This window comes from Microbulbifer hainanensis (assembly GCF_014904735.1).
In the GTDB taxonomy this organism is placed as follows: domain Bacteria; phylum Pseudomonadota; class Gammaproteobacteria; order Pseudomonadales; family Cellvibrionaceae; genus Microbulbifer; species Microbulbifer hainanensis.
Genome location: NZ_JACZCR010000039.1, coordinates 1 through 57,671 on the forward strand (window position 1 = coordinate 1; position 57,671 = coordinate 57,671).

General features: G+C 57.8%; 43 protein-coding genes (1 of these 43 running past the window's edge). 31 read left to right on the top strand and 12 right to left on the bottom strand.

What is annotated here, in order from left to right:
* The first annotated feature begins 321 nt into the window (after nucleotides 1–321).
* Nucleotides 322–2,283, top strand: a complete 1,962-nt coding sequence (ftsH, locus tag IG168_RS14985; protein WP_193165232.1) for an ATP-dependent zinc metalloprotease FtsH — start codon at nucleotides 322–324, stop codon at nucleotides 2,281–2,283.
* A 17-nt stretch (nucleotides 2,284–2,300) separates the two neighbouring features.
* Here the strand turns inward: ftsH and IG168_RS14990 are convergent, their stop codons facing one another.
* The 3 genes from IG168_RS14990 to IG168_RS15000 form a co-directional block, all read right to left on the bottom strand.
* Nucleotides 2,301–3,080, bottom strand: a complete 780-nt coding sequence (locus tag IG168_RS14990) for an Fpg/Nei family DNA glycosylase (protein ID WP_193165233.1) — start codon at nucleotides 3,078–3,080, stop codon at nucleotides 2,301–2,303.
* A 3-nt stretch (nucleotides 3,081–3,083) separates the two neighbouring features.
* Nucleotides 3,084–4,802, bottom strand: a complete 1,719-nt coding sequence (polX, locus tag IG168_RS14995; protein ID WP_193165234.1) for a DNA polymerase/3'-5' exonuclease PolX — start codon at nucleotides 4,800–4,802, stop codon at nucleotides 3,084–3,086.
* Nucleotides 4,803–4,961: 159 nt separating this feature from the next.
* Nucleotides 4,962–5,954, bottom strand: coding sequence for a tRNA dihydrouridine synthase (locus IG168_RS15000; RefSeq protein WP_193165235.1), 993 nt, complete (start codon nucleotides 5,952–5,954; stop codon nucleotides 4,962–4,964).
* A 233-nt stretch (nucleotides 5,955–6,187) separates the two neighbouring features.
* On the opposite strand from IG168_RS15000, the gene IG168_RS15005 reads away from it, so the two are divergent.
* Genes IG168_RS15005 through IG168_RS15015 form a run of 3 tightly spaced genes read left to right on the top strand, consistent with a single transcriptional unit; the run spans nucleotide 6,188 to nucleotide 9,586 of the window.
* Nucleotides 6,188–6,421 (top strand): OadG family protein, encoded by a 234-nt coding sequence (locus tag IG168_RS15005; protein ID WP_193165236.1) that lies wholly within the window; start codon nucleotides 6,188–6,190, stop codon nucleotides 6,419–6,421.
* Nucleotides 6,422–6,475: 54 nt separating this feature from the next.
* Nucleotides 6,476–8,260, top strand: a complete 1,785-nt coding sequence (gene oadA / locus IG168_RS15010) for a sodium-extruding oxaloacetate decarboxylase subunit alpha (protein ID WP_193165237.1) — start codon at nucleotides 6,476–6,478, stop codon at nucleotides 8,258–8,260.
* 12 nt (nucleotides 8,261–8,272) lie between these two features.
* The gene (locus tag IG168_RS15015; RefSeq protein WP_193165238.1) at nucleotides 8,273–9,586 is read left to right on the top strand and encodes a sodium ion-translocating decarboxylase subunit beta; all 1,314 of its coding nucleotides are present in this window, start codon (nucleotides 8,273–8,275) and stop codon (nucleotides 9,584–9,586) included.
* 74 nt (nucleotides 9,587–9,660) lie between these two features.
* Here the strand turns inward: IG168_RS15015 and IG168_RS15020 are convergent, their stop codons facing one another.
* The gene (locus tag IG168_RS15020) at nucleotides 9,661–11,601 is read right to left on the bottom strand and encodes an NHL repeat-containing protein (protein ID WP_193165239.1); all 1,941 of its coding nucleotides are present in this window, start codon (nucleotides 11,599–11,601) and stop codon (nucleotides 9,661–9,663) included.
* A 1,106-nt stretch (nucleotides 11,602–12,707) separates the two neighbouring features.
* On the opposite strand from IG168_RS15020, the gene djlA reads away from it, so the two are divergent.
* The 5 genes from djlA to IG168_RS15045 all read left to right on the top strand — a co-directional run bounded on the left by djlA (nucleotide 12,708) and on the right by IG168_RS15045 (nucleotide 16,612).
* On the top strand, nucleotides 12,708–13,490 hold the full coding sequence (gene djlA / locus IG168_RS15025) for a co-chaperone DjlA (RefSeq protein WP_193165240.1): 783 nt from the start codon (nucleotides 12,708–12,710) through the stop codon (nucleotides 13,488–13,490).
* A 46-nt stretch (nucleotides 13,491–13,536) separates the two neighbouring features.
* The gene (locus tag IG168_RS15030) at nucleotides 13,537–13,845 is read left to right on the top strand and encodes a BolA family protein (protein ID WP_193165241.1); all 309 of its coding nucleotides are present in this window, start codon (nucleotides 13,537–13,539) and stop codon (nucleotides 13,843–13,845) included.
* A 393-nt stretch (nucleotides 13,846–14,238) separates the two neighbouring features.
* Nucleotides 14,239–15,057: an OmpW/AlkL family protein gene (locus IG168_RS15035; protein ID WP_193165242.1), complete on the top strand. Its 819-nt coding sequence runs from the start codon at nucleotides 14,239–14,241 to the stop codon at nucleotides 15,055–15,057.
* A 378-nt stretch (nucleotides 15,058–15,435) separates the two neighbouring features.
* Nucleotides 15,436–16,254, top strand: coding sequence for an OmpW/AlkL family protein (locus IG168_RS15040; RefSeq protein WP_193165243.1), 819 nt, complete (start codon nucleotides 15,436–15,438; stop codon nucleotides 16,252–16,254).
* A 73-nt stretch (nucleotides 16,255–16,327) separates the two neighbouring features.
* Nucleotides 16,328–16,612 (top strand): CDGSH iron-sulfur domain-containing protein, encoded by a 285-nt coding sequence (locus IG168_RS15045; RefSeq protein WP_193165244.1) that lies wholly within the window; start codon nucleotides 16,328–16,330, stop codon nucleotides 16,610–16,612.
* 36 nt (nucleotides 16,613–16,648) lie between these two features.
* On the opposite strand, the gene IG168_RS15050 is transcribed toward IG168_RS15045, so the two are convergent.
* Together IG168_RS15050 and IG168_RS15055 are read right to left on the bottom strand one after the other, a co-directional pair.
* Nucleotides 16,649–17,602, bottom strand: a complete 954-nt coding sequence (locus IG168_RS15050; RefSeq protein ID WP_319024722.1) for a glycoside hydrolase family 43 protein — start codon at nucleotides 17,600–17,602, stop codon at nucleotides 16,649–16,651.
* 56 nt (nucleotides 17,603–17,658) lie between these two features.
* On the bottom strand, nucleotides 17,659–19,041 hold the full coding sequence (locus IG168_RS15055; RefSeq protein WP_193165245.1) for an MFS transporter: 1,383 nt from the start codon (nucleotides 19,039–19,041) through the stop codon (nucleotides 17,659–17,661).
* Between the two features lie 610 nt (nucleotides 19,042–19,651).
* On the opposite strand from IG168_RS15055, the gene IG168_RS15060 reads away from it, so the two are divergent.
* Nucleotides 19,652–20,353 carry a FadR/GntR family transcriptional regulator gene (locus IG168_RS15060; RefSeq protein ID WP_319024723.1) on the top strand — a complete coding sequence of 234 codons (702 nt, stop codon included), beginning with the start codon at nucleotides 19,652–19,654 and terminating at the stop codon, nucleotides 20,351–20,353.
* A gap of 105 nt (nucleotides 20,354–20,458) precedes the next feature.
* Here the strand turns inward: IG168_RS15060 and araD1 are convergent, their stop codons facing one another.
* Nucleotides 20,459–21,454, bottom strand: a complete 996-nt coding sequence (araD1, locus tag IG168_RS15065; protein WP_193165247.1) for an AraD1 family protein — start codon at nucleotides 21,452–21,454, stop codon at nucleotides 20,459–20,461.
* Between the two features lie 213 nt (nucleotides 21,455–21,667).
* Here araD1 and IG168_RS15070 point away from each other — a divergent pair, with 213 nt between their 5' ends.
* The 13 genes from IG168_RS15070 to IG168_RS15130 all read left to right on the top strand — a co-directional run bounded on the left by IG168_RS15070 (nucleotide 21,668) and on the right by IG168_RS15130 (nucleotide 36,926).
* Nucleotides 21,668–23,407, top strand: coding sequence for an IlvD/Edd family dehydratase (locus tag IG168_RS15070; protein WP_193165248.1), 1,740 nt, complete (start codon nucleotides 21,668–21,670; stop codon nucleotides 23,405–23,407).
* Nucleotides 23,408–23,454: 47 nt separating this feature from the next.
* The gene (locus IG168_RS15075; RefSeq protein ID WP_226877016.1) at nucleotides 23,455–24,234 is read left to right on the top strand and encodes an SDR family NAD(P)-dependent oxidoreductase; all 780 of its coding nucleotides are present in this window, start codon (nucleotides 23,455–23,457) and stop codon (nucleotides 24,232–24,234) included.
* Between the two features lie 124 nt (nucleotides 24,235–24,358).
* Nucleotides 24,359–25,951: an aldehyde dehydrogenase (NADP(+)) gene (locus IG168_RS15080; protein ID WP_193165249.1), complete on the top strand. Its 1,593-nt coding sequence runs from the start codon at nucleotides 24,359–24,361 to the stop codon at nucleotides 25,949–25,951.
* On the top strand, nucleotides 25,941–27,005 hold the full coding sequence (locus IG168_RS15085; RefSeq protein ID WP_226877023.1) for an aldose epimerase family protein: 1,065 nt from the start codon (nucleotides 25,941–25,943) through the stop codon (nucleotides 27,003–27,005). The genes IG168_RS15080 and IG168_RS15085 overlap by 11 nt, the downstream gene beginning before the upstream one ends.
* 82 nt (nucleotides 27,006–27,087) lie before the next feature.
* On the top strand, nucleotides 27,088–28,035 hold the full coding sequence (locus IG168_RS15090; protein WP_193165250.1) for an ABC transporter substrate-binding protein: 948 nt from the start codon (nucleotides 27,088–27,090) through the stop codon (nucleotides 28,033–28,035).
* A gap of 14 nt (nucleotides 28,036–28,049) precedes the next feature.
* Complete coding sequence (locus tag IG168_RS15095) at nucleotides 28,050–29,540, top strand: sugar ABC transporter ATP-binding protein (protein WP_193165251.1); 1,491 nt, start codon at nucleotides 28,050–28,052, stop codon at nucleotides 29,538–29,540.
* Nucleotides 29,541–29,614: 74 nt separating this feature from the next.
* Complete coding sequence (locus IG168_RS15100; protein WP_319024724.1) at nucleotides 29,615–30,688, top strand: ABC transporter permease; 1,074 nt, start codon at nucleotides 29,615–29,617, stop codon at nucleotides 30,686–30,688.
* Nucleotides 30,688–31,674: a galactofuranose ABC transporter, permease protein YjfF gene (gene yjfF / locus IG168_RS15105; protein ID WP_226877017.1), complete on the top strand. Its 987-nt coding sequence runs from the start codon at nucleotides 30,688–30,690 to the stop codon at nucleotides 31,672–31,674. Before IG168_RS15100 ends, yjfF begins: the two co-directional genes overlap by 1 nt.
* On the top strand, nucleotides 31,667–32,596 hold the full coding sequence (locus tag IG168_RS15110) for an SMP-30/gluconolactonase/LRE family protein (protein WP_193165252.1): 930 nt from the start codon (nucleotides 31,667–31,669) through the stop codon (nucleotides 32,594–32,596). Before yjfF ends, IG168_RS15110 begins: the two co-directional genes overlap by 8 nt.
* Before the next feature lie 149 nt (nucleotides 32,597–32,745).
* Nucleotides 32,746–34,500 (top strand): NAD-dependent DNA ligase LigB, encoded by a 1,755-nt coding sequence (gene ligB / locus IG168_RS15115; RefSeq protein ID WP_193165253.1) that lies wholly within the window; start codon nucleotides 32,746–32,748, stop codon nucleotides 34,498–34,500.
* Nucleotides 34,501–34,828: 328 nt separating this feature from the next.
* Nucleotides 34,829–35,722, top strand: a complete 894-nt coding sequence (locus IG168_RS15120; RefSeq protein WP_193165254.1) for a GIY-YIG nuclease family protein — start codon at nucleotides 34,829–34,831, stop codon at nucleotides 35,720–35,722.
* Nucleotides 35,723–35,974: 252 nt separating this feature from the next.
* Nucleotides 35,975–36,376 carry a hypothetical protein gene (locus IG168_RS15125; RefSeq protein ID WP_193165255.1) on the top strand — a complete coding sequence of 134 codons (402 nt, stop codon included), beginning with the start codon at nucleotides 35,975–35,977 and terminating at the stop codon, nucleotides 36,374–36,376.
* On the top strand, nucleotides 36,369–36,926 hold the full coding sequence (locus tag IG168_RS15130) for a hypothetical protein (RefSeq protein ID WP_193165256.1): 558 nt from the start codon (nucleotides 36,369–36,371) through the stop codon (nucleotides 36,924–36,926). Before IG168_RS15125 ends, IG168_RS15130 begins: the two co-directional genes overlap by 8 nt.
* A 181-nt stretch (nucleotides 36,927–37,107) precedes the next feature.
* On the opposite strand, the gene IG168_RS15135 is transcribed toward IG168_RS15130, so the two are convergent.
* A complete protein-coding gene (locus IG168_RS15135) occupies nucleotides 37,108–37,296 on the bottom strand; it encodes a DUF6805 domain-containing protein (RefSeq protein WP_319024727.1) in 189 nt (62 codons plus the stop codon).
* 284 nt (nucleotides 37,297–37,580) lie between these two features.
* On the opposite strand from IG168_RS15135, the gene tpx reads away from it, so the two are divergent.
* On the top strand, nucleotides 37,581–38,075 hold the full coding sequence (gene tpx, locus IG168_RS15140; protein WP_193165258.1) for a thiol peroxidase: 495 nt from the start codon (nucleotides 37,581–37,583) through the stop codon (nucleotides 38,073–38,075).
* A gap of 158 nt (nucleotides 38,076–38,233) precedes the next feature.
* Here the strand turns inward: tpx and IG168_RS15145 are convergent, their stop codons facing one another.
* Together IG168_RS15145 and IG168_RS15150 are read right to left on the bottom strand one after the other, a co-directional pair.
* Nucleotides 38,234–40,627 carry a glycoside hydrolase family 127 protein gene (locus tag IG168_RS15145; protein ID WP_193165259.1) on the bottom strand — a complete coding sequence of 798 codons (2,394 nt, stop codon included), beginning with the start codon at nucleotides 40,625–40,627 and terminating at the stop codon, nucleotides 38,234–38,236.
* A gap of 105 nt (nucleotides 40,628–40,732) precedes the next feature.
* Nucleotides 40,733–41,776: an arabinan endo-1,5-alpha-L-arabinosidase gene (locus IG168_RS15150; protein ID WP_193165260.1), complete on the bottom strand. Its 1,044-nt coding sequence runs from the start codon at nucleotides 41,774–41,776 to the stop codon at nucleotides 40,733–40,735.
* 196 nt (nucleotides 41,777–41,972) lie between these two features.
* Here IG168_RS15150 and IG168_RS15155 point away from each other — a divergent pair, with 196 nt between their 5' ends.
* From IG168_RS15155 to IG168_RS15180, 6 genes are all read left to right on the top strand, one after another.
* On the top strand, nucleotides 41,973–42,995 hold the full coding sequence (locus IG168_RS15155) for a glycoside hydrolase family 43 protein (RefSeq protein ID WP_193165261.1): 1,023 nt from the start codon (nucleotides 41,973–41,975) through the stop codon (nucleotides 42,993–42,995).
* Nucleotides 42,996–43,081: 86 nt separating this feature from the next.
* Nucleotides 43,082–44,062, top strand: a complete 981-nt coding sequence (locus tag IG168_RS15160) for a glycoside hydrolase family 43 protein (RefSeq protein WP_193165262.1) — start codon at nucleotides 43,082–43,084, stop codon at nucleotides 44,060–44,062.
* A 73-nt stretch (nucleotides 44,063–44,135) separates the two neighbouring features.
* Nucleotides 44,136–45,992: a family 43 glycosylhydrolase gene (locus tag IG168_RS15165; protein ID WP_226877018.1), complete on the top strand. Its 1,857-nt coding sequence runs from the start codon at nucleotides 44,136–44,138 to the stop codon at nucleotides 45,990–45,992.
* Nucleotides 45,993–46,301: 309 nt separating this feature from the next.
* Nucleotides 46,302–47,855: an alpha-N-arabinofuranosidase gene (locus IG168_RS15170; protein WP_193165263.1), complete on the top strand. Its 1,554-nt coding sequence runs from the start codon at nucleotides 46,302–46,304 to the stop codon at nucleotides 47,853–47,855.
* Between the two features lie 209 nt (nucleotides 47,856–48,064).
* Nucleotides 48,065–49,789: a diguanylate cyclase gene (locus tag IG168_RS15175; RefSeq protein ID WP_193165264.1), complete on the top strand. Its 1,725-nt coding sequence runs from the start codon at nucleotides 48,065–48,067 to the stop codon at nucleotides 49,787–49,789.
* Nucleotides 49,790–49,928: 139 nt separating this feature from the next.
* Nucleotides 49,929–50,600 (top strand): DUF6515 family protein, encoded by a 672-nt coding sequence (locus tag IG168_RS15180; protein WP_193165265.1) that lies wholly within the window; start codon nucleotides 49,929–49,931, stop codon nucleotides 50,598–50,600.
* A 137-nt stretch (nucleotides 50,601–50,737) separates the two neighbouring features.
* Here the strand turns inward: IG168_RS15180 and IG168_RS15185 are convergent, their stop codons facing one another.
* Nucleotides 50,738–54,196, bottom strand: a complete 3,459-nt coding sequence (locus IG168_RS15185) for a LamG-like jellyroll fold domain-containing protein (RefSeq protein ID WP_193165266.1) — start codon at nucleotides 54,194–54,196, stop codon at nucleotides 50,738–50,740.
* Between the two features lie 553 nt (nucleotides 54,197–54,749).
* Nucleotides 54,750–54,905 (bottom strand): hypothetical protein, encoded by a 156-nt coding sequence (locus tag IG168_RS15190; RefSeq protein ID WP_193165267.1) that lies wholly within the window; start codon nucleotides 54,903–54,905, stop codon nucleotides 54,750–54,752.
* Between the two features lie 166 nt (nucleotides 54,906–55,071).
* Here IG168_RS15190 and IG168_RS15195 point away from each other — a divergent pair, with 166 nt between their 5' ends.
* On the top strand, nucleotides 55,072–57,671 hold the 5' portion of the coding sequence (locus IG168_RS15195) for a TonB-dependent receptor (protein WP_193165268.1). It continues 205 nt past the right edge of the window; the window shows 2,600 of its 2,805 coding nt (coding positions 1–2,600); it begins with the start codon at nucleotides 55,072–55,074; its stop codon lies beyond the right edge, outside the window.

Consider the following 57,671-nt stretch of genomic DNA (forward strand, 5'->3'; position numbering starts at 1 on the left):
GGGTGCGAACTATAGAGAGTTGGCTTGGCGGAGTCAACTCTTTTTTAAGTCTTTTTAAGAAAAAGTCCTTAAAAATCCGCAGGTTACCGAACTCCGGTGCCTCCCGTTGGGGTGACGGTGCAGCTCGATAGGGCGCGAATTCTGCCGTGGCTTTCGGCGCTTTGCAAGCCCTAATTTGAAGATAGTCGTATTTATTGGGCGGAGCGCCGAATTTATGCGCGGTCGGCGTGGCTGGAGTGGGTGAAACTATACTGAGCAGTGCCGTGGCGATTGCCGCGCTTCCACAGTCGGCGAGCCTCCAGGGGCTAGTGCAGAAGGGTTATGGCAGACGACAAAGACAGCGAGAAGCCGGGGGAGGAGCGCGAACCGCCACAGCGGGAGACACCGCCAGTGCAGCCGATATCATGGCTGCCCTACCTTATCTGGATCTCGGCGATACTGCTGACTTCGCACTATCTGGTGAACAGTGCCCAGGACCGGGTACAGCGCCAGCCGATCTCTTACAGCCAGTTCAAGCAACAGATACGAGCCGGCGACGTGGCCAGCGTTACCCTGCAGGGGGAACGCATCGTCGGCACTTACCATCGTGCGGAAAGCCAGGTCGAGGGCCAGGTAAAGACTGCGGGAGATCGCCCGGCACCGACCCATTTTGTCACCACACGGCCGCCCGTGGAGGATCCGGATTTGATGCCCCTGCTGGAGGAGTATCAGGTAGATATCCGCGCGGAATCCCAGCAGGCCAGCCCCTGGGCGCGGGTGCTGGTCGGGCTTATTCCATGGATACTGATTCTCGGGCTGCTGTGGTACGCCGGGCGCCGCATGCAGGAGCGCGCCGGTGGTTTCGGCGGGCCCGGGGGCGCTTTCGGTTTTGGCCGCTCCACTGCCAAACGCTTCCGTCGCGGCGAGTCCAGCGTGACCTTCGATGACGTAGCCGGCCTGGCCAATGCAAAGCGGGATCTGCAGGAAATCGCCGGCTACCTGAAAAATCCAGATCAATACCGCAAGCTCGGCGCGAAAATACCCAAAGGAATTTTGCTGATGGGGCCGCCGGGTACGGGCAAGACACTGCTGGCCAAGGCTCTCGCCGGAGAGAGCGATGTGCCTTTCTTCAGTATCAGCGGTTCCGAATTTATTGAAATGTTTGTCGGTGTCGGCGCATCGCGGGTGCGAGACATGTTTGCCAGCGCCAAGAAAGAGGCGCCGTCGATTATTTTTATCGATGAGATTGATTCCGTGGGCCGCGCCCGCGGCGCCGGGCTCGGCGGGGGACACGACGAGCGCGAACAGACATTGAACCAGATCCTCGGGGAGATGGATGGGTTTGATCCCCACGAGGCGGTGGTTGTCGTCGCGGCCACCAACCGCCCGGATGTGCTCGATGCCGCGCTGATGCGCCCCGGCCGCTTCGATCGCAAGATCGTGCTGGACCTGCCGGACAAGCATGCGCGCCTGGCGATCCTGCAGATACATTCCCGCGAGGTGCCGCTGGCTGCGGACGTGGACCTCGAGCGGCTTTCCGCCCTGACGGTGGGGTTTGCCGGCGCAGATCTGGAAAACCTGATCAACGAAGCGGCGTTACTCGCCGGTCGTGAAGACAAATCCGAAGTGGATATGGGTTGCATGCTACTGGCGCGGGACAAAGTAGTACTCGGCAGCGAGCGGGAAATGGTGATCGGCGACGAGGAGAAAAAAATCGTTGCCTATCACGAAAGCGGCCACGCCCTGGTGGCGAGTCTGCTGCCCAATGCCGACCCGCTGGACAAGGCCACCATTATTCCCCGCGGCCGCAGTCTCGGTGCCACCGAGCAGATCCCGGAGGAGGAGCATCACAACCTGCGGCCCAGTTACCTGCGCGACCGCATCGGCGTGATGCTCGGCGGACGCGTCGCCGAGCAGGTGGTATTCAATGAGGTCAGCTCCGGCGCGGAAGAGGATTTAAAGCAGGTGACGCGCCTGGCCCGCCACATGGTGACCCACTGGGGAATGAGCAAGAAAATCGGGCCGGTGGCGTTTCAGCGCGGTGAGGAGCATATATTCCTCGGCCGGGAAATGGCCCAGCAGAAAGATTTCAGTGAACACACGGCGCAGGTTATCGACGAGGAGATTACCGAACTGGTCAGTGACATTGAAAAGGAGATCGTCGCGTTGCTGACGGAACACCGGACCAAACTGGATGCGCTGGCCGCCGCGCTGCTGGAAAAGGAGACGCTGGAGGCGCCGGAGATTCAGGCAATTATTAATACTGACAGTGAGGGCGCGGGGAAAAAGCCGACCGCTCAGTGATTTGAATGCGGGGTGATTTAAGTTTTCTGGCAATGGGGGCAGAACCAGCTGGTGCGACCGCCTATTTTGGCATTTTGCAAGTTGGAGCCGCAGCGAGGGCAGTGCCCTCCCTCATGGCGGTGCGGTAGCAGAAATTGCTTGGGAAGCTTGTCCGGATCTGCCTGCACAGCAACGGACGTATCCAGAGCCTCACGCAATTTTCGATGTATTGCCTTCAGCTCGGCTTCGCTCAGGTCTGCGACGGCGCGCCGGGGGTGTATACGAGACTGAAATAAAACCTCATCCGAGTACAGATTGCCGATCCCGGCAATCGAGTGCTGATCCATCAGCCAAGGCTTGACCGCACCGTGCCGGGAAGCCGCCAGCCGCAGGAAATCGTCGCTGCTGAGCGCCAGTGCATCCGGGCCCAGCTTTTTCATCTCCACCCAGTGTTTTGGGCTGTCGGTCAGGGCGATGTGACCGAGCTTGCGTGGCGCCACATAGGCGAGTCGGTAATCGTTGTTAAACTCGATTGCCAGCTGCGTGTATTGCGGCACGGCGCTGCGCCCGTAATCCAGCAGGCCGCTCATGCCGAAATGCAGTACCAGCCAGTTGCCGCTGTCGAGTTTGGCGAACAGATATTTGCCGTGACGGCAAGTGCTGTCGAAGGTGTGGTCTTTCAGTGCACGGCCGAGCCCCTGAGGGCTGGTGTCGACGAGTAACGCTGCTCCGTGCACATGAATCCGGGCGATTTTCTGGTGCAGGGCCGTGGCATTGAAATAGCGACGGCAGGTTTCCACCTCGGGCAGTTCTGGCATTTTTTACCGCTCGAATAGCTTGAGCAGCGCTTTCAGCGGTCGGGTATTGATTACGTCGGCCGCTTCCAGCCAGCCGCGGCGTGCCTGATCGATGCCGAAACGGAGATTATCAAAGCCGCTTTTGCTGTGGGCATCGGCGGCAATAGAAATTTTTACCCCCATGGCTTTTGCCATCCTGCAGCCTTCATCGGTGAGATCGAGTCGGTCCGGCTGAGCATTGAGCTCGATAAAGCAGCCGCGTTCGGTGGCGCCCTCGAGCACTTTTTCCAGATCGATATCGTAGGCTTCCCGCTCGTTGATCAGGCGACCGCATGGGTGGGCGAGGATATTCACGTACCGGTTGTCCATCGCCCGCAGAATGCGCTCGGTCTGCTTCTGGCGTGACAGGTTGAACTTGTAGTGTACCGCGCACAGGACGAAATCCAGCTCGCCGAGCACGCTGTCCGGCAAATCCAGTTTGCCGTCCTCGAGGATATCCAGCTCGATAGACTTCAACAGGCGTATTCCGTCGAGGGTATCGTTGAGTTTGTCGATGGCTTTGATCTGTTGCTGCAGCCGCTTTTGGTCCAGGCCATGGGCAACCGTCAGGTGTCGCGAGTGATCAGTAATGGCGAGGTATTCAAAGCCCCTTTCCGCAGCAGCCTCGGCCATGGCTTTCAGGGTGTCGTGACCATCGGTGGCGTCGGTGTGGGTATGCAGATTGCCGCGCAGATCCTCAAGGGTCACAAGATTGGGTAGTGTTCCCTTGCGTGCGGCATCCAGTTCGCCGTGATTTTCGCGCAATTCCGGTGGTATATAGGGCAGGTCGACACTGGCGTAAACAGATTTTTCTGTTTTACCGGCGATACGTTTATCGCCCTTGAAGACGCCATATTCGTTGATTTTATAGCCCTTCTTGATGCCCAGTTTGCGCACGGCAATATTGTGGTCTTTGGAACCCGTGAAGTAGTGCTGCGCCGCCCCGAAACTGACCTGCGGCACCACACGCAGATCCACTTGCATGCCACAACGCAAGTGAACGGTGGAGCGGGTCTCGCCCTTGGAGACAATCTCCTCGATGTCCTCGTAATCGACAAAGTAGTCCATAATGTTGGCGTCTTTTCGCGCCGTGATCAGTATGTCCAGGTCGCCGACGGTTTCCTTGCGCCGGCGGTAACTGCCGGCGACGAGAATATCTTTGAGCCCGTCAGCCTGTTTCAGGTAGTCGAGCAGGGGGGCGGCGATTTCCTCGGCCTCGATCAGCTTGGTGCGCTGTTCTTCGCCGGAAAATCTCTCCAGGCGCTGTTTGATTTTTTCCTCGCTCTTCTCACCGAAGCCCTCGATGTCGCGGATCTCGCCACTCGCCACGGCCTTCTTCAAGTCGTCGATTGAATCGATATCCAGCGCATCGTGCAGCACCTTGACCCGCTTGGCCCCCAGTCCCTCGATTTTCATCAGTTCGCTGAGTGCCGCCGGCGTGCGCTGTTCGATTTCATCGAGCAGTGGCAGCTTACCGCTATCAACCAGCGTTGCGATTTTTTCTGCGAGATCTTTGCCGATATCCGGCAGTTCGGTCAGGTCCGCGCTATCGTCGAGCAGGTCGGCCATGCTGCGCGGGTAGCCGCGCACGGTGCGTGCGGCGTTGCGGTAGGCGCGCACGCGAAACGGGTTGGCACCCTCGATCTCCAGCAGGTCGGCGAGGCGCTCGAAACGGTCGGCGATTTCGCGGTTGTGTATCGGCATGGTGGTGCGCTCTGGGACTGCCGGAAGATGTCGTGGCGAGGAATCATGGCCAGGTGGGCTTCCGGCTCTGCGATTCAGTATAGGGAAGGTTGGGAAGGGGCTGGGGTGCCCGCCGGGACGGCGCAGAACTGTGCGGGGCACCCAGCGGAGGTTGTGTCGTCAGGCGGCCTCGCTGAGGGCCAATGTGCGGGCAAACGCGGCTTCGATCAGTTCGGCTTCACGGAGACGTTTGATTTCCTCGAAAAAGATCTGTGCCTCGGGGTAGCCGAGCTTCAGGTAGGCCAACCACTGCTTGATACGGTTGCCCAGGTACTTGGCCGGGTATTCCTCCCGCGTCGTGCTGTAGTAATCCCACAGCAGGGCGGCTACCTGGTGCCAGGACATGGGGCTGTGTTCCCGTCCCTCGCAGAATGCCTTCACCTGCAGGGCCAGGTCCGGGCGCGCCAGCAGGCTGCGGCCAAACATAAAAGCGTCACAACCGGTCACTTCGCGGCAGCGGCGGAACTCTTCCAGGGTCCAGATATCGCCGTTGGCGATGACCGGGATCGAGAGCTGCTGGCGGATTTCGCCAATGTATTCCCAGTAGGCTGGCGGCTTGTAACCGTCGACCTTGGAGCGCGCGTGTACAGCCAGTTCGTTGGCGCCTCCGTTTTCCGCCGCGCGGGCATTGTCCATGTAGCCTGATCTATCCTGAAAGCCCAGGCGGATCTTGGCGGTTACCGGAATCGGTTCCGGCACGGCCCGGCGCACCGCGCCGACGATGGCCTCCACGCGGTGGGGGCTCTGCAGCAGGCAGGCACCGCCGTCGCTGTTATTCACGGATTTGGCCGGGCAGCCGAAGTTCAGGTCGATGGCCTTGGCGCCCGCGTCTACTGCACGAACAGCATTGAGGGCCATCGCTTCGGGATTGCCGCCGAGCAGCTGCAGGCGTACCGGTGTGCCGCTCGGGGTGACGGCGCCATGCTCCAGCTCCGGGCACAGGCGCAGAAAAACCCGGCGCGGCAGGCGGGTATGGGTGACCCGCACAAACTCGGTGACGCAGATGTCCACGCCGCCGATGGCGGAAAGCAGGGCGCGGACATGGTGGTCGATAACGCCTTCCATGGGGGCCTGGTAAATCCGCGGAGCTGTAAAATCTGTCTGTCGGGTCATTGCCTGTCAATCCGGCGCTCTGGGAGCCGATGCCAAAAGGGGCGCGCATTTTAGCAGGGGCTTAACAGTCACCCTAGTTCTGTTGGTGGCAGAGACCTTTTGGGCGGTCACCAAAGGCTGTAAGAGTACGGTGCAGACAAGGCTTATCGTTGCGGCTGAAACTATTAAGTGTTTGATTTTAAAGGTTTGTTGTAATGAAATAGCGTCCGCTGCGGCGGAAACAGGAGAAAATAGTGCAGGATACCCTCTTACAACAGGGAATGGACATCACCGTGTTCGGCATGGGGATCGTCTTCTCATTCCTGATGGCGCTGGTCATCGCCACCGGTATCATGTCCCGCATTATTCTCCGCAACTTCCCCGAAGCCACGACTCCTTCGTCCGGCAGCCAGACCCCCGATGATGTGCGCCTGCGCGCGATCATCAAAGCGGCGATCCAACAGCATCGCAACCGCAACCAAAAATAGCCATTCAATTTTCTGGCCGCTGACAACTTTAATAATTGCCGAGAGAGACGACCGATGACAGAGGTAAAAAAGCCACTGGGGATTACTGATGTAGTCCTGCGCGACGCGCACCAGTCACTTTTTGCGACCCGCCTGCGCCTTGATGACATGTTGCCGATCGCAGAGAAACTCGACAAGGTGGGTTTCTGGTCACTGGAATCCTGGGGTGGGGCAACCTTTGACGCCTGTATCCGCTACCTGGGTGAAGACCCCTGGGAGCGCATCCGCGAACTGAAAAAGGCCATGCCGAATACGCCGCAACAGATGCTGTTCCGCGGCCAGAATATTCTCGGCTACCGGCACTATGCCGACGACGTGGTGGAAAAATTTGTCGAGCGCGCCGCTGTGAACGGCGTGGACGTATTTCGCGTGTTCGATGCGATGAACGATATGCGCAACCTGCAGACGGCACTGCGTGCGGTCAAGAAGCAGGACAAGCACGCCCAGGGCACCATCTCCTATACCGTGAGCCCGGTGCACACTATGGACTTGTGGGTGGACCTCGGCCGCCAGATCGAGGATATGGGCGCGGACTCGATTGCGATCAAGGATATGGCCGGCCTGTTGCGCCCCTACGAGGGCTACGAACTGGTGAGCAAGCTGAAGGCCGCCGTGGATATTCCCATTCACATGCAGTGCCACGCCACCACCGGGCTTTCCACCGCCACCGCGCTCAAGTGTATCGAGGCGGGTATCGACAATGTGGACACGGCGATCAGCTCCATGTCGATGACCTACGGCCACAGCCCCACCGAAACCCTGGTTGCCATCCTCGAAGGCACCGACCGCGATACCGGACTCGACCTGAATCTGCTGGAGGAGATCGCGGCCTACTTCCGCGAAGTGCGCAAGAAATACGCCCAGTTTGAGGGCTCGCTCAAGGGAGTTGACTCGCGCATCCTGGTGGCACAGGTGCCGGGCGGCATGCTGACCAATATGGAAAACCAGTTGCGCGAGCAGAATGCCAGCGAGCGCTTTGACGAAGTGTTGGAAGAGATACCGCGCGTGCGCGAGGATCTGGGATTTATCCCGCTGGTAACCCCGACCTCGCAGATCGTGGGAACCCAGGCGGTCCTGAATGTATTGACCGGCGGCCGCTACAAGACCATTTCCAATGAGACGGCAGCGGTGCTGAGGGGCGAGTACGGTGCCACCCCGGCGCCGGTCAACGGGGAATTGCAGAAACGTGTCCTGAAAGACGACGCGCCGGTGACCTGCCGCCCGGCGGATCTGCTGGAGCCGGAACTGGAAAAAATTACTGGCGAACTGGAGAAAACCGCCGACGAGCAGAAAATTCCCCTGGAGGAGGGTGACCGACGTATCGACGACGTGCTGACCTATGCGCTCTTCCCGCAGATCGGACTGAAATTCCTGCGCAACCGCGATAACCCCGAAGCCTTTGAGCCTGCACCTACCGGCATCGTGCGCGATGCGGTCACCACCGAGAAAGGCGAGGGCCTCTATACCGTCACCGTGGAGGGTAAGAGCTATACCGTCACCGTGGCCGACGGCGGCGATATCACCAGCCTGAACCCGGTCACCCCGGTGCCGGCGCCCGCGGACAGCGCGGCGGCGCCCACACCGACAGGCGAGCCGGTGTCTGCGCCGCTGGCCGGCAATATTTTCAAGGTGCTGGTGCGGCCGGGCGAGCGCGTCAGCGAAGGCCAGACCATCATTGTGCTGGAAGCCATGAAAATGGAAACCTCCATCAGCGCGCCGCGCGCGGGCTTGATCACTGGTGTCACCGTCAAAGAGGGCGATTCTGTATCCGTGGGCGATCCGCTGCTGGCCATCGCATAACGGGAGACGCTCGTGGAAAACCTGGCCAACCTGTGGCAATCGTCTGGCGTCTACCAGATGGCGTGGGGACAGTTCACGATGATCCTGGTGGGATTGTTGCTACTGTTTCTCGCCATCCGCAAAAACTTTGAGCCGCTGCTGCTGGTTCCGATCGGCTTCGGCGGCATTCTCGCCAATATTCCTGGCGCCCACCTGGCCCTGTCCGCAGCGGAAACCGCGCTGGTCTCCGGTGACAGCGGCCTGCTGTTTCAGGTTAGCCAGATGCTGGGGATGGATAATCCCAGCTCGGTTCATGCCATGCGAGAGGCAGTGGCGGCAGCGCCCGCGGCAGTGCAGACCCAGGTAACGCAGCTGGCGCTGGATGCGGGCTACGGCAATGGAATGCTGTATAACTTCTATTCGGTCGCCATCGCGTCGGGCGTGGCGCCGCTGGTGATTTTCATGGGGGTGGGGGCGATGACCGATTTCGGTCCGCTACTCGCCAACCCGCGCACCCTGTTTCTCGGTGCCGCGGCACAATTCGGTATCTTTGCCACGGTACTCGGTGCAGTGGGGCTGTCTGTTGCCGGCATCATGGATTTTTCCATTGCCGACGCCGCGGCCATCGGCATTATCGGTGGCGCCGACGGCCCCACGGCGATCTACGTATCCAGCCTGCTGGCGCCCGACCTGCTCGGTGCCATCGCCGTCGCGGCCTATTCCTATATGGCACTGGTGCCGCTGATCCAGCCACCGATCATGCGCGCACTGACCACACCGGCAGAGCGCAAAATCGAAATGGTGCAACTCCGCCACGTGGGCACGCGGGAAAAGATTACCTTTCCCCTGTTACTGTTGATCCTGGTGGCGCTCTTCCTCCCTAGCGCGGCGCCGCTACTGGGTATGTTTTGTTTCGGCAACCTGATGCGCGAGTGCGGAGTCGTCGCGCGCCTGTCCGATACAGCGCAGAATGCACTGATCAATATCACGACCATTTTCCTCGGCCTGTCGGTGGGCTCCAAGCTGGCTGCGGACAAGTTCCTCGATCCGAAGACGTTGGGAATCCTGGCACTGGGGATCATTGCGTTTGCCATCGGCACCGCGTCCGGCGTGCTGATGGCGAAGCTCTTGAACGTCGTCAGCAAAAACAAGATCAATCCATTGATCGGCTCCGCAGGCGTTTCCGCAGTACCCATGGCTGCGCGGGTTTCCAACAAACTGGGGCTGGAATCGAATCCGCACAATTTCCTCTTGATGCATGCGATGGGGCCCAACGTGGCCGGAGTGATTGGTTCGGCCGTCGCAGCGGGTGTCATGATCACCATGGTCCGTACGATGACGGGCTGACAGACTGACGATATGTTCCTATAGAAAAAGGCGAACCGGGAGGCTCGCCTTTTTCTATGTTTCAGGCAATTAATTTAATGGTTGTCCGGATGGGTTTCTCCAAATGAGCGCGGTGGTCCGATCAGGGGCGTTTTTACCGGCTTGGCAGCGCCGGGAATAATTACAAAGGAATTGCCTCCCGGATTAACGCTGTAATACAGCGGGCCGTCCTTGCGCCAGTTATTGAGTAGCCAGATATTGCCAGAAGGGTCTATGGCGCCGCCGGTAACCCGTTCCAGTGCATCGCTGGTATAGCCGGTATCCGGTGAAATCGGGTCGCCCAGCTGTAAGCCATGAGGACATCTACCGGCACCGCAGAAGCGGGATATCCCGGTTTCCGGCCAGACCTGGTTTTCATTTGCATCTTCCATTGGAGCGCGGCCGAAATTGAATACCCAAAGGGTGTCGTCGCCGTCGATGGCATTACCCCATGGAATTGTCAGCCCTCCGGTTTTTTGGAATTGTCGGGGCGTAGCGCCGTTTGCAGGGTAGAAAACAATTGATGGGTTCTCTGCACCCTGTGAACTCAGACCATCGATACAGACAATGTTGACCGTGTCCGAACTGGAAACCCACATGTTGCCCTGGCTGTCGCCAGAAATTCCCATCGGCCAGGAAAGGGATACATCGCTGCTGTCGACTGTCTCGACCGTACCGTCAAAAGACACTATGTAGATCTCCTGGCCCTTGTTACCGGTGACCCATGCACGGCCATAGGGATCAATTGCGATGGCGAACGGCTTCAGAAGTGGGGAGTCTGAATCTGGTTCGGTGCCACCGCCGGGTAACGGGATATTGCGGGCGAGTGCCGGATTGCCCCGGGGGATAATCGTCACGCTATCGTTGCCGCAATTGGCGATCCAGATATTGCCCTTTTTGTCAGAAACGGTTCCTTGGGGCCATGAAATCTTTCCCTGGGTAAAACCGCGGAAGGGGGACAACGGAATCCCGCTCGGGTGGAACAGTGAGACGCTGTTGTGTGTTGCGGGGATTTTCTTTCTCGGATCCGGCGGGACAGTGCCGTCGGCACATCCCTCGGCTTCGAAGCCGAAATTTCCGACCCAAATATGGCCGCGTGGATCTAAGGTAATGCCAAACCCGGCGCCGCTAAGGCCGCCGCCGAAGTAGGGAGATCCGGGATACGTCTCTCCCCAGGGCAGAAATTTCAGCAGCCGCAAACCGGTACAGGCGGTCTCGTCCGACGCTTCGGGTTCGTAATTGTCGAGAATCCAGGCGGAACCTTTTTTATCGATCGCTACATTGCCGGGGCCATTCATCAAGTTGGAGCTGTCCTGTTCGCTGTACTGGCCGCCGGTAAATTTCAGGAATAGCAGCCAGTTGGTCGGGCGTTCCAGAAGAGCTGGCTGATAAATTGGCGATGCCAGCGAAAGCAGAAATAGAGGATCGTCCACATCGTGCGGATAATTCGGATATGAGGGGTATTTTGTGGCATTGGCCAGCGCCTGGAGTACCGTCTGTACCGGGGGCTCCCCCTCTGGCGATGTAGCATCGAACAGTGCTAGGCAGTTTCCTGCATCGGCGACACAGGAGGCAACCACATTGGCGAGAGAGTTAAAGGTTTTTAGTGTCGCGGTATAAGTCCCGTTGGGCTCATTGGCGAGTACTGATGCGAGGTTGCCCGTCAGCGGGTTTGCCATGTTGGCGGCCATTCTGACCGCATTCAACAGTCCATAGGTGTTGCCCGCTATGTTCCTTCCGTGAATAAACTGAGCAAACGACGTTGCGGTAGCCACTGTTGTGCGTTCATTGACAGCGATATGTTTTGGCAGCTTGCGGCCATTGCCGATAGCGCTGGCAAGCATCGCGGGCCCTTTTTCGGCAATGACGAAATATAGGGGTTTTAATCTTCGCGACAGTACGTATGGCTGGCGGTACTTTAAGCGAAATTTTCCATACTGGTCGGTGTGGGTGGTTGCGATCGTTTTGCCATGCCGGATATCTCCTGCGTAACTCACGTACAACGAAACTCTATATCCTGGCTGTGGGTTGCCGTTACCCTCAATGAGGCCACTTATGTGACGGGGCTTGCCCAGATACGGACCGATATCCCAAGAATCCCAGGGGTTGTGAGTATTGAATGATCCCGATTCAGTGCCCGGTACCTGTGGGTGTGTATGATCCGACGGTTGTGCCCCAGCAGGTCTGCCACTTGCAATCAGCGCAGTTATGAAGGCGAGTGATAAGAGAAAATGCCAACAAGAATTGGAGAAGGGGGATTTACGCTGATCTTCCATGAACCTAACTTCCTACATCTCGGGTTCACGACCGGGAGAGGCCGTATCGAATTCGCGTTAAAAAAGTATGGCATAGGAATGGCTGCCGGAATTCAGACTTCCTCTGCGGGATGGAACTGTGAAGCAGGATGACGGTGAAACCAGGCGAGGGAGGATGACGTCCGGTATGTCCGCTTAATTGTCACGCAGTGATGGCATTGCCTGCAGCCGGGGCCAACGAAGATAATCCAGTGTCACCAACCCTGCGGACGTGTTGGTTGAAGACACATTATGAACTTGCACCTGACGCATATTCGGCATATGGGCGGGAATATAATTGTCAAAATTGCGCTGTTGCACGTATCTGTCCCGCAGTGCGATTTCATGAACTAACAGGGTGGAACTGGTAAAACCCACAGCACTCTCAACCTGAGCTGCCGCCATTGCGCTTTGGGGTTTTGAGCGCGTGGCACCGTTTCGCAGACTTCACTGACAGCGACGCAAGGAACCAGTATGGGCCCCAGGGTGTGTTTGTGGCCGCAGCCGATAACCACTCTCAACACCATGGCGAAGGGCGTGCCCATGGCTGACGGGCGCAATTCCTGGTGGATCCATCGAATTGGCATTGTGTGGATTGTCGGTAGCGCGGACCATACGCACAAGCATACTGGTGTTCCACCGCTCCGGAAACGATATGGGCAGAGGTGGGAGAGACATTACTTGCACGGCGTTGGCCAGCCACCCGTGACCGATCGGTCTGCTCTCGGCCGTATCCCCGGATAAGCCGTGATATCATAGGCGCGTTTTTTATCTAAAACCGGCGCAATACGGCGTCTGGAGGAGCAAATATGTCCTGGTTGGGCGCGGGAATCGGGGCCGGTATCGGCATGATGTTTGGCGGTCCCATTGGCGCGGCGCTGGGTGCGTGGATCGGCAGTTCGTTTACTTCCGGCCTGCAGCGATTAACCAGTGAGGTGGGCGGCCTGAATCGCGACGGTGCCCAGACGGTATTCATCGTCACGCTGTTCTCAATGCTTGCGAAAATGGCCAAGGCGGACGGTCAGGTGTCCAAGGCGGAAGTCCAGATGATCGAGGACTTCATGCGCAATAACCTGCGTCTCAGCAGCGAGGACCGCAAGCAGGCAATCAAGATCTTCGAGAATGCCAAGACCGATGCGTACAGCATTTACGACTATGCACAGCAGTATCAGCAGCTGGTGCGCAATCAGGCTATGCGGGAAATGGTCTATCGCCTGCTGTTTGCCGTGGCCTATGCCGATGGGGAACTGCACGCCAGCGAAGAGGAAATCCTGCGCCGCATTCCCAATTTCCTCGGTCTGCACGAATCCATTTTCGCGGCCATGCAGGGAGAATTTGACGGACGTGCACCGACCTCTGCGGAAAGTTTGCAACAGCACTACGCGGTACTCGGCTGCACACCGGATACCAGCGACCGGGAACTGAAACTGGCCTACCGCCGCAAGGCTGCCGAATTCCACCCGGACAAGATCGCGGCAAAAGGGCTGCCAGAAGAGTTCATGCGCCATGCGGAAGACCAGATGAAGAGTGTTACCGTGGCCTATGACACCATCGTTGATGCGCGCAAGCGCAAAGCTGCGGCCAGCGCTTAATTGCCGCTAGTCGCGAATATCAAGGTCCAATGAAATGGGGCAATCCATGAGCTTGGCGGAAAAAATTCAGCAGAAACTTACCGATGCCTTTGCGCCGGACTATATCGATGTTCAGTGCGAGAGCCATATGCACAATGTACCGGCGGGCGCGGAAATGCATTTTCGCGTTGTGCTGGTCACCGGGGCGTTCGAAACACTGCGCAAAGTGCAGCGGCACCAGAAAGTTTACGCGGCATTGGCCGAGGAAATGGCGGGGCCTGTGCACGCACTGGCACTGCACACTTACAGCCCTGCGGAGTGGGAAGGCCAGGCGCCGGAGAGTCCGCAGTGTCTCGGCGGCGGTAAAAAATCGTGATCATTTGCGGGTGATAAGCGTGCCGTTTCTGGGCGCGCTTTTTATCCGCCACATCTCTTTTTTGACCTTTCCTCTAAAACTTCCTTCAAGCACGTGTAGTGTTCTGCGTCATTTAGACGAAATTCGGGCAAACCGATAGTGCTAACCTAGCCGCACCGAAATAAAATTCCTTCCCTTAGCGCTTATGCGCAACATTAATCAATTTATTTTGTGTTTGTCGTCGGAGCAATTTCCCGACAAGAAGAAAATCAATGCGCCTAATATGCAGGAAATTTCTTTTTTGACGCCAAAATTTGGTTAATTTTTCTACAGAGTTGTTTTCGTGTGATTAGACTTTCCAGTGATTGGGCTGATTGCTGTTTGATCTGCTGAAAAATCAATGGAGTTTTAGCAATGAAGATGACGCGTATTTTAATCCCCGCAATGGCACCTCTGGCGCTGGCCGTTTCCGGCGTCGCGTCGGCAGGGCCGTCCGGATATGTTCCTGCGCCGCCACCCCCGCCGCAGCAGAATTTCATGGTTCGTATCGGTGGTTCTTATGTTACACCGAGTTCTGACACGGTCACGTTTGCCGATGATACGTTTCAGTTTTTTGATGCCTTCCGGGCAAGACTGGACCCTGACGACGAATGGGGCTGGTTCATCAATGGTGAATGGAAGCCGACCGATCACTGGGGATTCGAACTGAGCTATACCGATGCTGGTTCCTTCAGAGGCGGTAACCTGAATCCATACGTGGATTATATCAATGATATTTATGATTTGAATCTTGATCGTCGATTCCGCGATATCGGTGAATTCGATGTCGAGGTTAGTACTGCATCCTTAAAGTATTATCCGCTGGATCCGAGCTGCATGTTCCAGCCCTATGTCGGTGGTGGCGTCAGCTATACCGATTTTAGTGGTGAGAACTTCAGAGGAATCCTACGTCAGGATTTGCGGGACTTGGGCCTGAGAGGGACCTATGACCTGGGTTATTCCTGGGGATATACCTGGCAGATTGGTGCGGATTTCAACTTCGGCCACGATAGCGCCTGGCTGGTGAATGTTGCGGCCATCTACGTGCGATCCGAAAGCGATGCGCAGTTTTCTGTCTTTGACAGAGAGCCGCCTCCCGTCGATGTGGAACCCATTTTTGAGTCCTACTCCGGCGACTACAACTTCAATCCATGGCTTTTCAACATTGGTGTTGGATATAAGTTCTCTTTCTGATCTCTACTGTAGCTATGTAAAAAAAGGGCGCTTCGGCGCCCTTTTTCATTGCGGAATTATTATGTCTAGCGGTTTGCGATAAGATTTGTCTCAGATGCTTAGGAGGAAATTAATGCCGGAAAATCTTTCAAAAAAAGTATGGAATGGCGCGAATGTCTTTTTTGGCGTCTTTTTAGTCAAATCAAAAGAGCGCCTCAAACTTCGAATTTAATTATGCTGCCGCCATAAAAATAGGGTGTACGCCAACTTTACGTAAAAGTTCCAACGATCGGGACTTTATTTGGATGTTTTTTCTACAGGCGTTTTTTTCCGTGTCTAGACTGAAAGTGATTGGGTTAGTTGCTGTTCAATTTGCCGAATATCAACGGAGTATTACCAATGAAAATGACGCACATTCTGACACCCTTGGCCCTGGCAGTATCCGCAGTGGCCGCGTCCACGGCGATGGCCGGACCGTCCGGTTATGCACCGCCGGCCCCTCCACCTAAGCTGTATCACGCGGGTACCGCCGTGGTCCGTTTAGGGGCTGGCTATGTCAATCCGGATTCTTCTTCTTCCAGTAACCTCAGGTATCCTGATGTTTTTCCCGAGTATTCCGGGCTGAAATACGATCTGGACGACAACACCACCTGGCAGTTTTCTGCGATGTTCATGCCGATGGATCACTGGTCCATTGAGTTTGGTTATGTGGGTGAGTCCAGCCACGACCTGGAAATTCGCAATCTCGGCGCGCTCGGTCTGCCGGAAATCCAGGGTAACCGCCGCAATCTTGGCAGCCTGGATTCGTATTCCAGCACGCTGATGGTCAACTGGTTGCCGGTCTGTCCGGAATCCTGGGTACAGCCGTATATTGGCGTGGGCGCCAATTACACCGGCTTCGACAGCGTGAACGTGCGCGCACCGGTCAACGACCTGTTGTTTGAAGTGGGCGATGCCGTCGGGCCCGCCCGCGTCAGCGTGGACGATTCCTGGGGCTGGGCGGCGCAGGTCGGGGTCGACGTGCTGTTCGGCCGCGAGAGCAACTGGCTGGTGAATGCAGCGGTGCAGTACCACGATGTCGAAACGACATCGAGTCTGCGTTACGTTGTCGACGGTGTCACCAATACTGGCGCGCCGCGCCAGTTCGTCAACTCCGTCAGAACCGATCTGGACGTCGATCCCTGGGTGTATACCCTCGGTATCGGTTACAAGTTCTGATCTTTCAATTGCCAATCGGCAGGGAAAAGGCGCTTCGGCGCCTTTTTTCAATTGATCAATTCGGTGAGTTGAAATGACTTCGCCCATCGTTGCCGGTAACCGGCCGCTATGCGTGCCGTTGGAAGCGGGAAAGAATTATTTTTTCTGTGTCTGCGGCCGCTCGCAGGCGCAACCGTTCTGCGACGGTTCGCATAAGGGTAGCGGTCTCGAGCCACTGAAATTTTCCGTGTCAGAAACCGCCGATTACTGGCTGTGTTGCTGCAAGCACACAGCGACGCGCCCGTTTTGCGATGGACACCACAAGCAGTTTGCCGACAGTGATGTCGGGCAGGAGGGGAGAGACGGGAGCGATACATGATCGCTCCCTGCAGTGCGAGTTGATGCGTGGCAGCGCTCAGGGTTCCGCGGGATTGCCGAATACCGGCATGCCGTCTTCAGACCACTCGAACGCCTTGATATAGGTATGGCGGTTGGGATCCCATAGCGGGTCGCCTTCGATTTCGGTGTAGGTGCGCGCGTGGTAGACGAGGATATCCTGCTGGCCGTCTTCCGACACGGTGAAGCTGTTGTGGCCGGGACCGTAGATGCCGCGCTCGTAGCAGCTCTGGAAAACCGGTACCGGTGACTTGGTCCAGCTTGCCGGGTCCATCAGGTCCGCGTTCTCGTCTGCGTACAACAGACCCATGCAGTAGTTGTGGTTGGTGGCACTGGCGGAGTAGGCGATAAACACGCGGCCGTGGCGCGCGATTACCGCGGGCCCTTCATTGACGGCAAAGCCGATGGTTTCCCAGTCGTACTCCGGCACTGTCAGGCAGACGGGCTCACCGGAAATTCGGGTAGGGCTTTCCAGCGGCGCTATATACAGGTTTGAATTACCGGGAATCCCAGGTCCTTTCTGTGCCCAGAGATAGTAACGCTGCCCGCGGTGTTCGAAGCTGGTGGCATCCAGGCAGAAGGTATCGATTCCGGAATCCACTTGTTCCAATAGCCATTCGCCTTCGAGCGGGTTGGCAGCGGTGGTAGTCAGTGCATACATGCGGTGCTGGAATAGATCGTCTTTGATTTCCCGCGACGGTGCCGCAGCAAAATAGATGGCCCAGGTGCCGTCGATATAGTGAATTTCCGGCGCCCAGATCAGGTCGGAATAGGGACCATTGTCCGGCTTGCGCCAGACAGTTACCGGATCGGCGTCGGCGAGTCCCGCGAGAGTCTTCGAGCGGCGCAGTTCCAGACGGTCGTATTCGGGTACCGAAGCGATGAAATAGTAGTGGCCGTCACTGTGGTGGTAGATATAGGGGTCAGCGCGCTGCTCGATCAGCGGTTTCAGGATAGGAGTGGATTCGCTCACTTTGTTCTCCGCAATACATCAGAGTTTGCCCCGCGATTAGCGGGGCGACGAATGATTCAGGGGGTAGACGGGCGCAGGTTGCCGGAGTCGGTCGCGTCGGATGCCGGGAGTGCCTCGCCGCGCTTCAGCTTTGCGTAATAGGCGTCGGTGATCACGTAGCGGCGCATCAGCATACCCATCAGGAAGTGGAAAAAGCCGGGGATCACCGTCAGCATCAGCGCGATTCCCATCAGGGAGAATTCGCTCTGGGCCTGATCCGGCACATAGTCGAAGAAGGCCAGCAGCCAGCCGACCATCGCGCCGGCAATACCCATACCGGCTTTCTGGAAAAATGAAATGCCACCGAACGCGAGTCCGGATGCGCGCTTGCCGGTTTTCGCCTCACCGTAATCCACGGCTTCCGCAATGGCAGACCAGAAAACGGGGGCGTGCAGGTCGACAACGAACGACAGCAGGAAATACAGCACGAAGGCCAGCGCTCTGTCTCCCGGACTCACGGCGAAGAACATCACCACACTGATCGCGCCGACTAGTAGCTGGCTGCGGCTGAACAGCTTGATCTTGCAGTAGCGCTTGGTGATCCAGGTAGAGGCCACCATGGCGAGAATCGCCGCGACAACGCCGGTGGCGAGGAATGCGGACAGGGTCTGCGCGTTGCCACCCAGATAATACTTGGCGTAGTAGGCGGCCACGGAACCACGCACCACGTAGCCGATGGTACCCACCAGGCACACGCCGGTGAGAATCAGCCACTGGTCGTTCTGCAGCAGGTTTTTCGCCTGGGTCAGAAAGGGGGTGCGGTCCGGCTCATACTGGACGCGCTCTTCGGTGGCGAAAAAGCAGAAGATAAACAGCGCTGTTGCCAGCAGGGCCATCAGCCCCATGGCCATCTGGTAACCCTGGGCCAGCTTGTCCTCTCCCCAGGCGGCGGCGAGCATCGGTACCACGATGGTCACCAGGAAGGCGGCAATCTTGGCAAAGAACAGCCGGTAGCCGTTGGCTGACAACCGTTCCTTGGGATCGTCGGTAAGCACGCCGATGATGGAGATATACGGAATGGTGACCGCGGTAAACATCAGCGTGACAAGAATATAGGTGGCGTAAGCCCAGACCAGCTTGCCGTTGTAATCGAAGTCCGGCGTGCTGAAGGTCAGGAACACCGAGATGCCGAAAGGCACCGCGAGAAACAGGAAGTAGGGGCGGTAGCGGCCCCAGCGCGTAGTGAAGCGGTCGGTGATCGTACCCATCAGGGGATCGGTGACTGCATCGATCAGGCGCACCAGCAGGAATAGCAGAGCCATGTCCTGGGGTTTCAGGCCGTAAACATCGGTATAGAAGAAGGCGATGATCAGCATCATCGACGAAATGACCACATTAACGGCCATATCGCCTGCACCGAAACCCACCTTCTCGAAGATGGAAAGCTTGTTGGACTTCATTTATTTCTTTCCCGTCAATCGCTGGGACAGCGGCTGTGCCGCCGGTTCTTTTTATCGTACGTTGGCGCTAGATATATATTATTGTAGTATTAATGTCAAAGCGGAGCGACGTCGACAAATTGCCCCGTAGCCAGCGGCCACCGATCCGGGGCCGCCATGGTATGACGGCTGGTTAATATCCGATCATACCCACAATTGGTGCAAGGGTGCTAACTTGGCTGTGACCGAATGGCGGGCTGCCGTTGTTGGCATCGCACTGTGTTCCGTGTCGCCCCACCAGGGCACTGGCGCAGGCAATTGACGGGGGCGGAAGAGGCCCTTGTTGCCGCTGCCGGCAACACCGGCAAAAATCATAAGGTAGGCTGATAGCTGTACCAATGGTTGGTGGCAGATAGTAGAATAAATTTCCTGTAGGCCCCATTTTTTGAGGGTCTGCCTAGTCCGGTGCGCTACCTGATGCACACCGATTTTATGGCCGGTACTATCGATACAGTAAGCGATACAGTAAGCGATACAGTATGCCCCCAGAGGCGCGGCCATCGCATTTGAGCAAGGCTTATTTATGGCAAAACAGGTCAGGGAAAACCGGCCGCGCAGTGTTCACGCTTGGGTGGCATACGAACTTGGAACCAGGATCGTCAGTGGCGGTTATTCTCCCGGAGAGTACATTCCCAATGAAGCGACTATCGGTGAGGAGCTGAATGTTTCCCGGACCGCGCTGCGGGAGGCCTTTAAACTTCTCTCTGCCAAAGGTCTGATTGAGTCCCGCCCCAAGCTCGGCACGCGTGTGCGACCGAAAGAGTGCTGGAATATGTTCGATTCGGATGTACTCAAGTGGTGCTTCGAGTCGACGCCGTCACCGGAATTCCTGCGCTCCCTGTTTGAAGTGCGCGAGGTAATCGAGCCCAGTTCCGCGGCCCTGGCCGCGAAGCGCGGAACTCCGGAACAGATAGATGCGATTGAAAAGGCCTATCTGGCAATGGAGGAGGCGGAGGCCGGTACCGAGGATGTCATCCTGACGGATATCGATTTCCATATGGCGATTCTGCGGGCGACCAATAACGAATTCATGATTTCCCTCGGCCAGTCGATCAAGACCGCCCTGATGGGGCTGTTCCGCATCAGCAGTGCGGAGGAGTCAGGCTTTGTCGCCTCGCTGCCGGGGCACAAGGCGGTGTATCAGGGCATCCGCGATGGCGATTCCGAGCGGGCGCGCTTTGAGATGAAATCCCTGTTGTCCAAGTCCGTGCACCGCGCGCTGGACACCCTGTCGCAGGAGGATTCCGACCCCGGCGTGAATGTGGCCGTATAGCCAAGTCATTACCGCAGGTCATAAAAAAAGGGCGATCCGAATGGATCGCCCTTTTTTATGTGCAGACCCGATTGCCGCAGTCGGGGGCAGGGCGCCGCTGGCTGGTTACAGTGGCTTGACTGCCGGGATAGTGCGCTCAGCGATTGCGAGGCGATTGCGCAGTGGCCGGCCGAATGGCTTGGCTTCGATTTCAAAGCGGTCGCCCGCGCGGGGCTCGATGCCGTCGCCAAAGCTCAGGGTGGCGGTGCCAAAGAAGTGTACATGCACATGGCCCGGACGGCAGAAACCGGCATACTTGAAGTGGTGTGCTTCCAGGTTGGCGATCGAATGCGACATATTTTTCTCGCCGCTGAGAAAGGCCTTTTCCCAGATCACTTCACCGTCGCGGACGATGCGGGATACCCCTTCGATATCTTCCGGCAGTTCTCCCAGCAGCAACTCGGGCCCGATGGCGCAGGGGCGCAGCTTTGAGTGGGCCAGGTAGAGGTAGTTCTGCCGCTCGGTGACATGGTCCGAGAGTTCATTGCCGAGGGCGAAGCCGATACGGCGCGGGTTGCCCTCGGCATCATTGATATAGATACCGGCGATTTCGGGTTCTTCCCCCGCGTCCAGGGCGAAAGACGGGCTGACCAGCTCGGCTTCCGGCGCTGTGATACTGTCGCCGTCACCTTTGTAAAACCATTCCGGCTGCACGCCGATTTCTCCGGGAGCGGGTTTGCCGGCTTCAACACCCATCTTGAACATTTTCATGGTGTCGGTGAGATCTTCTTCGGCGCTGGCGCTGTTCTGGGCGTGCATCGCTGCGCGGGTGTCGGCGCTGCCCAGGTGGGTCAGGCCGGTGCCGGCCACCATCAGCTGTGTGGGTTCTGGGTGGTCGATCGGCGGCAGCAGGCGGCCCTCATCGATAATCTGCTGGTAGCTGACACGGGTGTCGGAAAGCAGGCTGCGCACCAGCACTTCCAGGGAGCTGTCGGCTTTGATAGCGCGGGTCGCGAGCTGGTGGATACTGTCGACGCCGCTCAGCTGCTCGATGGTCTCGCTGTCGGCGACGGCGCCCACTGCGCGCTGGCCATTTTCGGTAGTGAACTGGATCAGTCTCATCGCTTTATTCTCTTGTGCTGTCAGTTGTTATTCGGGCCGCTTTGGCGCTGGCGATTTTTTATATCATACAATATGATGTTTCTCAATTGGCGCGAAAATCACCGGTTACTTCTATAGGTGATCCGGTCGCGCCGCCCGGACGGGCGCTTGCTTGTCTCGGAAATTATAAAGTCATACAATAATAGTTATGAGAGAATAAAGTGGGGTTCAAAAATGGCCAGTAACGATAAAAAGAAAACGGTTCTGCGGTCGGCCAACTGGTTCGGGACGCGGGACAAGAATGGTTTCATGTACCGCAGCTGGATGAAAAACCAGGGCATCCCGGATCATCATTTCGAAGGCAAGCCGGTGATTGGTATCTGCAATACCTGGTCCGAGCTGACGCCCTGCAACGCACACTTCCGCAAGATTGCCGAATACGTCAAAAATGGCGTGCGCGAGGCGGGCGGTGTGCCGGTCGAGTTTCCGGTGTTCTCCAATGGCGAGTCCAACCTGCGCCCCACGGCGATGCTGACCCGCAACTTGGCAGCGATGGATACCGAAGAGGCGATCCGCGGCAACCCGATCGACGCCGTGGTGCTACTGGTAGGTTGTGACAAGACAACGCCGGCGCTGCTGATGGGCGCAGCCAGCTGTAACCTGCCCACCATCGTCGTGACCGGCGGCCCGATGCTGAACGGCAAGCACAACGGCAAAGATGTGGGGTCTGGCACTCTGGTGTGGCAGATGAGCGAGGAGTATAAGGCCGGCAATATCTCCCTGCACGAATTCATGAGCGCGGAAGGCAGTATGTCGCGCTCCGCGGGTACCTGTAACACTATGGGTACCGCATCCACCATGGCCTGTATGGCCGAATCCCTCGGCACCAGCCTGCCGCACAACGCAGCCATTCCCGCCGTTGACTCGCGCCGCTACACGCTCGCGCACATGTCCGGCATGCGCATCGTCGAGATGGTGCATGAGGACCTGACCCTGTCCAAGGTCCTGACCAAGGAAGCTTTCCACAACGCCATTCGCACCAATGCGGCGATTGGCGGTTCCACCAATGCGGTCATCCACCTGAAGGCCATCGCCGGGCGCATCGGCGTCGACCTGGATCTGGACGACTGGAAAGAGGGGCGCGGTATTCCGACCCTGGTCAACCTGCAGCCGTCCGGCAAATACCTGATGGAGGAGTTCTTCTATTCCGGCGGTCTGCCCGCGGTACTGCGTCGTCTGGGTGAGTCCGGCAAGCTGAATCGCGACGTGCTGACCGTCAACGGCAAGACCCTGTGGGAGAACGTAGAAGACGCGCCCTGTTACAACGATGATGTCATCCGCCCCCTGGACAATCCGCTGGTGGACAACGGCGGTATCTGCATCTTGAAGGGCAACCTGGCGCCGCGCGGCGCGGTTTTGAAACCCTCCGCCGCCAGCCCGGATCTGATGAACCATCGCGGTCGCGCAGTCGTGTTCGAGAGCTTCGACCACTACAAGCAGCGCATCAACGATCCGGATTTGGATATCGATGAAACCTGTGTGATGGTATTGAAGAACTGTGGTCCGAAGGGTTACCCGGGCATGGCCGAGGTGGGCAACATGGGTTTGCCGCCGAAGCTGTTGAAGCGCGGCATCAAGGATATGGTGCGTATCTCCGACGCGCGTATGAGCGGCACGGCCTTCGGCACCGTGGTGCTGCACGTCGCCCCTGAAGCGATGGAGCTGGGCCCCCTGGCCGCGGTGCGCGACGGTGACATGATTCACCTGGACGCCGAGGGCGGCATCCTGCAGCTGGAAGTCTCCGGCGAAGAGCTGGCCGAGCGCCTCGAATCGTTAAAGTCTAACCGGGTCATCGCCTCCACTGGCGGCTACCTGGAAATGTACCGCGAGCGGGTGCTGCAGGCGGACGAGGGCTGCGATTTCGACTTCCTGGTGGGTTGCCGTGGTGCCGAAGTGCCTTCCCATTCGCACTGACGCTACCCGGATTGCAGTATCTGCCAAATAAAAAAATTTTTGAGCGAATGATGAAACTGAGTAATCAATATCCCAGCCTGAAAGGCAAAACCGTATTTGTGTCCGGCGGCGGCTCCGGTATCGGTGCGAGTCTGGTGGAGGCGTTTTTCCAGCAGGGCACCAATGTCGCATTCGTGGATATCCAGCAGGCGCCTGCCGAGGAACTGGTCGCGCGGCTGCGCAGTGAAAATCCTGACCAGACCGCAGGCCTGAATTTCTATCACTGCGACTTGACGGAAATCGACCAGCTGCGCGCGACCATTGAACAGGCCGCGCAGGATCTCGGCCCGATTTCCGTGCTGGTCAACAATGCCGCCAACGATACCCGCCACGACTTCCGGGAAGTGACCCCAGAACAGTGGGACAAGTGCACCGCGGTAAACCTGCGCCACCAGTTTTTTGCCGCGCAGGCGGTTTATCCGTTTATGAAAGAACTGGGTGGAGGCTCCATCATCAATCTGGGTTCGATGAGCTGGCACGCAGGCCAGGGCGGCATGCCCGGCTACACCAGTTCGAAAGCGGCGATCGAAGGCCTGACCCGCGGACTGGCCCGCGATATGGGGCCGGATCATATCCGTGTTAATACCCTGGTACCCGGTTGGGTCATGACCGAAAAACAACTCACGCACTGGGTGACTGACGAGGCGCTGAAAGACATCGAGCGCGGTCAGAGTATTAACGACCGGCTGATGCCGGAACACATCAGCGCCATGGCGCTATTCCTGGCCTCCGACGACAGCAGTATGTGTACCGCACAGAACTTTATCGTCGATGGTGGCTGGATTTAAAAAGTGGCTTGGTAGCGCGGCGAGCGGGTGAGTCGGGCTTCCGTGCGAAGTCCCGGATTTATGCCGGCCAGCCGATGGCTTTGCAGCACAACCACTGTTCCAATATTTAACAGGAGAACGACCAATGTCGATCAGCGGAAACCAATTGATTGCCGGCCAGTGGATCGCCGGTAACGCGGGCAACTTTCACGGCGTCAATCCGGCCACTGGTGCCGAACTGGAGCCGGTATTTACCTGCGCCGACGAAGCCCAGGTAGATACCGCGGTTGCCGCGGCTACCGCCTGTGCCACTGAATTTGCCAACACTTCTCCGCAGAAGCGCGCCGAGTTCCTGAATACCTGCGCCGACGAAATCATGGCGCTGGGTGACGAACTGCTGGAACGTGTCTCCGCGGAAACCGGCTATCCCCGCGCGCGTGCCGAAGGCGAGCGCGGCCGTACCTGTGGCCAGCTGAAGCTGTTTGCCGAGTGGATCCTTTCCGGCGATTACCTGGAAGCGCGTATCGACACCGCGCTGCCGGATCGCCAGCCGCTGCCGCGCCCCGACCTGCGCAGTTATAACCAGGCGCTCGGCCCGGTGGCGGTGTTCGGCGCGAGCAACTTCCCGCTGGCATTTTCCGTAGCCGGTGGCGATACCGCTTCCGCATTCGCAGCCGGTTGCCCGGTAATCGTCAAGGGACACAACTCTCACCCGGGTACCAGCGAACTGGTGGCCCAGGCCATCGCGCGCGCGGTGACCAAGTGTGGTCTGCCCGCCGGTGTGTTTTCGCTGATTCTCGGTGCCGGCAACCGCGTCGGTGCGGCACTGGTCACGGCGCCGGGTATCAAGGCCGTGGGCTTCACCGGTTCCACCGCCGGTGGCACGGCGCTGTTCAAACTGGCCAATGAACGCCCGGAACCGATCCCGGTATTTGCCGAAATGGGCAGCATCAACCCGGTCGTTCTGCTGCCAGAAGCCCTGAAGAATTCCGCTGAATCCATCGCCGAAGGTTTTGTCGTTTCGCTTAACCAGGGCACCGGCCAGTTCTGTGTAAATCCGGGCCTGGTATTGGCAGTGGAAGGCGAGGGCCTCGATCGTTTTATCGGCGCCACCACCGAAGCCCTGTCGAAAGTCTGCGCCGGCGTGATGCTGAATAAAAATACCCAGCTCGGTTACCAGAGCGGTGTCGCACACATGCGTGACCAGCCGGGTGTTGAACAGGTGGCCGCTGGCGAAGCTGTCGCTGACGGTGAAGGCTTCACCTGCCAGGCGGGCCTGCTGACAGTGAGCGCAGAGGATTTCCTCGGCAACCGCGCGCTGCAGGAGGAGGTATTTGGCCCCATGTCTCTGGTAGTGAAGTGCCGCGATCACGCGGAGCTGCTCGCTGCGGCCTCCGCGCTGCAGGGCCAGCTGACCGGTACACTGCAGTGCACCGAGGCCGAGCTGGCGGATTACACCGATCTGGTAGAAGTCCTGCGCCAGAAGGTTGGCCGCATCTTGGTCAACGGTTTTCCCACCGGTGTGGAAGTCTGTCACTCCATGATGCACGGCGGCCCTTATCCGGCCGCCACCGATGCGCGCTTCACCTCCGTGGGTACCCGCGCGATCGCGCGCTTTGTTCGCCCAATCTGCTTCCAGAATTATCCGGAAGGTCTGTTGCCGGATGCGCTGAAAGACAGCAATCCGCTGGGCATTCCGCGTCTGGTCAACGGGGAAAGCACCCGTGATGCAATGTGAACTGGTCATGCCGCGCGGAATTGACGCGGCAGAGTTACCACTTGGCGGTGCCCAGGCGCCGCTGCAGCTGGTAACTCTGACGAACAGCCGTGGCACGGAGGTCAAGTTGAGCGACCTCGGCGCCAGCCTGGTGTCCATCCACACGGAGGATCGCTACGGTCATCTGGACAATATCCTGCTGTCCTACGCGGACCCGCAGCACTGCCTCGACAATCACTGGTATCTGGGTGTCACTGCCGGCCGTGTGGCCAACCGCATCGGCGGGGCCAAGTTCAGTCTGGAAAACCGGGAATTCCGCCTACCGGCCAACGACGGCGCCAATCACCTGCACGGCGGCCCCGCGGGGCTGAGTACCAAGCGCTGGACACTGGTGCAGAGTGAGTCCGGTGCGGCGGGGCAGTCGGTGACCTTCCGCTGTGAAAGTCCCGATGGTGACGCCGGCTATCCGGGCAACCTAGTGGTGGAATTGACTTACCGGCTCGGTGAGGATGACCGCTTGACGCTGGAGTACAGTGCCACGACGGATCGCGCCACACCGGTCAACCTGACCAATCACTGCTACTGGAACCTGGCTGGCCGCGATGGGATTCTCGATCACGAGCTGGTTATCTATGCCGAGCAGATGCTCGAGCTGGACAGCCAGTTGATCCCCACCGGAAAGCTGTTGGATGTGGCGGGCACGCCGGTAGATTTCTCCCGGCGCAAGAAGATAGGGCTGGATATCGAGGCCTGGCCCGGCGGTTACGACAACTTCTGGGTGGTCGACGCCACGGCGGAAAAACGCCTCAAACCGATTGCGACACTGACTCACGCGGCTTCCGGGCGCAGCGTCAGTATCGCATCCACCGAAGCGGGCGTGCAGTTTTACAGCGGTAATTTTCTCGACGGCAGCCGCAATCGCGAAAGCGGTTCGCCAATGCAACAGTATGCCGGCCTCTGCCTGGAAACCCACGGCTTTCCCGACGCGCCGAATCACCCGCACTTTCCGTCGGTGATCCTGCAACCGGGTGAGCAGTACCGGCAGACGACGATTTACAGTTTTTCTGCGGAATAGATTTGCAGCGGCCGGCGTGCAGCGACGCGCCGACCAAAAACCAAAATAAATATAAACAGAACCTTGCGATGAGGAGGTCACTATGAAAATCATCCAGAGACTGGCAACCGGTCTGGCACTCACCTTGTGCCTGGCGCAATCCGCCGCGGCGATCACCGTGGGTTTTTCCCAGGTCGGCTCCGAGAGCGGATGGCGCACCAGCTTCAGTGAATCCGTCAAGGCGGAAGCCAAGCGCCGCGGTATCGAGCTGAAGTTTTCCGATGCGCAGCAGAAGCAGGAAAACCAGATCAAGGCCGTGCGCAGCTTTATCGCCCAGGGCGTGGATGCGATCATGATCGCCCCGGTGGTGGAAACCGGCTGGAAGCCGGTATTGCGCGAAGCCAAGCGCGCGCGTATTCCAGTAGTGATCCTCGACCGCAATGTCGACAGCAAAAACCCCTCCCTCTTCGTTACCCGCATCGCTTCCGATTTTGTCGAAGAAGGGCGCCGCGCGGCCGACTGGCTGATGCAGAAGACCGACGGCAACTGCAATATTCTCGAACTGCAGGGCACGGTTGGCGCAACTGCGGCCATCGACCGCATGAAAGGCTTCAATGAAGTCATCGGCAAGTACCCGAACGCAAAAATCGTGCGCAGCCAGACGGGTGAATTCACCCGCACCAAGGGCAAGGAAGTAATGGAAGCCATGCTCAAGGCAGAGGATGGCGGCAAAAATATCTGCGCACTGTGGGCGCACAACGATGAGATGGCGCTCGGCGGTATTCAGGCCATCAAAGAGGCCGGGCTGAAACCGGGCAAGGATATCCTCGTGGTTTCCGTGGACGGTGTGCCGGATTACTTCAAGGCCATGGCCGATGGCGATGCCAACGCAACTGTCGAATTGAATCCGCACCTGGGTGCGCCGGCGTTTGATGTGATCCAGCGCTACCTGGATGGCGACCACAATATCGACAAGCTGATTACCACCACCGGCGGCCTGTACACCCAGGCGACGGCGGCCGAGGAATACGCGAAACGCGCGGCCAAGTAACAGTGGTGGTACCCATGACGCTGCTAAGCCTCAGTAAAGTTGAAAAGCGCTACCCGGGAGTCAAGGCACTGGATGGTGTCGATTTCCATCTGCGCGAGGGAGAAGTCCACGCGTTGCTCGGGGAAAACGGTGCGGGCAAGTCCACTCTGGTCAAGGTAATGACCGGTGCCCTGGACGGCGACGCCGGCACCATGACCTATCTCGGTAAACCGCTGAAACTGAAAAGTACCGCGCACGCGCAGTCGGTCGGCATCAGTACCGTGTACCAGGAAGTCAACCTGCTGTCGAATCTCAGCGTGGCGCAGAACCTGTACCTGGGGCGCGAACCGAAGAAGTTCGGCCTGATCGACTGGAAGCGCATTCACCGGCAATCCCGCGCCGTGCTGGAGCGCTTCGCGCTGGATATCGATGTCACCCAACCGCTGTCGAATTATTCGGTGGCGGTACAGCAGCTGGTTGCGATTGCCCGCGGCGTGGACATGTCGGCGAAGGTCCTGGTGCTGGACGAACCCACCGCGAGTCTCGATGCCGGCGAAGTGGAGCAGCTCTTCGGCGTATTGCGCGAACTGAAGTCCAAGGGCATCGGTATCGTCTTTATCACGCATTTTCTCGACCAGGTTTACAGCGTCAGCGACCGCATCACGGTCCTGCGGAATGGCACCCTGGTCGGCGAATTCGAAACGGCCCAGCTCCCGCGCAAGGCTCTGGTCGGGCATATGCTCGGCAAGGAATTGCAGGAGGCCGCGCATCGCAGCGGTACCCGCGAAGCGCGCGCCGCCGGTGAAGCGTTGCTGGAAGCCGCGGACGTCAGTGTGCAGGGCTCACTGCAGCCGACCAGCCTCACGGTAAACCGCGGTGAAGCGGTGGGCCTGGCGGGCCTGCTCGGTTCCGGGCGCACAGAAGTGTGCAAGGCGGTATTCGGTGTGGACAAGGTGTCGTCTGGGAAGCTGACCTTCAAGGGCAGCGAGCGCCGCTTCCGCCAGCCTGCCGACGCGATTGCTGCCGGCCTGGCGCTGTGCCCGGAAGACCGCAAGACCAGCGGCATCGTCGGGCCCCTGTCGATTCGCGAAAATATTGCCCTCGCCTTGCAGGCGCGCCGCGGCTGGTGGCACCCGATGAGTCGTGCTGAGCAGCAGAGGCTGGCCGAGCGGTTTATCGAGGAATTGCAGATCGCCACGCCGGACGCGGACAAACCAATCGAACAGTTGAGCGGTGGCAACCAGCAGAAAGTGATACTGGCGCGCTGGCTCGCCACCGAGCCAGAGCTGTTGGTGCTGGACGAGCCGACCCGCGGTGTCGATATCGGCGCGCACGCGGAAATTCTTAAATTAATCAAAAAGCTGTGCAGCCAGGGCATGTCGCTGCTGGTGACTTCTTCCGAACTGGAAGAGCTGGTGGCATTTTCCGACCGCGTCGCCGTCATGCGCGACCGCCGCAAGGTGGCGGAAATCGAAGCCGGAGATATTTCCGAAGACACGATTATGCGGGCCATCGCCGAGGCCTGATAGCGGCTTCCGGGGCATGCTTCCCGGTTTCTGCAAGAAGTACACAACGAATAAAAACGTCCTGGAGGCGTGATGTGAGTAACCTTCAATCCGCTGCTCTCCCCGAGCAGCCAGTTTCGCCAGCCGGTCTGCGCGGAAAACTGCCATCCCTGTCGGGGCGCTACCTGTGGCCGCTGTTGGGATTGTTCTGCCTGCTCGCGATCAATCTCGTGCTGACGCCCGAATTTTTCCATATTGAATTCAACGATGGCCGTTTCTACGGCAGCCTGATCGACGTGCTGAATCGCAGTGCACCCGTAGCGCTGTTGGCCATCGGCATGACACTGGTCATTGCCACCGGCGGTATCGATCTTTCCGTCGGTGCCACCATGGCCATTGCCGGTGCCGTGTGCGCAAACCTAGTTGTCAGTGGTGTCGACAGTGTTTTTGTACTGCTTGTCGCCGGCCTTGTTGCGGGCTTGGTGGCTGGGGCAGTGAATGGTGGTCTCGTCAGTATTCTGGGAATTCAGCCAATTGTGGCCACGCTGATCCTGATGGTGGCGGGTCGCGGAATTGCGCAGCTGATCAACGCGGGCCAGATCGTCACTTTCCAGCACGCGGGGTTTGCGTTTCTCGGTACCGGTGATTTCCTCGGCCTGCCGTTTCCGGTGGTGTTGGTATTGATTGTCTTTGCCGCGGTGCAGCTGCTGATGCGCAAGACGGCGCTGGGCCTGTTTGTGGAATCGGTCGGCTGTAATGCCGGCGCCAGCCACTATCTGGGCATCAATGCGCGCGCGGTAAAAATGCTGGTGTACTGCATCGCCGGTCTCTGCGCGGCGCTGGCGGGCATGATTTCCGCGGCGGATATTCAGGGCTCCGATGCCAATAACGCGGGCCTGTGGCTGGAGCTGGACGCGATTCTCGCGGTGGTGATCGGCGGGGCCTCGCTGATGGGCGGGCGTTTCTCGCTGGTGCTGTCACTGGTGGGCGTGCTGGTAATCCAGTGCCTGAGTACCACCATCATCATGAGCGGCCTGCCACCCAAATTTAACTTGCTGATCAAGGCCCTGGTGGTCATTTTCGTACTGTTGCTGCAGTCGCCACGTTTTCAGGCGCAGATGGCGGCACTGTTCAAGCGCGTGAAGAAGCAACCGGGGAGGGCAGCCTGATGCAATCCAGATATACCACCCTCACCGTTACCGCGGGCCTGTTCATGCTGCTGTTCCTGGCCGGCTCCCTGCAGTTCGACGGGTTCGGCAGCACCCGGGTCTTTGCCAACCTGTTCAGCGACAATGCGTTTCTGGCCATCACCGCCATCGGCATGACCTTTGTGATTATTTCCGGGGGTATTGACTTGTCCGTCGGTTCGGTGATTGCGCTCACCGGTGTGGCCTGCGGTTTGCTGATCGGCCAGTACGGATTGCATCCGCTGCAAGTGTTCCCCATCGTCCTGATCGGCGGGGCCCTGTTCGGCGCCGGCATGGGTGCGCTGATTCACTATTACAAGCTGCAGCCGTTTATCGTGACACTCGCCGGCATGTTCCTGGCCCGCGGTCTGGCGACGACCCTGAGCGAGGAGTCGGTGCCCATCGACCACCCGTTTTACGATGCAGTGGCGGACTTCGGCATTCAGTTGCCCGGCAATGCCTGGGTCGGTGCCTCCACCCTGATACTGCTGGCGGTACTGGTTGCCGCCATCGTGCTGGCACATTTCAGCCGGCTGGGCGGTTACATCTATGCCCTGGGCGGCAATGCCCAGTCCGCGCAGCTGATGGGAGTGCCGGTCGCGCGCACGACCATCGCGATTTATGCCATCAGCGGATTCCTGTCTGCGCTCGGTGGGATCGTCTATTCCTTTTATACCTTTTCGGGCTACTCGCTTGCCGCGGTGGGCACGGAGCTGGACGCAATCGCTGCGGTGGTGATTGGCGGAACCCTGCTCACCGGCGGTTCCGGTTATGTGGTCGGCACCCTGATCGGTGTACTGATCATGGGGGTAATTCAGACCTATATCTCATTTGACGGTACGCTCAACAGCTGGTGGACAAAAATCGTGATAGGGTTGTTGCTGTTTGCATTTATCGCCCTGCAGAAACTGTTGACTGGAAAGCGCCTTTTGAGCGCGAACGGAACAAGGGAATTCAGTCATGCTTGATGTTCAACGGCTCGACGTCATAGAGGTAAAGAACACCCTCGGTGAAGGCGTGCAGTGGAATGCCCAGGACCAGAGCGTCTGGTGGACCGATATTCAGGAGAGCAGGCTCTATCGACTGCAGTGGCCGAGCCGCGAACTGGAAGTCTTCGACATGCCGGAGCGCCTCTGCGCCTTCGCCTTTACGGACCAAGCGGACTGCATCATCGCCGCCTTCGCCAGCGGCTTTGCCCTCTACGATTACCGCGCCGGACAGATCCTGTGGCAGAAGGTACTGTTGTCCGCGGATTCCGGTATGCGTTTTAACGACGGGCGGATCGATCGCCACGGCCGTTTCTGGGCCGGCACCATGGTTGAGGTCGGCTCGGAGGATGCCCGCGCGGCACTCTATCGGCTGGACCCCGATGGCGAGGTGCACTGCATGGCCGATGGGATCCAGATCTCCAATGGTTGTAGCTGGAGCGCCGACGATACCCGTTTCTATTTCGCCGATTCACCGCGCCGAACCATATACAGCTATGACTACGATGCGGACAGCGGCGCTATCGGCAATCGCCAGGTTTTTGCCCGCACCCTGATGAATCGCTATCCGGATGGCGCGACGGTGGATGCCGAGGGCTACCTGTGGTCCGCGCAGTGGCGCGGTGCGCGAGTAGAGCGCTACGCACCCAATGGCCGCAGTGCCGGAGTCGTACCGCTGCCGGTGAGCCAGGCAACCTGTGTCGCCTTTGGCGGTAAGGATATGGACCTGTTGTTTGTGACCTCCGCGCGGGATTCACTGCCGGAATGGACACTCGGGCGGGAGCGATTTGCCGGCGGCTTGTTTGTATTCAAGACTCCCTTTCGCGGGCTGGCCGATAGCCGCTTCGCTGCCGGCGCTTTGCTGGAGGTCCAGTTACACGAGGCGAAGTTACATAGCGCATAGGATCGCATTTCGGTAGAGTGTGTGTCAGTGACGGGGTGGCGGACTTTTTTGTAGGCTTCTGTCCCGTGTCAAAGCCAATCGGCGTGTAAGCCGGTTGGCCGGAAATCCACTGCCACTCAGGCGGCGACCATCGGCAAGGAGGCCGGGTTATGGCGCTATCCCATCCGCGATTCAGTCTTCCATTCCTTCTCTTTCTCAGCCCTCCGTATTTTTGCGGCCGTATTTGGGCGCAAATCGGCACTTGGCTATTTCTATTACTGGCGTGCAGCGCCTACGGGGAACCGTCGTGTCCGCAATGGCCGGTAGGCCGCGCGCGGGCTGAAATCAGCCAGCTGCACGACAAGGTAGTGCAGTGGGACAAAGCCTTTTACCTCGAGCACAAGTCCCTGGTCGATGACGCCGTCTACGACAAGGCGCGGGCGACGCTTGCGCTGTGGAATCTGTGCTTTCCGCAGTTAGCCCGAGCGGCAGCAAAACCGAATGTAAATGGCGTGCAGACGGTTGCACATCCGGTAGTGCACACCGGACTGAGAAAACTGCATTCCGCCGCCGCCGTGGCCGACTGGCTGAAAGGGCGCAGCGACGTCTGGATTCAGCCTAAGGTGGATGGCGTGGCGGTGACGCTGGTCTACCGGCACGGCAAGCTAGCACGGTTGATCAGCCGTGGCGACGGCACCCGCGGCCAGGACTGGACTGCACACGCACGCCGTATGCCCGCCATCCTCGGCGAGATTCCCGATCAACGCGCGGAGCTGATGCTGCAGGGTGAGGTTTACTGGCGATTCGATGCCCACATTCAGGCGGACGGCAGCGACAATGGGCGGGGCCTCGCCAGCGGTGCCATGGCCTCGAAGGCATTGACGGCAGAGCAGGCGCAGTCCCTCGGCATCTTTGTCTGGGAGTGGCCGCGCGGGCCGGCAACCCTGGCGGCCCGTATCGACAGCCTCAAAGCCCTGGGGTACGACACTTCCCCCTTTGCTCACCCTGTCGCGTCGATGGAGGACGTCAAGCATTGGCGCGAGACCTGGTATCGCACGCCCCAGCCATTCGCCACCGACGGCATCGTGCTCAAGCAGAGCCGCAGACCGGATGCTGCACGCTGGCACCCCAGACCGCCGGACTGGGCCGTGGCCTGGAAGTACCCCGCGCAAACTGCGCTGGCACAGGTAGTGGACGTGCAATTTCCGGTGGGTCGCACGGGCAAGATAGTACCGGTAGTGGAGATAGCTCCAACAGAACTGGACGACCGTGAAATCCGCCGAGTCAGCAGCGGTTCCTTCGCGCAGTGGCGGGAATGGGATATCCGCCCCGGCGACCAGCTGCGCATTGCCCTGGCCGGGCAGACAGTTCCGAAAATCGTCGACGTAATACTACAGGCCAGCCAGCGCGCACCACTGCAAGTTCCCGACCCGGATAATTACACACCGCTCACCTGCTGGCACCCGACAACCCAGTGCGAAGACCAGTTCTTGGCTCGGGCTGAATGGCTGGGGAAGAAGCTGGGGTTTCACGGCATGGGGGAGGGCAGTTGGCAGGCGCTTGAGGATGCGAAACTGTTGCCAGACCTGCTGGCCTGGCTTGACCTGCCTGATGCGGCGCTGACGCAAATTACTAGTATTGGCCTGTCGCGGGCACAGACACTGAAGCGAAATTTCCGCGAAGCCCGCACGCGCAGTTTCCGTGAGTGGATGGTCGCACTGGGCATGCCGGCAGCGAATCGCCTGGATGTGGGCTTCTGGCGCGGCGAAGATTTTGCCAGTCTGTCCGCTCGCACATTGGATGATTGGCAACAGTTACCAGGTATTGGCGTGGGGCGTGCAAAGGCGATTGTGGCTTTCCTGCAGTATCCGGACGTTCAGCAGCTGCGCAATAAACTGGCTGCGCAGGGGATCGCCGGCTTTTAACTAATCGCCTTGTGTTGTTGAGGCACTGTGGAGAAAGTTAAACAGTTTCAGCCTGTAATTTCGGCCCCGGGGGCCGTTATTTTTATGTGCGACCAAAAGATATAGGAAATCATACAGATATCAATAAGTTATCTATTTCAGAGATTTCTGGGATATTCGTCTTCTGGACTGTTTTAAAGAACCTACGTAACCATGTAAACGAGCTGGAGAACTTGACTGGATGAGGAATTGCGGACATTCTGACCTCAATTATCACCTTGAATATATTTTAAGGGGATATCAGCCATGAAGAACACGATATAACTGTCATGAATAAAAAGGAAGTCTCGTGGAGCTGTGCGGAAGAGAATTTGCCGGGCCAGTTGGCCCAGAAGATGAATCCATCCCATCAGTGAATGGGGTTTACATAATTGCAGAAGGGGATAATGACGAGTTTGTGCCACTATATATTGGCATATCCGAGAACATCCGCGCACGTATTCTCCAACACGTCGATTCCGGGATCATAGCAAGATATATCAAGGATCTTTCGTCGATATATATCTATTTCTGGGAGACAGATTCATCGATGGAAGCACGACTTGTAGAGAGGGAGCTAATTGCAAAGCATAAGCCAACGATTAATCAGGCTCGACTTAAGGAAGTTAAGAGAAGTTATGAGGCAGCAAAGAGGGTAGACGCAACACGAAGATTATCTACTATTGTTGCTGGTACTTCTGCAACCATTGCAATCGGGATTGCTTTTTCCATGTTGTTTTCGGTTTTCTTTGGTGGAGATAGGGAGTTATCCAGAAAAGAGCTTTCGGAACGAATTGTTTTGCTTGAGTCAGAGCTAGAAAGAAATAATCAAGCTGTCGCGCAAGCTAGAACCGAAATAAAGCGCATTGAAACAGAACTCGGAACAATTGCGCGGCTTCCAAAAGATAGTGCATGGGCTTCCGAAGCTATTCAAATCAACGAAAAGATTGTGACAGTTGATGGTAAGCTGTCTGCTCTGGAGTCGGCGCTAACGGCCGACCCAACGAAAGCTTTAGCGGTCCCAATTTTGAGAAAAGACCTCGATAATGCTCGCGAAGCGTTTAAATCAGACTTGGCGCAAACGAGGTCGGAGATTGCTCAAATATACGACTTAAATAAGTGGTTTATTGGTCTGATGATAACGATTGCAGTCAGCGTATTGGGTTTAGCATTCAGTAGTTTTGTTGGCCGCAGAGAATCGTAACAAGCCCATAAGCTTGAAGTGTAAAAGATGCTAGAGTGCTTTTCTAGAATGACGTGGTTCGCATGGTAGGAGAAGATTTAAATATTCCGCCGGAAAAGATGGGCGTTTTATTATGGATCAAGAACAGCAGCATTGATAATGCCGAAGTCCCATTTTGAGAAATGGATTACAGCGTAAAGGGAAGAGAGTCGCCCTTGGGTTTAGGATTGTGACTGATAAATTATGGCGCTGAAAAATTAACGAGAGTATTTTATGAGTAATGTGCCTCCACCGCCTCCAGAATATAAAAATAAATTGTTCTCTTATGCGCTAAGTAATGCGCTAGAGCCTAAAAAAGTAAATGGCCTTTGGTTTTCAGAAAAAGAAGTTTACCTGGATGGCTACACGTTTGAGGAATGTAGGTTCGATAACTGTAAGCTTCATGTGGCCAATGCTGAGAATGTAAATCTTATTAATTGTTATATTAGTAATGATTCATACTTCGTTTATGGTGCAAGTGCACTTTCTGCTATCAAGCTTTTTAATTGCAGAACAGATTGGTATTACTCAAATGCTCCTTGGTATGTTCCTCAACGAGATGCAAAAGGTCGAATCACATTGAGTAACAATGCCCTATCTAGCCTCGCCGGGCTTGTGAGCAAAAGCAATGTATGAGCCAAATCATCGTATTGCTGCTGAATTTAAACCGGCTAAAAGCGCTATATTTACACTAGGGTCACTATTAATTGCGGCAACCCTGATAGTTTGGGGAGCTTGGTATATTTCAGAAGATAAGCTCTTAGCTGGATCTCTGTTATTTATACCAGGAACTTTGGCTGGTTTCGCAAGCTATCTTTTAGGTTTTCGGTCTAGCAAGGATCAAGATTTGGAAGATGGTCATCCATTTCAAATTTCCGCTAGCGACAGCGCATATGAGTTAAGTGCTGATCCAAGGACTAGCCAAGATGTTCTGCTTAACTTGATTGCAACTGCTGCTCAAACGATGAAGGATCGAAAACCGTTACCTGAAGCTAGTGGGATAGTCGGTAAAGATGGAACTGGCGTAGCTTCAGGGAAAGAGGAGGCAAATAAAACAATTTGTGCAATAAATCAGCAGCAGGTAAACGATATGACGGCGCTGGAAGCGGCGATGACCGTTGAGCAAAAAATCGATCCAGCCATAGTTGCCAAAGCACCAACAAATAAAGAACCAGAATCTCGGTAAAATACTAATAACAATCAGAGTCACGCAAGCCCCCTCGGGTGGGAAGTCCATTCCAGCGCTTCGAGTTTCTACTCTAGCCCGTTTTGTAGACGTTACGCGGGTAACATCAAATGTACTGCCCAGAGAGTAGGGTCCTAAATAGACCAAGAATCTATATAAGGAATTGGGGGCTACGGTTGCGCTACCGCAACAACCGCACCCCATAAATCCCCCCGGCCAGAGATTCCGGCCCCGCCTCAAACCGCAGCTCCAACTTGTCGCTCTCGCGTTCCAACAGTACCTCGGGTAGCGGGTAGTCGACGCTATAGAATTCATCTCCCTTGTCGCCTTTCAGCGCCACATCTGCCAGCTTGACGCCGTTCAGCAGAATCTCGAAGTCTGGAGCATTCGGAAGTCAACGCGTTGCGGAACAGGCTGGCTGCGCACGGGATAGCCGGTTTCTAAGTGCAAGCCGATGTTTCAAGTGCTATAGGTGAAACACGGCGTAACGCTCGTGTCGAAAGCGAGATCGGAATCTATTGCTTTGCCGGCACTCGATGTCGGCGAGCCTGAATTCGGCCGGCGCAAGGTGAATTTGATGCCGGGGTTTTGAGGCTCATACCCAATGACATACAATCGCCTAAACCACTCCAGCCTATCAGTAAGGAAATGAATATGGCGACTGTCACCCTTAAAGGGAATCCCATTACTACCGTCGGTGAGTTGCCCGCAGTTGGCACTATCGCTCCCGACGCCAGCGTAACGATGACCGACCTGTCTGAAAAAAATATCGCTGATTTTCGCGGTCAGCGCCTGGTGCTCAATATCTTTCCCTCGGTGGACACGCCGACTTGTTCAGCCTCGGTGCGTGAGTTCAATCAGCGTGCCGGGGACATGGATAATGTTGTCGTGCTCAATGTCTCTGCCGATTTGCCATTCGCACTGGCACGATTCTGCGGTGCCGAAGGCATTGACAATGTGTTGAGCGGTTCCTGTTTTCGTTCCGATTTTGGTGAGCAATACGGTGTGACTTTTTCTTCCGGTCCGCTGACTGGCCTGCTGTCGCGCTCGGTTGTGGTGGTGGATACCGATGGCAAAGTGCTGTACCGCGAGCAGGTGAGCGAAACCGCCGAAGAGCCGGATTACGCCGCGGCACTGGCAGCGTTGTAACTGATCTCTTCCAGGGCGGAGTGCGGGCGCGCTACCCGGCCGGTGCGGCGCTCGATCCATTTGTCCGGGCCAGAGCGGCTGTGCGGGCCGCAACCGCACCCGCCCCAGGGCAATGATCAAGTGTCCGGGGGCGGGAAGTCCCGGGCGAAAATCGCATCTCAATCCCGCAATAAGCGAATACCGTAGATGCCACCGGCAATGGAACCGGATGCGGCCCTGAAACGCAGTTTCAGCTGCGGCGCTTTACGGTTCTGAATCTGTGGTGTCAGCGGGTAATCCACACTGAAGAATTGATCCCCCTTGTCGCCTTTCAGCGCCACATCTGCCAGCTTGACCCCGTTCAGCAGAATCTCGAAGTTCCGCCCCGCATCCAGCCCGTAATAGGTAATCCGCAGCGTCTTCGCCTCGTGCTTGGGATCCTTGAGCTGATAGCTGAACCAGTCTTTGCTGTGACGCCAGTGGCGGCCGTTGTGAATGCCCGCTTCGGTTTGCTCGCCGGCGAAGAAGTGGTCCGCTTCCGGTTGTTGTTCGCCGGGGGAGATCGAGTCGACAGTCTGAGCCGCCAGTGCCAGGCGCGCGGCGTCCGCCTTGGCGTATTGCTGCTTGCGTTGCGCAAGCTGTTCAGGCGTTTCCACCGGCCAGTAGACCATGTAGCGGGATTCGTGCAGGCGGAAGAAGGGAATCAGTTCCAGGTTGTCGTGGGCTTTGTTGTGGCTGCTGGTCCGCAGTTCCTTCGGTGCGGCGAAGTGCAGCTGGTCGCCGGGCAGGCGCTTGAGGCGCTGTAGGAAATCGTGATCCTCGCTGACGAATACCGGCGATTGGTCCAGCGGGCACATTTGACTGCTGGGGATATGGCCCATGCGGCTGGCGTCTGCGAAAAAGTTGAGTTTTTCCTCGGTAAAGGGCTGCGTCTTTGCCGCCAGTACCACCGGGCCATAGAGCAGCGCGAAGTAGTCGGAACCGTCCGGCATCTGCTCCATTTCCGGATGCATCGGCAGTGCCACATCAATGCGGTCGCCGGCGCTCCAGTGGCGCTTGATCGCGATGTAGCTGCCGGGCTTGCCGTAAAACTGGTAGGGCTTGCCATTGATACGGATTGCCAGTGCACCCTCCGCCACCCAGCTGGGGTACCGCAGCTGCAGGGTAAAGTTTGCATCGCGGTCCAGAGTGATGCTGGTGGACTCATTGTCGGGAATGCGGTTGCGTTGGGTCAGGGTCAGGCTTTTTTCCTTCCACTTGAGGGTGGAGGGAATAAACAGGTTCACGAACAGGTCGTCACTGCGGTGGGCGTAAATCATCGTGCCGTATTTGCTGTGGTTCTCTATCCCGGAGCCGACGCAGCACCACATGGCCTTCTGCGGCTGCGAGTAGACGCGATAGTGTTGCGGGCGCATCGGCGTGAAATAGACCAGGCCACCGGTGTCCGGGTTTTGCGATGAAAGAATATGGTTGTATAGGGCGCGCTCGTAATAGCGCACATAGCGCGTATCCGGATGGGCCAGGTACAGCAGCCGCGTGAGCTTGAGCATATTGTAGGTGTTGCAGGTTTCCGGCCCCTCCACGTCCTCGATCATCGGGGAGAAGTCTTTGCGGCTGTGGAAGTGCTCGCGCACGCTGTTGCCGCCAATGGCGACGGTGCGGTGCTCTACCACTTCGCTCCAAAAATATTCCGCGGCGTCCCGCCAGGTTTTATCGCCGGTGAGCTCACCGACGCGCTCGTAGCCGATCACCTTGGGGATCTGAGTATTGGCGTGCATGCCAGTCAGTTTGTCCTGATGTTTTTCCAGCGGCTGCAGGATGACCTTGTGGGACAGGCGGCGGGCGACCTGAAGGTATTTGTCGTCGCCGGTGATTTCCGCCACATCGGCGTAGACCTCGTTCAGGCCGCCGTGCTCGCTGCGCAGTATGTCCTGTACCTGCGCGTCGCTGAGCTTACCGACCAGGCGTACCCCCCAGTCGGAAAGCTGCACCAGCATGGCTTTCGCCTGCTCGCTGCCGGTATAGCGGTAGGCGTCGCGCAGCCCGGCGAACAGCTTGTGGATGTTGTAGAGCGGTACCCATTTCTGGTTCAGCGTGAACAGGTCTGCGCTGATTTCGCCGGCGGTGATCTGCTGCCACATCTTGGCGCCGCCGGGAATGCCACCGATATAGCCGTCGCCGTTGGCCTTCTGTGCGCGCTGCAATTCACCGAGCATATAGTGCAGACGGTCAAGCACTGCCTGATCACCGCTGGCGGCGTAAGCAAGACTGAGTGCGGAGAGATAGTGGCCGCCGATATGGCCGTCGAGGCCGGTGTTTTCCCAGTTTTCGTAGCTCTCTGCTTTTGGTTTGAGGCCGGCTTCGCGCAGGAACGGCGCCAGTAGCCGATCCGGCTCCATGGACAGGATATAAGCGATATTGGTGTCCTGGGCGTGCTTGAACGGGCTGTCCAGTAGGCGTACGTCGGCAAGCGGGAAAGCTTGTGCCGGTTGTTCCGGCGCTGCGGCGATGGATGTGGTCGCGGTGAGGCTGGCGAAGGAGGACAGGGCGAGGGCAGAGATTATTTTTTTCATGGGGCGGTACCTGCAGAAATACTGTGACGGTGCGCGGTTCCCTCTCCCGGGCCTGGAAGAGGGGTCCGGAAGAGGGGCCTGGGAGAGAAGGGGGCGGTGGAGCTGTTAATCCAGCAGCTGGCTCTGGTAGCTGTCCAGCTGCGCCGGATCCACTACCGGCCATAAATCCTTGTCCCATTTAAGGTCGAGGATCTTCAGTTTCTGCAGTCCGTTGTCCGCGTGTTCGTAAGCGTGCAGGACGAGGTAATCCTTACCGTCAAAAGTGTAGACGCCGTTGTGGCCGAGACCGGGCCAGCGCTTGTTGCCGGCGATCAGCGGGGTGCCGCCGCCATTGGCGAGATCCTTGCCGGATTTGTCAAGATAGGGGCCGGTCACTTTTTTCGCGCGACCGACCGCGAGCCGGTAGGTGCTGTCGTCGCCGCGACAGCAGAGGCCGCGGGAGATAAACAGGTAGTAGTAACCGTTTTTCTTGAAGATGAACGGGCCTTCCAGTTCCGCGGGACCGGGCTTGTCGTCCGGGGTAAACGGCGGGCGTTCGGCGCGGGCGATGGTGTGCCACTCTTGCGGCACCGCAAGCTTTGTCCAGCTGTCGTCCAGCTTGACCAGCTTCAGGCCACCCCAGAAGGAGCCGAAGCTCATCCAGGCGGTGCTCTGGTCGTCCAGTACGATATTGGGATCGATCGCGTTCCAGTTGTCCCGGTTCGGCACCGACTCTACGACGATGCCCTGGTCACGCCACTGGTAGTCCGGTGATTGCGGATCCAGGGTGTCATTGATGGTGACGCCAATGGCCGAGGTATTTTTACCGAAGGCGGAGACCGAATAATAGAGATAGTAGCGGCCATCGCGCTCGATCACGTCCGGCGCCCACAGGTGGCCATTGAATTCCGGGGCGACGTTTTTTGCCCAGGTCGGCTCGGTGGCGAAGGCGCGGCCGGCGCGGTGCCAGTGCAGGCGATCTTTTGAGCGGTAGATGGTGATACCGGGCCCGGTGCTGAACAGGTAGTAGTCCTTGCCTTCGCGGGCCATGACCGGGTCGTGGATGCTGACTTGTGGCACTTTCGCGCCGGCATCGGCCTGGGTGCAGGCGCTGAGTAACAGCGTGAACAAAATGCTCGCGCGGGTCAGGGGGGAGGCGAAGCGGGACATAGGCTCTCTCTTCTTATATCGCTGCATTGCTGCCGATGCTGTTATTGATTTCGGTGGGCGAGTTTAATTCACGCCGGGTTGCATCGGGACGACCGGCCCCGGAGTATTCCGGGGTTGAGGCTCTATTAGTATTATAATAATATCGTTTCGAATGCAGCAACCAATGCTGCCAAGCAATAAAAGAATAACTGCAGCGATGACGAATTTCCGCTCAAGGCCACGGATGCACACCATCCGCTACCTGCTCGGTGCCTGCCTGCTCTGGCTGGGGGCGACCAGTGTGGTGGCCGCCGAATATCACAATCCGCTGGTGCCGCAACGGGCCGATCCCTGGGTGCTCCGCTGGGATGGCTATTACTACTTTATTGCCACGGTACCGGAATACGACCGTATCGAACTGCGCCGTTCCACCACCATCAATGGCCTGGCCAGTGCGCCGGCGGACGTCATCTGGAGCAAACACGCCAGCGGGCCCATGAGCCGCAATATCTGGGCGCCGGAGCTGCACCGGATCGACGGTGCCTGGTATATCTATTTCGCTGCCGGCGAAGCCGGCGACCCTTTCCATCTCCGCATGTACGTCCTGCGCAATACTGCCGACAACCCCTTAGACGGCCAGTGGGAGGAGTTGGGGCGTATCGCGACGCCACTGGATACTTTCTCGCTGGATGCGACCACCTTTTTTCACAACGGCAAGCAATACCTGCTGTGGGCGCAGTCCGATGCCGGAGGCACCTACAACTCGGCGCTGCTGATGGCGGAGATGAAACCCCCTACGCAAATCCGTAAGCCGGTAGTGATGCTGAGCAAGCCGGAGCTGGATTGGGAAACCATTGGCTTCAAGGTCAATGAAGGGCCTGCGGTACTCGAGAGGAACGGCCGCATCTTTGTCACTTACTCAGCCAGCGCCACCGACAGCCACTATGCCATGGGGCTGCTGTGGGCCGACGCCGATGCGGATCTGATGGATCCGAAAACGTGGCATAAGTCACCCAAACCGGTTTTTTACACCAATCCCGCGGTGGAGCGGTTCGGCCCGGGACACAACAGTTTTACCCTGGCCGAAGATGGTGTCACCGATCTGATGGTGTACCACGCGCGGGATTACCGGGATATCGAGGGCAACCCGCTGCGCGACCCCAACCGCGCTACCCGGGTGCGCGTGCTGCACTGGGATAAAAACGGAATGCCGGATTTTCGCCAGGGTGAAGGGGACTGACCGCGGCCGCTTGAGAGCGCGGTACCCTTTGTTGGCGAGCAGTTGGTTTCAGAAAAATAGATAAATAAGTAAAAGGTTTTGTTGCGATGAAGACAGTGAGAAAAAGCGCGCTGGCCGTCCTGGCAATGTCCGCGATGTTGCCGCTACTGGCCCAGGCGTCCAATCCGGCAATTACCGACACACTCACCGCTGATCCGGCGGCGCTGGTCGATGGCGATACGGTATACCTCTACACCGGGCACGACGAAGCCAAGGACAACAAAGATTTCTACAGAATGAACAAGTGGCTGGTGTTTTCCTCCCAGGACATGGTGCACTGGAAAAACGAGGGTTCCCCGCTAGCGGTCAAGGATTTCAAGTGGGCCAAGAGTGATGCCTGGGCCGGTCATGTGGTAAAGAAAAACGGCAAGTACTACTGGTATGTCACTGTTCGTCACCGGGATATCAATGGTTTTGCCATCGGCGTGGCGGTATCCGACAGCCCCACCGGTCCGTTCAAGGATGCCCTGGGCAAGGCCCTCATCAGCAATGATATGACCACGGATACCGAGATCGACTGGGACGACCTGGATCCGGCAGTGTTTATCGATGAAGACGGCCAGGCCTACCTGTTCTGGGGAAACACCAAGCCGCGCTACGCGAAGCTGAAAGACAATATGGTTGAACTGGATGGCCCCATCCATAGTCTCGACCTGCCGAATTTCACCGAAGCCATCTATGTGCACAAGCACGGCGATTACTACTACCTGACATATTCCATGGGCTTCCCGGAAAAAACTGCCTATGCGATGAGTAAATCCATCGACGGGCCCTGGGAGTACAAGGGAATCCTCAACGAGCTGGCGGGTAACTCGAATACCAATCACCAGTCGATCATCGAATTCAAAGACCGCTCCTTTTTCATTTATCACAACGGCGGCACGCCGCAGGGGGGTAGCTTCCGGCGCTCCGTGTGCATCGATGACCTGCACTACAACCCGGACGGCACTATCCAGCGGATAGTGATGACTTCCGAAGGCGTGGATCCGGTGCAGTCGGGTGTGTCTAGGGAAACCGCAGCCAATTGATATGGTCGGGGGCCGCTGCCGTTAGCGCGGACTTCCGCCTTTTTGAACAGATAGGAATGCAGGTAAGTAGCAGATGAAACCTTTTTCCAAAAGATTCAAGCCGGGCCAAATGCTCGCCGCGTTGGCACTGGCGGCACTGGCGGGATGCCAGCCGCCAGCGGACAGTAGTAAAAATTCCGATAAAGCGGCCGCAGACAATCAGGTTCAAGTACCGTCCACAGCGGCGGCGGTCGAAGGCAAAGTCCCTCACGGGATGTTTACCAACCCGTTGTTCAGCAACGGTGCCGATCCGTGGCTTGAGTTTTACGACGGTAACTATTACCTGACCACGACCACCTGGACGTCGCAGCTTGTCATGCGCAAGTCGCCGACACTGGATGGGCTGGCCACGGCGGCGCCGGTTAACGTCTGGTCGGCGACGGATCCGGAGCGTTGCTGCAATTTCTGGGCGTTTGAATTTCACCACCTGAATGGTCCGAATGGCCTGCGCTGGTACCTGATGTATACCTCCGGCCAGCACGGCACCCTGGATCACCAGCATTTGTCTGTGCTGGAGAGCGCCGGTGACGATCCTATGGGGCCCTATGTCTACAAGGGCTCACCGATGCCCGACAGTTGGAATATCGATGGTTCCTATCTGGAGCACAACGGCCAGCTGTATCTGCTCTGGTCGGAATGGGTAGGCGATGAACAGCTCAACTGGATTTCGAAAATGTCCAACCCCTGGACCATTGAGGGCCCGCGGGTAGTACTGACTCGGCCGGAAGCCAAGTGGGAGCAAAGCGGACGCAAGGTTAACGAGGGGCCGGAAATTCTGGAAAAAGATGGCCGTACGTTCCTGATCTACTCCGCCAGCTTCTGCGATACGCCGGACTACAAACTGGCGATGAAAGAATTGACCGGCGACGATCCGATGAACCCGGACGACTGGACCAAGACCCCGGAGCCGGTCTTCCAGCGCGGTAACGGCGTTTTCGGGCCCGGCCACAACGGTTTCTTTACCTCGCCCGACGGCAGCGAAGACTGGATTGTCTACCACGGCAATTCGAAAGAGACCGATGGCTGCAGCGCGACCCGCTCTGTGCGCGCACAGAAATTTACCTGGAACGCGGACGGCACACCGAACTTCGGAGAGCCGGTGCCTGAAGGTCAGCCACAGAAACTGCCATCGGGTGAAAACGGCCCGCTGATGACTGAAGTGCAGGGCGCCCACTGGCAACTGGTCAACAGCGCTGGCCAGTGCCTGGCCGGTTCGACCCTGGGCAACTGTGACGACAGCAGCGCCCAGTGGGTACTCGACAACACCGCGGACGGTGCCTATCGCCTGGCACACGTGGAGACCGGAGAATTTCTCGGCGCAGAAAACGAGCTGGCGCCCTGGACCAATACCCAGGCGCAGCGCTGGCAGGTACAGCAGGACGAGAAGACCGGCTGGGTAGCCCTGCTGAACAAGCAGACCGGCCAACCGCTGAGTAGTGAAAACTGCAGCGGCGATGCCTGCGGCCAGTGGCGCCTGCAACCGGCAGCGGCCGTGGCTATTGCCAGTGTGCAGAGCGGACGGGGAGTGCAGGGTTGTGGCGCCGCCGGAATCAGCCTGGGTGCCTGGCGCGGCGACAGCTGCCAGCGCTGGCAATTCAGCGGTGCGGAAGAGGGGTTCCTGCAACTGCGCACTGATGGCCAGTGCATGACGATCGCACAGGGCGCAATCGTTCCCGGTGCCGCGGCCACGCTCGGCAGCTGTGATTCTCCCAGCAGCCAGTGGCGACTGCAGCCGCTGAGCGACGGCAGCCTGAAAATCGTCAATCGCGAAAGCCAGTTGAACCTGGATCTGGCGCACTGTGGGCTCGCCGAGGGTACCGGCATTGCCCAGGCGCCCTGGGAAGGCAATGACTGCCAGAAATTCCAGGTTCGCGAAGTGCCCGCCACCTGACCCCAGCCCGTGAGATCCTTGACTACAGGATTACTCTCACGGGGATTGTCGGCCATCCGCCGAAAACGTTTTGTAGTAGCACGCTTGTTTATCGGGCTTGGGTGGATGCATCTCTGATGTAGTCCACCCTTTTTTATATCTGGGGTTTGCGTCCGGAAAAATTCGGATTTCAAGCTGGACACCGGACTGGTCAATCACACAACGGTATCCGGTTTTTATTGGAAAAATAAAAGAGGAGGGGGGAACCAAACAACAATTGAGGCGTGAGTGCCTGCAGTTTCAGTCAATGGATAATAAAGAGAGAAAACCATGCGGATACGTGTAAACAAATGGATCGCGGCAGTGGCGTGCTGCCTGTCACTACCGGCGATAGCCGACGATAGCGTCACCAGGATCGATATCGACAGTACTCATCCCGGGGCTACGATCAATCGCGATATTTACGGTCAGTTTGCCGAGCACCTGGGGCGCGGAATCTACGGCGGTATCTGGGTCGGCAAGGACTCCAAGATCGAAAATGTCCGCGGATTCCGCACCGATGTTGTCGAGGCGTTGAAAGCCATTCACGTTCCACTGGTGCGCTGGCCCGGTGGCTGTTTTGCCGACGAGTATCACTGGCGAGATGGTATCGGCCCGCGAGAGCAGCGCCCAGTGCGCGTCAATACGCACTGGGGCGGCGTGGCCGAGGACAATGCCTTCGGCACCCACGAATTTTTCGATCTGGTGGAGTTGCTGGGTGCCGATGCCTATATCAATGGAAACCTGGGTACCGGCACGCCGCGGGAAATGGCCGAATGGCTGGAATACATGACCGGTGACAGCAAGTCATCCGTGGTGGAGGAGCGCCGCAAGAACGGCCGCGACAAGCCCTGGAAGGTCGCCTATTTCGGTGTTGGGAACGAGGCCTGGGGCTGCGGTGGCAATATGCGGCCGGGCTACTATGCCGACCTCTACCGGCACTTTTCCACCTTCCTGAAAACACCACCCGGCGCGCGTCCCAAAATGGTTGCCAGTGGCGGTACCGGTGACGATACGCGCTGGACCGACGTACTGAGTGACCAGATCAAGCAGAACATGGACGGCATCAGCTTCCATTTCTACACGCTGCCCACCGGCGAGTGGGGTGACAAAGGGGCGTCGACAGGGTTCGGGGAAGAGCAGTGGATCTCTACGCTGTGGCAAACCCTGCGTATGGACGAGTTCATCCGCAGCAATGAAAAGGTGTTGGACAGGAACGATCCGGAGAAAAAACTCGGCTTCTACGTCGACGAATGGGGCACCTGGTACAACCCGGAACCTGGCCGGGAGCCCGGCTTCCTGTACCAGCAGAATACGCTGCGGGATGCAGTGGTGGCTGCGCTCAATTTCAATATCTTCCAGCGCCACGCGGATCGAGTGCGGATGACCAACATCGCGCAGATGGTGAATGTACTGCAGGCGATGATCCTGACTGACAAGGAAAAAATGGTCCTGACACCGACTTACTATGTCTACGACCTGTACCAGGTCTTCCAGGATGCGGCTTCTCTGCCGTTAGAGCTGGAAAACGCCCACAGCTACCAGCTGGGTAAAACCAGCGTGCCGGGCATCAGTGCCTCAGCGGCGCGGGGAAAAGACGGCCACCTGTATCTCTCGCTGGTGAACCTGAACCCGCGGGAAGCGCGACAGGTTGCCGTGAACGTAAAGGGAGCGGAAATTACGGCTGCGACCGGGCAGATACTGACCGCCACCGCCATGGATGCGCGCAATACCTTCGACAAACCGCAGGCCGTGAAACCGATTCGCTATACCGCCAGTGCGGATAACGGAACCCTGAATCTCGATATTCCGGCAAAGTCGGTACTGGTTGTCAGCCTTAGGTGAATACAGCCATCCTGAATGCGCGCTCACGGGAGCGCGCTGCAAAGGCGGTGGGTCATTCGTGGCATAAAAGTCATCTTAAATGTGTAATGCAAAGAAATTCAGCATTCGCTTTTCTCGGTCCCGCTCTGTGATACCATCGATAAGTATTGAGCACTGCATGGATGCCTGGCTCGAATCAAAAACAAAAACGCTGAATCAGGTTTTTAGGGATGAAACTGGCCCGCTTACTCTTTGGAGTACTGGTCTTCTGGTTCGCCGGAAGTGCCTCTGCGGCCGTGCTGGAAGTGGTGCCCGGCCAGCCAATCACGTCACTGACCTCCCATTTGTCCCTGCTGGAGGACAACGGGGGCGAGCTGACTTTCTCGCAGATCCAGTCTCCCGAGCACGCTGACCAGCTGCGGCCCTGGACGCAACCTTCGGCCAACTTCGGCTACAGCCGCTCTGCATACTGGGTGGCGTTTACGCTGCGCAACCCCTCAGACCGTTCCCTCGCGTTGCTCATCAAGCAAGACTACCCGCTTATCGATTACCTGGATTTCTGGGAGCAGGGCGATGGTGGCAACTGGCAACACATCGCTACCGGCGACCGGCGCCCCTTCGCCTCCCGCCCACTTGCTCTGCGGGATTTCATCTTTCCACTGACGCTGCCCCCGCACAGTCAGCGTACCTATTACCTGCGCTTTGCCAGCCAGGGAGCGATAAACATCGGTCTGTCAGTCAGCAGCGAAAGTGCCTACCTGCCGCATCTGGAAATGGAGCAGCTGCTGTTGGGTATCTATTACGGCGGCTTTTTGGTCCTGGTGATTTATAACCTGTTCCTGTTCTTGGCCGTACGCGACCGTGCCTATATTTTCTATATGGGCTACGTGCTCAGCTATGGGCTTTATTTCGGCGCACTGAATGGCGTTTCCTTCCAGCTGGTATTGCCCCGGCAGCCCTGGATTGCCAATGAATTCCTGGTGGTGCTACTCGGTGTCACTTTGATATTTGGCATCCAGTTCGGTCGCGAGATCTGTGCCGGCAGGCAACTGGCACCGCGCACGGACAAGTTCGCACGCCTGTTGCTGTTCACGATGATTCCCCTGACCTTCGCCGCCCCATTTTTCAGCTATCGGCTGATGATAACGACCTTCACGATTTTTGCCCTGATGAGCTGCGTGGTATTAATGGTGATGGGAGCGATCAGCCTGATGCGTGGTTCAATTTCTGCGCGCTATTTTATGGTGGGCTGGATCACGCTTCTCAGTAGCGTCATTGTCTACGTCTTCAAGACATTTGGTTTACTGCCGCATAACGGCTTTACCCACAATGCCTTTCAGGTGGCGGCACTGATCGAGATGGTGTTGTTGTCACTTGCACTGGGTGCGCGGGTCAACGAGATCCGTAAACGGGGTTACACCGACGAGTTGTCGCTCCTGTATAACCGCCGTTTCTTCGATGAACAATTTCCCCGGGAATTTCATTTCGCCAGTCGCTCCGGTACTGCGCTGTCACTGCTGATGCTGGACCTGGATCACTTCAAAGCGATCAATGACCGCTTCGGTCACCGCCGCGGCGATCTTGCCATTCGTACAATCGGCCAACTGATCGGCAAGTACTCGCGCAAGCCGGTGCTAGCCTGCCGTTACGGTGGTGAGGAGTTTGCGATACTACTGCCACGTACCAGCACTAGTGAAGCCACAGTAGTCGCCGAACGGCTGGTAAAAAAGGTCGCCGAATTGGATATCAACGGTAGCTCACTGACGATCAGTATCGGTGTGGCCAGTTTCGAGCAGGATAATTTCGACGCACCGGTCCAGTTGTTGGAAGCGGCAGACAGGGCTCTGTATTGTGCCAAGCAGGACGGGCGCAACCGCGTATTCGTCCGTTCGAATCCTCCCCTGAGATCGGCCCGGATTGAGGGTCTGGTGGGCGTGCATAGCCCGGTGGAATGATTTCGAAACTATTGCTTTGAATATGTCGTAGCATCATAGCCTGCAGTGTTAAACGGCCAAACCCATGTCCGCAATTGGGGAATGCCCCAGCCGCTGAGTAGACTTACAGTCAGTAGTTTGCAACAGAGGGTATGACGCTATGCGCTATGCCATTGCAGTGCTGTTCAGCTTGGCGGCCGCATTCGCGTTCGCCCAGGATCGGGTGAGGTCCCTGCCCAGCGGCGCCTCACAAATTCTTATAGGTGGCCAAACCTATTACTACTGGGTGGGTTCCTTCTACCGGCCAAGCGGAAGGGGATTTGTGCGCGTGGATTCTCCACTGGGCGCGCGAGTGCCTAATGTTCCCGGTAGCAGCGGTACCTTCACCATGGGCGGTGAGCGCTACTATGTCACTAATAGAGGCACCTTCTTCGTTTACGAGCCCGACGGCGACGACTTCACGGTCGTAACTCCGCCCTACGGCTGGCGCGATTACTATACAGCGCCGCAGAGACTGTCCTCGCTTTCACCCCCGATTCGGGTTCCGGCTCCGACTCCAGCACCGCCGCCTCCGGAAATACGCCAGGTCTACCCGCTCCCCGCGCCGGGGAACCGCGGCGGCTACTATGGACGCTACCGCACTGATTACTACGAAGGTTATTACGGTCGCTACCGTTACCGAGACGATATTTCTGGCGAAAGTTACCGCGAGCTCCGTTCCACCTGCCGCCGTATCGCCACGGATCAATCGCGCCGTGCCAAGGTCGGTCCCTACCGCCGTGAGCCGGGCAGCTACCGGGATGAGTACGCGCGCTGCATGCGCTATTACTAGCAGCCCGTCTCGGGCGGTGCAGTTGAACGAGTCGAGTTGTTGATGCGGTGAGAGATGGGGAAGTGACAACTACTGTGTGAGACCCGGGCACAGATAGGTGCCCGGGCCTTTGAGTTTAGTCCGTTGATTTTGACAATTTAGGGCGCAGTGCCGAGCAGTTCTTCCTCATAGAGTGCGACAATGTCGTCGGCAGAAATGGCTTCACCGTAAATCTTTAATTCATCCACCATTCCCTGGTACGGGGTATCCCAGTAATTGACCCCCAGCGCAAAGTGCGTCGAGGCCACCGGTGAAAATACATCGGGGAAATTGCTGCCGCTGAATTTCAGCTGGCCATTGATGTAGACCTTCGCCTCGCCATTGCTGACGGCTACCGCCAGCTGACTCCAGGTATCGATCGCTATCTGCACGTTGGTGTGGCCGTCATACCAACCGGTGCCCAGGTCGCTGCCGGACCACAGCATGGTGTCCGCACCGAAGCCGTTCGGCAATACGCTGATCCAGCTGTCGCTGGTAGCCCAGCCGAAAAAGCTCGTGGTATAGGCGTTCAGCGCGGATGGGTTCAGCCACAGGGTGAAGCTGTAGTTATTGTTGCTGATCAGATTGTCGGGCAGGCGTACGCCACTGCTGCCATTCAACACCAATGCTTTACCCACGACTCCGTCGGTATAGCTTACTGCGCCGCCACTCTGGTCGATGGTGGCACCTACGACGGTACCGGTAGCGAAGTGTCCGCTACTGTCCCCGAGGTTGTCTTCGAAGCCGAATGCAGCGATGGCGTCCGGCGGGCCCTGGTGTTTGACGGTCACCGGGAAAGTCTTCGTGACCTGTTCACCGTCCAGAGACAGGGTCGCCGTCAGGGTGACACTGGCATCGCTGCCGTCGGGCTGGGTAACCTCGCCCGTTTCGCCGTGGACATTGATGATCGCCGGATGCGAAGACGTCCAGCTGATCGCACTGGCGTAGGCGCCGCTCGCAGGCAGGAGCAGGTCTTCCCGCACGGCACTGAGATCGCCGAGATCCAGCAGGTCGGCCGCAGACGCGAGCAGTTCAGCATTGGACTTGGGGGTTATGTCCAGGTTCTGAATCTCTTCGGCGGAGAGGGCGCTGTCGTAAACCTTCAGCTCATCGATCATGCCCTGGAAGGGCGTATCCCAGTAATTCACACCTAGGGCAAAACGGCCTTCTTTGCCGCTGAAGAAATCGCTCAGCGTGCCACCGGAAAACTTCTGTACACCGTTGAGGTAGACACTGACCTGTCCCTGTTTGACGGAAAATGCCATATGCGTCCAGGTATCGGCGGGGATCAGTTCGCCGGCGCTGCCGTCGAACCACTGTTCGCTGCCGCTCCAGAGCATCGTATTGCCGTCCCACGCCTGTGGCTGGAAGCTGATCCAGCGGCTGGAGTAGGGGATTCCCCCGGCATCGACCTGTTCATCCACTGCCGCGAAAAAGGCCGGCGTATAGGCGGTCAGGGCGGCGGGATCGGCCCAGAAGGAAACCGTGTATTCGTTGTTGTCGATCAGGGCTGGCGGCAAAAGAACGCCGTTGCTGCCGTCCAGGGCCAGCGCCTGGCCGTCGTGACCTGCAGTGAATGCGATACTGCCGGCGTTCCAGAGTCGATCGCCGGTGGGAGTTCCCGGCGCAAAGCGGTGCAGGGATTCGCTGAGGTCATCGTCAAAGGCGAAATAGGCTGAGCGGTTATAGGGCAGCCGCTGGGGCACCAGTACCGTATAGGACTGGCTCAGTTGCTGACCGTCCAGCGCAATGGTAGCGATCAGGGTGGTGCTGGCATCGCCATCGCCGACATTGGGACGGGTGACATGACCATCGGTATTGATTACCAGGTCATTGCTGCTGCTCCAGCTGATATCCGCCGCGCGGGTACCGCGCTCCGGCAGCGTTAGCGCGCCGCCCTTGGCGACATCAGGCAACTGCAGGTCGGCAGCGATGTCGGAGAGAACCTGGCTGCTCGTGCGCAGAGCCATGCGCACACCCCAGATAGATTCGCCCTGGCCGGAGAGTGCGGTGAATACTGGTACCAGCTCGCGCGCCCCCTCGTTCCACTGCCACTGCATGATCCCGCGGTAGCTATTGCTGGCACCGTCGATGTTCAGGGTCAGATCGATACGACTGGGATCGTCCGCGAACAATTGGTAATGGCCGGTGACCTCGCCGGAGACAGCCCCGTTGTCGCCGAGCGTGATATACAGGGTTGGCTTGGCGGTGCGGTTGATATCCTTGCCGTGGTTGATGAACTTGTAATCGCCGAGCAGGTCGCCGGCGTCCACGATATTGTCGCCTTCTATGGGCGCGTAGCGCTCCGGCGACACCACCGGCCAGTCGTCCGCATTAATAAACATCTCGTGCACACGGACTGCGTGTTCCTCGCCCCGGTTGGGGAATCGCGTATGGGCAACCAGCAAGTACCTGCCGGTATCCGGGTCGTAATAGGCAGAATTGTGTCCGGGTGACAGGTAGCCGCGACTCGGCACCGGATCGCCGGGATCGGAATCCAGCTCAAACCCGCCCATCAGCTTCACCCCGTAGGGGGCGATGCTTTCCAGGCTGCCGCGGACATTGGCCATATCGTTGCCCTCGGCATCCAGGAAGGGTCCGTCGGGATTGCGGGAGCGGGCCACCCGGATGTTGTAGCCATCGGTGGAGACAAAGCCGCCGAACGACATGAACAGGTAGTAGTAGTCCGTATCGGGGCTGTAGAGCATATAGCTGCCCTCGATCGCGCTGTGGCTGCCGCCGGCCACATGGGTGCCGTAACCCTGGCCGGGCTTGGGCATGCCGGTGGCTTCGTCCATTGCCAGCACGAAGATACCGCCGGAATAGGAGCCGTAGGTCATCCACAAGTTGCCGTCCTTACCGTAGAAGACGTTGGGGTCGATGGCATTGGGATCGATAGTAGCGTCGTAATGATCAAGGCCATCCGGACCGTAACCCTCGGCGATTTCCTCGTCAGTCATGTCTGAGCGCAGGAAGATACCGAGATCCGTATAGGGCCCTTCGATATTGTCGGAGACCGCTACGCCGAGGTAGGAGCGGGGCGCGTCGCACTCTCCGGTAGCCGGATTGGTGCAGTGGTCGTAGTAGAAGTAATAGCGGCCGTCGTTCAGTCGAATGACGTCGGGAGCCCAGGAACCTTCATAACCGCCGACCCAGTCGATGCCCTCAGACACCTCACTGGCATAAGTATTGAACAGCGGGTTGGCGTCGTTCACGCCTTCGGCCACGCGGACCCAGGTCATCAAATCGGTGGATTTGGCCGCGGACAGGTGGGAACCGAACACGTAAAAGGTGCCGTCTTCATCCCGGACAATGGAGGGATCGTGGACGGCCATGTCGTTGTAGTGGATGGCACTGGCGTCGGCGGTAGGATCCGGCTGTGTGGTGTCGCCATTTTCTCCCTGGCTGTCACCGTCCTGGTCGCCCTGTTGGTCATCGTTTGCGCTAGCGCTGTCGTCGGTGAGTGTCGAGGTGTCCACTGCGGGTGGACTGTCGCTACCCGAGTCCTTGCAGCCATAGAGTGGCAGGCTCCAGCTCAATATCAGCGCTAAGTAGCTGATTATTCTGAGTATTTGCATCGATATTTTCCCTCATCGTGGTCGTTATTTTTGTGTTTTTCCACTCCCCGCCGCGCTTCCAACCACGCGTCCGTCGACATTCACCACTGCCGCCAGCGCCCTGGGCGGCGCGAGAGGACAGCCATCTTGCCAATTAGAATATAGTAATACAATAATGTTATTGACCTTCGGAGTATAAGAATGGCGCACGAAATTCCGCTGAATTCCCCTTAACGGAACCGGACAGGGCGGGATTTGCGAGGTTTTGGCGGGCTGTGGTGTGAATCGAGGCGCCTGGAGGCGTGTGATTGTATGGCGCGAAAATCGCCCTGAATACTACCGAGAATGATCATAAAGTATAACAAAAGCGCCTTTTTGGCGTTGACTAGACGATTTTTGCTGGCTAGTATCCCTTAATCATAATACAAATGTGGTTGTGATTGTCCCAATCCTCCGCCGAATAGGCGAGCCAGGGCCGATACAAGACCCGTAAAAAGAGAAGCGCGTGTCGACCTTGGTCGAAATACGCGCCAAAATAAGAAAGAGAGAGGACCAGGCGATGAGAGAGCCGCGATTATTCCGCGTCTACGCTGCTGCTGTGCCCGCGATGACCGCGCCGGCCGGCACTCCGCAATATTCCTCCCGAGCCGCCAGTCAGGCTGCCGGCACCTTCCCCGATACCGATAAGGACTTCGCGCTCAGAGAGCGCCAATGTGGTCTGAACAGCCATCACACTCTTCCGCCCAGAGCAGGGATTCGATCTGCACGTGACGGAAGTTGTGTTGGCGGAATTACGCGCTGATTTCAGCGTGGGTTTCGTGGGGCCTGGTGTTGTTTGGTCGGGCTCTGAATTTTCGGCAACACAATAAATAATAAAACCCAGATGGGAGATATTTATGTTCAAGCAGCGTTTACTCTGTTCATCCATTGCGATGGTGGGCGCCCTTGGCGGTATGCAGGCTATCGCACAAACAGACAGCAACAGCTCCGGTGCCATCGAAGAAGTTGAAGTGACCGGCATTCGCGCGAGCCTGGAAAAAGCGATCGACATCAAGCAGCAGAAAATGCAGATCGTCGACTCTATCGTTGCCGAAGATATCGGCAAGTTCCCCGACAACAACGTCGTTGAAGCCCTGCAGCGGGTCTCCGGTGTGCAGGTGACCGACCGCGGTACTGGTGAAGTTAATACCGTTTCCATCCGCGGCCTGACCGACGTGACCACTACCGTCAACGGCCGCCAGATTTTCACTGCCTCCGGTCGCTCGGTGGCGCTGGCCGATGTGCCGGCGAGTCTGTTGAAGAGCGTGGACGTTTACAAAACCCGCTCGGCAAACCAGCTCGAAAGCGGCATCGCCGGACAGATCGATATTCACACCCAGCGCCCGTTCGATTTCGACGGCAGCAAGGTGGTCCTTGCGGCGCGTGGTATCAACCAGGAGCAGGCGGATTCCACCGATCCCAACCTGAGTGGCCTGTTCAGTAACCGCTGGCAGACCAGCGCCGGTGATTTTGGTGCACTGGTAAACTTTTCTTATGCGGAGACCAACTACCGCGACCAGAGCATCACCCCCGGTGCCGTGGTGCCCTTCGTGACTGGCGATGCGCCGGACGGTTGGGTGCCCTATGAGCGTATTTTCCCCACCGATGGCCGCGTGAGTGAAGATCCGGTCTGGCAACCAGGTCTGGAATCCGGTCTGCCCTATGGTGCCGGTTCCACGCTGCAGATGAACGGCCAGGACGTTAACTATGTACTGGGCCGCGACGCCATCTTTGCCAGCGATTTCACTGGTAAGCGCGAGCGCCCGGCCGCAAATATCTCGCTGCAGTTTGCCCCTAACGACTCTTCCGAATATCTGTTTGAAGCCTTCTACAATGGCTACCGCAACGAATCGTTCAACTCGCTGATGTTCTCCTTCGTTGACTGGTGGGGCGATGCATCCGGCCTGCCGCGCGGTGGCGATGTGGAACTGTACCCTGGCACCAATGTGGTCAAGGCCCGCGATGTGGACCACCCCTATGGTTTCAACAGTGGCGACCTGACCGAGAGCCAGACCGATAGCTACGTCTATGCGCTGGGTGGTAAATGGGATATCAGCGACAGCTTCAGGCTGGAATCCGAAATCGTCTACCAGAACAGTAAGTACGAAACCAACTTTATCGCCATGCGCACCGACCGCGTCGCTTACGGCCTGGGTGTGGACTTCAACAGCGGCGACGGCATGCCGGATCTGGAGTTCTATGACGACCCCGCCACGCCCAACGTGGATGAGAGTGATCTGACTGATGCTTCCCAGTGGAATGTTGCCCAGCTGTATGACAACGGCGGCAGTAGTGAGGGCGATGCGCTAACTTACACGTTAGACGGCGAGCTGGATGTGAATTTCGGCTGGGTCAACAAACTGGACTTTGGCCTCAGTTACGATGCGCGCGGCGCTTCGGAAGCGACTCGCGGCCAAGACGCCTATCTGGGCCGGCCACTCAGTGAGCTGCCTGATGGACTGCAGTACACCAGCCGTGGCTTCTTTGACGGGCGCACCGATATTCCCACTGAGTGGGTAGTCGCCAACGGGTATTACCTGAGCGACCACATCGGTGAATTCCGCTCGATGTACGGCCTGCAGGCGCAACCGCTGGAAAAAACCTTCGAAATCGATGAGGCCACTACCTCGCTGTACCTGCAGGGCGACTTTGATACGGAAATCGCCGGCAAGACCCTGGATGGTGAATTTGGCCTGCGTTACGTGTCAGCTGACACTGATATGACCTTTTACGATATCGATGTGGATGCGGGCCAGCCGGGACACAAAAGTTCAGCAACCGCCAGCAACTCCAAGCTGCTACCGAGCTTCGTGACCCGCTATCACCTGACCGACGATCTGATGGCGCGCTTCGCCTATACTGAGACGCTGCGCCGCCCGAATTTCAGTCAGCTGAACTCCTTTATTTACTACTACGAAGACGTGACCAATATTGGTTACGGTACGGCCTCCGGTGGCAACCCGGACCTGAAACCGGTGGAGTCGCAGAATCTCGACCTGTCCCTGGAATGGTACTTCTCCGATACCAGCGCGATTTACGGCACCCTGTTCCGCCGCAATATTGACGGCTTCGTTTACGATTCCGTGCGCCGGGTGACTTACCAGGGGCCGGATGACACTGCGCCTTATCCGTATATTCTGTCCCAGCCGGACAACAGTTCCGACGGCGTGCTGAAGGGCTTTGAACTGGGTGCGGTTTACTTCCCGGACAATCTGCCGGCGTGGCTCGACGGCTTCGGCGTTCAGGCCAGCTATACCGCGCTGGACTCCTCGCAGAAGATTCCGCTATACGACGAGCTGGGTAACAAAACCGGTATGAAGGAAACACCGATGTTCGGTGTGTCGGATTCCTCTTACAGCGTGGTGCTGGCCTACGACAAGGGACCGGCGGATATGCGTCTGTCCTATGTATGGCGCGATGACTTCCTCAACAATTATGAGGCACGCCTGTTCGCCAA

What these genes read in the sequence shown, in the direction of transcription:
- IG168_RS15160 (WP_193165262.1), top strand. Translation starts at nt 43,082, where the DNA reads ATGAAGACAGTGAGAAAAAGCGCGCTGGCCGTCCTGGCAATGTCCGCG.
- IG168_RS15045 (WP_193165244.1), top strand. Translation starts at nt 16,328, where the DNA reads ATGACTTCGCCCATCGTTGCCGGTAACCGGCCGCTATGCGTGCCGTTG.
- IG168_RS15145 (WP_193165259.1), bottom strand. Translation starts at nt 40,627, where the DNA reads ATGAAAAAAATAATCTCTGCCCTCGCCCTGTCCTCCTTCGCCAGCCTC.
- ftsH (WP_193165232.1), top strand. Translation starts at nt 322, where the DNA reads ATGGCAGACGACAAAGACAGCGAGAAGCCGGGGGAGGAGCGCGAACCG.
- araD1 (WP_193165247.1), bottom strand. Translation starts at nt 21,454, where the DNA reads ATGAGACTGATCCAGTTCACTACCGAAAATGGCCAGCGCGCAGTGGGC.
- IG168_RS15055 (WP_193165245.1), bottom strand. Translation starts at nt 19,041, where the DNA reads ATGAAGTCCAACAAGCTTTCCATCTTCGAGAAGGTGGGTTTCGGTGCA.
- IG168_RS15090 (WP_193165250.1), top strand. Translation starts at nt 27,088, where the DNA reads ATGAAAATCATCCAGAGACTGGCAACCGGTCTGGCACTCACCTTGTGC.
- IG168_RS15040 (WP_193165243.1), top strand. Translation starts at nt 15,436, where the DNA reads ATGAAAATGACGCACATTCTGACACCCTTGGCCCTGGCAGTATCCGCA.
- IG168_RS15150 (WP_193165260.1), bottom strand. Translation starts at nt 41,776, where the DNA reads ATGTCCCGCTTCGCCTCCCCCCTGACCCGCGCGAGCATTTTGTTCACG.
- tpx (WP_193165258.1), top strand. Translation starts at nt 37,581, where the DNA reads ATGGCGACTGTCACCCTTAAAGGGAATCCCATTACTACCGTCGGTGAG.
- IG168_RS15155 (WP_193165261.1), top strand. Translation starts at nt 41,973, where the DNA reads ATGACGAATTTCCGCTCAAGGCCACGGATGCACACCATCCGCTACCTG.
- IG168_RS15165 (WP_226877018.1), top strand. Translation starts at nt 44,136, where the DNA reads ATGAAACCTTTTTCCAAAAGATTCAAGCCGGGCCAAATGCTCGCCGCG.
- IG168_RS15180 (WP_193165265.1), top strand. Translation starts at nt 49,929, where the DNA reads ATGCGCTATGCCATTGCAGTGCTGTTCAGCTTGGCGGCCGCATTCGCG.
- yjfF (WP_226877017.1), top strand. Translation starts at nt 30,688, where the DNA reads ATGCAATCCAGATATACCACCCTCACCGTTACCGCGGGCCTGTTCATG.
- IG168_RS14990 (WP_193165233.1), bottom strand. Translation starts at nt 3,080, where the DNA reads ATGCCAGAACTGCCCGAGGTGGAAACCTGCCGTCGCTATTTCAATGCC.
- IG168_RS15185 (WP_193165266.1), bottom strand. Translation starts at nt 54,196, where the DNA reads ATGCAAATACTCAGAATAATCAGCTACTTAGCGCTGATATTGAGCTGG.
- IG168_RS15080 (WP_193165249.1), top strand. Translation starts at nt 24,359, where the DNA reads ATGTCGATCAGCGGAAACCAATTGATTGCCGGCCAGTGGATCGCCGGT.
- IG168_RS15190 (WP_193165267.1), bottom strand. Translation starts at nt 54,905, where the DNA reads ATGGCTGTTCAGACCACATTGGCGCTCTCTGAGCGCGAAGTCCTTATC.
- IG168_RS15130 (WP_193165256.1), top strand. Translation starts at nt 36,369, where the DNA reads ATGTATGAGCCAAATCATCGTATTGCTGCTGAATTTAAACCGGCTAAA.
- IG168_RS15070 (WP_193165248.1), top strand. Translation starts at nt 21,668, where the DNA reads ATGGCCAGTAACGATAAAAAGAAAACGGTTCTGCGGTCGGCCAACTGG.
- IG168_RS15000 (WP_193165235.1), bottom strand. Translation starts at nt 5,954, where the DNA reads ATGACCCGACAGACAGATTTTACAGCTCCGCGGATTTACCAGGCCCCC.
- IG168_RS15035 (WP_193165242.1), top strand. Translation starts at nt 14,239, where the DNA reads ATGAAGATGACGCGTATTTTAATCCCCGCAATGGCACCTCTGGCGCTG.
- IG168_RS15170 (WP_193165263.1), top strand. Translation starts at nt 46,302, where the DNA reads ATGCGGATACGTGTAAACAAATGGATCGCGGCAGTGGCGTGCTGCCTG.
- IG168_RS15085 (WP_226877023.1), top strand. Translation starts at nt 25,941, where the DNA reads ATGCAATGTGAACTGGTCATGCCGCGCGGAATTGACGCGGCAGAGTTA.
- ligB (WP_193165253.1), top strand. Translation starts at nt 32,746, where the DNA reads ATGGCGCTATCCCATCCGCGATTCAGTCTTCCATTCCTTCTCTTTCTC.
- IG168_RS15125 (WP_193165255.1), top strand. Translation starts at nt 35,975, where the DNA reads ATGAGTAATGTGCCTCCACCGCCTCCAGAATATAAAAATAAATTGTTC.
- IG168_RS15175 (WP_193165264.1), top strand. Translation starts at nt 48,065, where the DNA reads ATGAAACTGGCCCGCTTACTCTTTGGAGTACTGGTCTTCTGGTTCGCC.
- IG168_RS15095 (WP_193165251.1), top strand. Translation starts at nt 28,050, where the DNA reads ATGACGCTGCTAAGCCTCAGTAAAGTTGAAAAGCGCTACCCGGGAGTC.
- djlA (WP_193165240.1), top strand. Translation starts at nt 12,708, where the DNA reads ATGTCCTGGTTGGGCGCGGGAATCGGGGCCGGTATCGGCATGATGTTT.
- IG168_RS15110 (WP_193165252.1), top strand. Translation starts at nt 31,667, where the DNA reads ATGCTTGATGTTCAACGGCTCGACGTCATAGAGGTAAAGAACACCCTC.
- polX (WP_193165234.1), bottom strand. Translation starts at nt 4,802, where the DNA reads ATGCCGATACACAACCGCGAAATCGCCGACCGTTTCGAGCGCCTCGCC.
- IG168_RS15075 (WP_226877016.1), top strand. Translation starts at nt 23,455, where the DNA reads ATGATGAAACTGAGTAATCAATATCCCAGCCTGAAAGGCAAAACCGTA.
- IG168_RS15030 (WP_193165241.1), top strand. Translation starts at nt 13,537, where the DNA reads ATGAGCTTGGCGGAAAAAATTCAGCAGAAACTTACCGATGCCTTTGCG.
- oadA (WP_193165237.1), top strand. Translation starts at nt 6,476, where the DNA reads ATGACAGAGGTAAAAAAGCCACTGGGGATTACTGATGTAGTCCTGCGC.